General features: G+C 66.5%; 40 protein-coding genes (1 of these 40 only partly in view). 26 read left to right on the top strand and 14 right to left on the bottom strand.

Going from position 1 to position 55,279, the window contains the following annotated elements; all coding sequences use genetic code 11:
- The first annotated feature begins 135 nt into the window (after positions 1-135).
- From FYJ68_RS04585 to FYJ68_RS04560, 6 genes are all read left to right on the top strand, one after another.
- On the top strand, positions 136-1,029 hold the full coding sequence (locus tag FYJ68_RS04585; protein ID WP_154434391.1) for an IS110 family RNA-guided transposase: 894 nt from the start codon (positions 136-138) through the stop codon (positions 1,027-1,029).
- Between the two features lie 478 nt (positions 1,030-1,507).
- On the top strand, positions 1,508-3,346 hold the full coding sequence (locus tag FYJ68_RS04580) for an ABC transporter ATP-binding protein (RefSeq protein ID WP_154434389.1): 1,839 nt from the start codon (positions 1,508-1,510) through the stop codon (positions 3,344-3,346).
- Positions 3,327-5,069: an ABC transporter ATP-binding protein gene (locus tag FYJ68_RS04575; protein WP_195837716.1), complete on the top strand. Its 1,743-nt coding sequence runs from the start codon at positions 3,327-3,329 to the stop codon at positions 5,067-5,069. Before FYJ68_RS04580 ends, FYJ68_RS04575 begins: the two co-directional genes overlap by 20 nt.
- Positions 5,070-5,288: 219 nt before the next feature.
- Positions 5,289-5,846 carry a hypothetical protein gene (locus tag FYJ68_RS04570; RefSeq protein WP_154434385.1) on the top strand — a complete coding sequence of 186 codons (558 nt, stop codon included), beginning with the start codon at positions 5,289-5,291 and terminating at the stop codon, positions 5,844-5,846.
- 576 nt (positions 5,847-6,422) lie between these two features.
- Entirely contained in the window at positions 6,423-7,463 is a 1,041-nt protein-coding gene (locus FYJ68_RS04565; RefSeq protein ID WP_154434383.1) for a hypothetical protein, read from the top strand.
- A 507-nt stretch (positions 7,464-7,970) separates the two neighbouring features.
- Positions 7,971-8,492 carry a DUF1653 domain-containing protein gene (locus FYJ68_RS04560; RefSeq protein ID WP_229772000.1) on the top strand — a complete coding sequence of 174 codons (522 nt, stop codon included), beginning with the start codon at positions 7,971-7,973 and terminating at the stop codon, positions 8,490-8,492.
- A 192-nt stretch (positions 8,493-8,684) separates the two neighbouring features.
- Here the strand turns inward: FYJ68_RS04560 and FYJ68_RS09985 are convergent, their stop codons facing one another.
- A complete protein-coding gene (locus FYJ68_RS09985) occupies positions 8,685-9,578 on the bottom strand; it encodes a hypothetical protein (protein WP_195837715.1) in 894 nt (297 codons plus the stop codon).
- A gap of 454 nt (positions 9,579-10,032) precedes the next feature.
- Here FYJ68_RS09985 and FYJ68_RS04550 point away from each other — a divergent pair, with 454 nt between their 5' ends.
- The 5 genes from FYJ68_RS04550 (at position 10,033) to FYJ68_RS04530 (ending at position 17,930) form a co-directional block, all read left to right on the top strand.
- A complete protein-coding gene (locus FYJ68_RS04550) occupies positions 10,033-11,097 on the top strand; it encodes a class C sortase (protein WP_195837714.1) in 1,065 nt (354 codons plus the stop codon).
- A 163-nt stretch (positions 11,098-11,260) separates the two neighbouring features.
- A complete protein-coding gene (gene map, locus FYJ68_RS04545) occupies positions 11,261-12,145 on the top strand; it encodes a type I methionyl aminopeptidase (protein ID WP_154434379.1) in 885 nt (294 codons plus the stop codon).
- Positions 12,146-13,118: 973 nt separating this feature from the next.
- Positions 13,119-15,323 carry a DUF7604 domain-containing protein gene (locus tag FYJ68_RS04540; RefSeq protein WP_154434377.1) on the top strand — a complete coding sequence of 735 codons (2,205 nt, stop codon included), beginning with the start codon at positions 13,119-13,121 and terminating at the stop codon, positions 15,321-15,323.
- 99 nt (positions 15,324-15,422) lie between these two features.
- On the top strand, positions 15,423-16,769 hold the full coding sequence (locus FYJ68_RS04535; protein ID WP_154434375.1) for a SpaA isopeptide-forming pilin-related protein: 1,347 nt from the start codon (positions 15,423-15,425) through the stop codon (positions 16,767-16,769).
- A 93-nt stretch (positions 16,770-16,862) separates the two neighbouring features.
- Complete coding sequence (locus FYJ68_RS04530; protein ID WP_154434372.1) at positions 16,863-17,930, top strand: class C sortase; 1,068 nt, start codon at positions 16,863-16,865, stop codon at positions 17,928-17,930.
- A gap of 151 nt (positions 17,931-18,081) precedes the next feature.
- On the opposite strand, the gene FYJ68_RS04525 is transcribed toward FYJ68_RS04530, so the two are convergent.
- Positions 18,082-18,510, bottom strand: a complete 429-nt coding sequence (locus FYJ68_RS04525; protein ID WP_154434370.1) for an Hsp20/alpha crystallin family protein — start codon at positions 18,508-18,510, stop codon at positions 18,082-18,084.
- Between the two features lie 731 nt (positions 18,511-19,241).
- Between FYJ68_RS04525 and FYJ68_RS04520 the strand changes: the two genes are divergently transcribed.
- Together FYJ68_RS04520 and FYJ68_RS04515 are read left to right on the top strand one after the other, a co-directional pair.
- Positions 19,242-19,688: a MarR family winged helix-turn-helix transcriptional regulator gene (locus FYJ68_RS04520; protein WP_154434368.1), complete on the top strand. Its 447-nt coding sequence runs from the start codon at positions 19,242-19,244 to the stop codon at positions 19,686-19,688.
- Between the two features lie 107 nt (positions 19,689-19,795).
- Entirely contained in the window at positions 19,796-20,638 is an 843-nt protein-coding gene (locus FYJ68_RS04515; protein ID WP_154434366.1) for a DegV family protein, read from the top strand.
- A gap of 97 nt (positions 20,639-20,735) precedes the next feature.
- Here FYJ68_RS04515 and FYJ68_RS04510 read toward each other — a convergent pair whose 3' ends face one another.
- The 3 genes from FYJ68_RS04510 to FYJ68_RS04500 form a co-directional block, all read right to left on the bottom strand.
- Positions 20,736-22,511, bottom strand: coding sequence for an InlB B-repeat-containing protein (locus FYJ68_RS04510; RefSeq protein ID WP_154434364.1), 1,776 nt, complete (start codon positions 22,509-22,511; stop codon positions 20,736-20,738).
- A gap of 277 nt (positions 22,512-22,788) precedes the next feature.
- Entirely contained in the window at positions 22,789-23,028 is a 240-nt protein-coding gene (locus FYJ68_RS04505; protein ID WP_154434362.1) for a hypothetical protein, read from the bottom strand.
- Positions 23,029-23,161: 133 nt separating this feature from the next.
- The gene (locus tag FYJ68_RS04500; protein ID WP_154434359.1) at positions 23,162-24,397 is read right to left on the bottom strand and encodes a 6-phosphofructokinase; all 1,236 of its coding nucleotides are present in this window, start codon (positions 24,395-24,397) and stop codon (positions 23,162-23,164) included.
- Between the two features lie 244 nt (positions 24,398-24,641).
- On the opposite strand from FYJ68_RS04500, the gene FYJ68_RS04495 reads away from it, so the two are divergent.
- Positions 24,642-24,953: a hypothetical protein gene (locus FYJ68_RS04495; protein ID WP_154434357.1), complete on the top strand. Its 312-nt coding sequence runs from the start codon at positions 24,642-24,644 to the stop codon at positions 24,951-24,953.
- A 46-nt stretch (positions 24,954-24,999) separates the two neighbouring features.
- Here the strand turns inward: FYJ68_RS04495 and FYJ68_RS04490 are convergent, their stop codons facing one another.
- Entirely contained in the window at positions 25,000-25,785 is a 786-nt protein-coding gene (locus FYJ68_RS04490) for a YaaA family protein (protein WP_229771999.1), read from the bottom strand.
- Between the two features lie 737 nt (positions 25,786-26,522).
- Here FYJ68_RS04490 and FYJ68_RS04485 point away from each other — a divergent pair.
- On the top strand, positions 26,523-27,065 hold the full coding sequence (locus FYJ68_RS04485) for a flavodoxin family protein (RefSeq protein ID WP_154434355.1): 543 nt from the start codon (positions 26,523-26,525) through the stop codon (positions 27,063-27,065).
- Positions 27,066-27,233: 168 nt separating this feature from the next.
- Here FYJ68_RS04485 and FYJ68_RS04480 read toward each other — a convergent pair whose 3' ends face one another.
- Both FYJ68_RS04480 and FYJ68_RS04475 read right to left on the bottom strand, forming a co-directional pair.
- A complete protein-coding gene (locus FYJ68_RS04480) occupies positions 27,234-27,725 on the bottom strand; it encodes a hypothetical protein (RefSeq protein WP_154434353.1) in 492 nt (163 codons plus the stop codon).
- A gap of 27 nt (positions 27,726-27,752) precedes the next feature.
- The gene (locus tag FYJ68_RS04475; protein WP_154434351.1) at positions 27,753-28,208 is read right to left on the bottom strand and encodes a LytTR family DNA-binding domain-containing protein; all 456 of its coding nucleotides are present in this window, start codon (positions 28,206-28,208) and stop codon (positions 27,753-27,755) included.
- Positions 28,209-28,822: 614 nt separating this feature from the next.
- On the opposite strand from FYJ68_RS04475, the gene FYJ68_RS04470 reads away from it, so the two are divergent.
- The 8 genes from FYJ68_RS04470 to FYJ68_RS10355 all read left to right on the top strand — a co-directional run bounded on the left by FYJ68_RS04470 (position 28,823) and on the right by FYJ68_RS10355 (position 42,231).
- Positions 28,823-29,290 carry a GNAT family N-acetyltransferase gene (locus tag FYJ68_RS04470; RefSeq protein ID WP_154434349.1) on the top strand — a complete coding sequence of 156 codons (468 nt, stop codon included), beginning with the start codon at positions 28,823-28,825 and terminating at the stop codon, positions 29,288-29,290.
- 245 nt (positions 29,291-29,535) lie between these two features.
- Entirely contained in the window at positions 29,536-31,569 is a 2,034-nt protein-coding gene (locus FYJ68_RS04465; RefSeq protein ID WP_154434346.1) for a BMP family ABC transporter substrate-binding protein, read from the top strand.
- Positions 31,566-32,297 (top strand): metallophosphoesterase family protein, encoded by a 732-nt coding sequence (locus FYJ68_RS04460; RefSeq protein ID WP_154434344.1) that lies wholly within the window; start codon positions 31,566-31,568, stop codon positions 32,295-32,297. Before FYJ68_RS04465 ends, FYJ68_RS04460 begins: the two co-directional genes overlap by 4 nt.
- 288 nt (positions 32,298-32,585) lie before the next feature.
- Positions 32,586-35,243 carry a DUF7601 domain-containing protein gene (locus FYJ68_RS04455; protein WP_154434342.1) on the top strand — a complete coding sequence of 886 codons (2,658 nt, stop codon included), beginning with the start codon at positions 32,586-32,588 and terminating at the stop codon, positions 35,241-35,243.
- Positions 35,236-36,933 carry an isopeptide-forming domain-containing fimbrial protein gene (locus tag FYJ68_RS04450; protein WP_195837712.1) on the top strand — a complete coding sequence of 566 codons (1,698 nt, stop codon included), beginning with the start codon at positions 35,236-35,238 and terminating at the stop codon, positions 36,931-36,933. The genes FYJ68_RS04455 and FYJ68_RS04450 overlap by 8 nt, the downstream gene beginning before the upstream one ends.
- A 170-nt stretch (positions 36,934-37,103) precedes the next feature.
- Positions 37,104-38,792 (top strand): SpaA isopeptide-forming pilin-related protein, encoded by a 1,689-nt coding sequence (locus tag FYJ68_RS04445; protein ID WP_195837711.1) that lies wholly within the window; start codon positions 37,104-37,106, stop codon positions 38,790-38,792.
- 1,067 nt (positions 38,793-39,859) lie between these two features.
- The gene (locus tag FYJ68_RS04440; RefSeq protein WP_154434335.1) at positions 39,860-40,333 is read left to right on the top strand and encodes a helix-turn-helix domain-containing protein; all 474 of its coding nucleotides are present in this window, start codon (positions 39,860-39,862) and stop codon (positions 40,331-40,333) included.
- Positions 40,334-40,470: 137 nt separating this feature from the next.
- On the top strand, positions 40,471-42,231 hold the full coding sequence (locus FYJ68_RS10355; protein WP_154434333.1) for a protein kinase domain-containing protein: 1,761 nt from the start codon (positions 40,471-40,473) through the stop codon (positions 42,229-42,231).
- A 217-nt stretch (positions 42,232-42,448) separates the two neighbouring features.
- On the opposite strand, the gene FYJ68_RS04430 is transcribed toward FYJ68_RS10355, so the two are convergent.
- Positions 42,449-43,795, bottom strand: coding sequence for an SPFH domain-containing protein (locus tag FYJ68_RS04430; RefSeq protein ID WP_154434331.1), 1,347 nt, complete (start codon positions 43,793-43,795; stop codon positions 42,449-42,451).
- A gap of 15 nt (positions 43,796-43,810) precedes the next feature.
- Positions 43,811-44,398, bottom strand: coding sequence for a hypothetical protein (locus FYJ68_RS04425; protein ID WP_154434329.1), 588 nt, complete (start codon positions 44,396-44,398; stop codon positions 43,811-43,813).
- Between the two features lie 170 nt (positions 44,399-44,568).
- On the opposite strand from FYJ68_RS04425, the gene FYJ68_RS04420 reads away from it, so the two are divergent.
- Entirely contained in the window at positions 44,569-45,663 is a 1,095-nt protein-coding gene (locus tag FYJ68_RS04420; protein ID WP_154434327.1) for a DUF6591 domain-containing protein, read from the top strand.
- 1,008 nt (positions 45,664-46,671) lie between these two features.
- Positions 46,672-48,027 (top strand): leucine-rich repeat domain-containing protein, encoded by a 1,356-nt coding sequence (locus FYJ68_RS10535; protein WP_154434325.1) that lies wholly within the window; start codon positions 46,672-46,674, stop codon positions 48,025-48,027.
- Positions 48,028-48,387: 360 nt separating this feature from the next.
- On the opposite strand, the gene nox is transcribed toward FYJ68_RS10535, so the two are convergent.
- From nox to FYJ68_RS04395, 4 genes are all read right to left on the bottom strand, one after another.
- Entirely contained in the window at positions 48,388-49,740 is a 1,353-nt protein-coding gene (nox, locus tag FYJ68_RS04410; protein ID WP_154434323.1) for a H2O-forming NADH oxidase, read from the bottom strand.
- 209 nt (positions 49,741-49,949) lie between these two features.
- Positions 49,950-51,803 (bottom strand): ABC transporter ATP-binding protein, encoded by a 1,854-nt coding sequence (locus FYJ68_RS04405; protein ID WP_154434320.1) that lies wholly within the window; start codon positions 51,801-51,803, stop codon positions 49,950-49,952.
- Positions 51,790-53,532 (bottom strand): ABC transporter ATP-binding protein, encoded by a 1,743-nt coding sequence (locus tag FYJ68_RS04400; protein WP_154434318.1) that lies wholly within the window; start codon positions 53,530-53,532, stop codon positions 51,790-51,792. Before FYJ68_RS04400 ends, FYJ68_RS04405 begins: the two co-directional genes overlap by 14 nt.
- Positions 53,532-54,017 carry a MarR family winged helix-turn-helix transcriptional regulator gene (locus FYJ68_RS04395; protein ID WP_229771998.1) on the bottom strand — a complete coding sequence of 162 codons (486 nt, stop codon included), beginning with the start codon at positions 54,015-54,017 and terminating at the stop codon, positions 53,532-53,534. The genes FYJ68_RS04400 and FYJ68_RS04395 overlap by 1 nt, the downstream gene beginning before the upstream one ends.
- Before the next feature lie 759 nt (positions 54,018-54,776).
- Here FYJ68_RS04395 and hypB point away from each other — a divergent pair.
- On the top strand, positions 54,777-55,279 hold the 5' portion of the coding sequence (gene hypB, locus FYJ68_RS04390; RefSeq protein ID WP_154434316.1) for a hydrogenase nickel incorporation protein HypB. 169 nt of this gene lie beyond the right edge of the window; 503 of the gene's 672 nt are visible here — the first part of the coding sequence; it begins with the start codon at positions 54,777-54,779; the stop codon falls past the right edge of the window.

Here is a 55,279-nt window from a genome sequence, read left to right as displayed (position 1 = left end):
TCGTCGGTTCGGGGCTGAGCCTAGTTGGTGAAAGTGGTGAAACTACGCTGGTTTGGCTGGCGCATTCGCGCTGGTCGGATTGGGGCGCGTGTTGGTCAATCTGGTGAAACCTAAGCTAGCGCTATCAGCATCGCCGTGCACAACGCCTCGAAGCTCTTCCCCGGGGACGCCAAGACGGACGAGCGGGACGCCGAGGTGATCGCGAGGACCGCGCTCGGGATGCCCTCGTGCCTGAGGCCGGTCCCCGAGGAGGACGAGCTGGAGGGCGCCAGGAGGCTGGAGGCGCAGCGCGCCGACCTGCCCGAGGACCGGACGCACCAGGTGAACAGGCTCAGGGCCCTCATGCTCGAGTCATGCCCCGCCTTCGAGGCGGCGATGAGGCCCGAGGAGGCGTGGTGCCTCGCGGCGCTGGAGCGTCTCGGGGGGCCGTGGAACATCCGCGACGCCGGCAGGAGGCGCTACCGGGGCGCCGCGAAGGGGGCGCCCGCCGGACGGGCCGAAGCCCTGTGGGACTCCGTGGGCGGCTCCACCAGGCCGACCGAGGCGGTGGTCGTCCCCATCATCGCCAGGAGGATCCGGGAGGACACCGAGGAGGTCGAGCGGCTCGCCGGGCTCATAGGCGACGTGGTCCGGGGGGACGAGACCTACCGGTGCCTGCTCACCGTGCCCGGGGTGGGTCCCAGGACCGCGGCCCAGCTCGTGCTCGACGTCGCCATCGAGGACTTCGCCGACCACGACCACCTGGCGAGCTACTGCGGGCTCGCGCCCAGGAACCGGCAGTCGGGGACCTCGATAAGCTCCGTCGCCGCCACCCCGCAGGGCAACAGGCAGCTCAAGAACCTGCTGATATTCAGCTGCTCGTGCCTCTCGAGGTCGTCTGGCTACTTCCGCGACTGCTTCGACCGCTGCAGGGGCCGGGGGATGCCCTACAAGGCCGCGCTCAAGGCGGTGGCCAGGAAGAGGCTCAAGGTGATCTTCGCCGTCATGAGGGACAGGGTGCCATACGACCCGGGGCTCCTGCGGGCCTAGCCGACATGAGGAGGCGATCCGGCGCGAGCCCCGTGGGCCGGAGGCCGATGGCGGCAGGGCCTGTGGGCCGCTTCGGAAAGTTCCGGGCCGACGCCGAAGAGCGCTGTCGGCCGCTCAAACCCGACTTGACAAAACTATGGGAACACCCCCCGCCGGCGACGGGCCCCAGGACGCGGGCGCCATCCAGCGGTGGGAACCACGAGCGCGGCACCGGCTGGCGCGGTGCGAGAACGATCCGCCAGTCCCCGGCAAGCGCGCGGAGGAAGGTGCCGTGGTCGACGGGCGTCCCCACTGCCATCCCTCCGCGGCCCAGCGGTCGATCGTCTCGGTGTTCAAATCCTGATAGCGCCTCTCGGCCATGCCACTCACAACGCGTTCGCGTATTGGCTGGTAAAAGACTCGTTACCAACAACTTCTACCCAGGGACAATCGTGCCAACTCCACCATGCAAGCCCGTCTCTGTCCCCTGCTGACAGCAATGGTACGGAGGCGTATCATCCACCCCGTGGCATGCGTTGAGCGTGGGGGAGAGGAGCTCGCCACGGCAGAGTCCAAGCCAACCGCATCGGGTTCGAGCAAGGCCGCGCCCCGTCTCGCCCCCTTCGTCCGCCGCGAGTGGCGGACGCTCGTGGTGGTCTCCGTCACGGGAATCGCGTACAACGTGGGCATGGTCGCCGGCCCGTGGCTCGAGGGACTCCTGGCCCAGCGCCTTGCCGACATCCTCGCCGGCCACCTTGCGCCCCAGACGATGGCCCCGCTCGCCTGCTGCTATGTTGCCGCCATCGCGGGGGTGCAGCTGATGCGCTTCCTCAAGCGGCTTTACGTGCGCAAGTTCGCCAACAACGTCAACCGTCGCATGAAGCGCCGCCTTTACCAGAACCTGCTGGTCACCAGCGAGGAGGCGCTCGAGGAGGAGGGTGCCGGCAGCCTGATGACCAAGGCCCTCTCCGACGTGGACGACTGCGTGGAGGGCGTGCGCAAGTTCACGACCGAGATCTTTGACACTGGCGTCGTTATGGTCGCCTACCTGGTCACGATGCTCGCGTACGACTGGCGCCTGACGCTCCTGGCGCTGCTGTTCCCGCCCGTCTCGTACGTGCTCGCCTCCCGCATGCGCCGCCCGGTCACCCAAGCGACGGCGGCGGCGAAGGAGAGCGTCTCGGCGATGGCCTCGGAGGCGCTCGACCGCGTGGAGGGCGCGACCACCTACCGGGCCTTTGGCCTGGAGCGCGTGCGCGACGAGTCCTTTGAGCGCCGTTTGGCCGACTACGAGCGCAAGGAGACCCGCGCCAACGTGCTGTCAACGGCGCTCATGCCTATTTACCAGGCCATATCGCTCCTGGGAGCCGGCATCGTGATCGTGCTGGGCGCCCGCGACGTAATGGGCTCCGGCTGGGCGGCGTGGGACATCGCTGCGTTCACCACGTACTTCTCCGTGTTCGGCAGGCTTGCGGTGAAGTCGTCGCACGCCGGCAAGCTCTTTAACTCCGTGCAGCGCGCGCAGGTGTCGTGGGAGAGGATTCGCCCCTACATGGGTGAGGCGGCGACCCCCGACGGTGGACGTCCCGTCGCTCCTGGCGAGCTCCGCGCGACCGACCTGGGGTTCGCCTTCCCCGGGGAGGGACCGCTCCTCTCGCACGTCTCGCTCAGCGCGAGGCCGGGCCAGGTCATCGCCGTCACGGGCGAGGTCGCGAGTGGCAAGTCCACGCTCGGGCGGCTGCTCTGCGGCGAGCTTGCGGCGACCTCGGGTTCGGTCACCCTGGGCGGGCGAGAGGTGCGCGACCTCGTGCTCGCGCGCCGCCCCGTCGCGTGCCGGCTGGGCCATGACCCACAGCTCATCGACGCGACCGTGGCCGACAACGTCCTGCTGGGCGATGACGGTGACCCGCGCCCCGACCTTGAGGCCGCCTGCCTGCTCCGCGAGGTCGACGCCATGCCCGACGGCTGCGACACCCGCGTGGGCGAGGGCGGAGCTGCGCTCTCGGGTGGGCAGCGCGCGCGTCTGGCACTGGCGCGGACCTACCACTTTGCCCGCCCGCTCGTGGTGCTGGACGACCCCTTCGCCAGCGTGGACATGGCGACCGAGGCGCAGGCCGTGTGCAACCTCGCTGCCATCGCGCGCAGCCGCGGCATCGTCGTGGTGGTCATCTCCCACAGGCTGCTGCACTTTCCGCAGGCTGACGGCGTGCTGTGCCTGCACGACGGCACGGCGGACTTTGGCACGCACGACCGGCTGATGGCGGACTGCCCCGCCTATGCCAAACTGTACCGGATGCAGGCGAGGGGGGTGGACCTGGATGCGAGCGCACAGCGGTGACGCAACCCAGCCGCAAGCCACGCCGGCGGGGGAGAGGGGCGTCGCATCCCGTCCCGCGGGCAACCGCCAGGTCGCGGCGGTGTTCGCGGACGTGGCCCGCACCCATCCTGCGCTGACGGTGGCGCTCGTGGCGGCGGTCGTCGCGACCGTGGTGACGGCGCTTCTTCCTCCACTCGTCCTCGCGCAGGTGGTGGACGGGATCGCGGCACGCTCGCTCGACGCGCCGCGACTCGCCGCCACCTACCTCGCGCTTGTGGTGCTGCAGGGGCTGGCGGGTGCCGGGCAGGAGGCCGCGATTGCGGTGTTTGGCCAGAAGGTCACGCACGAGCTTCGCTCTCGGATGGCTGCCAAGCTGGACCGGCTGCCCGCGGGGTACTTCGTCCGCAACGCGGCGGGGGCCATCACCTCTCGCCTGGTCAACGACGTCGACGCCGTGGAGGCCCTGTTCGCCTCGGGTGTGGTGGGCATGGTCACCGACCTGTGCCAGGTGGTCGGCATCGTCGCCATCGTGATGTGGGAGAGCGTTGGCCTGGGGGCCATGCTGCTGGTGGCGCTCCCGCTCGTGTTCCTGTTCACGCGCCATGTGCAGCGCGCGACGCTGGACGCCCAGACCCAGAACCGCGTCGCCGTGGGCGAGGCAAACGAGCAGATCCCCGAGACGCTCCGCACCATCCGCACCATCCGCCAGCTGGGCCGCGAGGCGTTCATGGGACGGCGCTACGCCCGCGCGATCGACCGCGCGTTTCTGGCGCAGGAGCGCTCCAACTTCTACGACGCCGTCTACTCGCCCGTCGTGATCACCACCAGCTCGGTGGTCATCGGCGTGTCGCTGTCGCTTGCCGCGCAGGGCGGCCCCCTCGGCTCGCTGTTCGGCGTCACGGTTGGCGGGGCAGTGGCGGTCATCTCGTACGTTGAGAAGGTCTTCACTCCGCTCTCGGACATCGGCATGGAGATCCAGTCCATCCAGCAGGCCGCCGCCGGCGTGCGGCGCATCGGCGAGCTGCTGGGCGAGGCGGAGGAGAGGCCCGCGGTCACCGACGCCGTGGCCCCCTCCGACGGCAGCAGCGGCGACGTCGCCGCGAGTCTCTCCCACGTGACCTTTGGCTACGAGCCCAACTCCCCCGTGCTTCGTGACTTCAGCCTGCGGGTGGAGAGGGGCGAGCACGTTACGCTGGTGGGGCGTACTGGTGCGGGCAAGAGCACCGTGCTCCGCCTGCTGCTGGGGTTGTATCAGCCCGACTCCGGCGAGGTCATGGTCCTGGGCAGGCGCGCGGGGGCCATTTCGCCCGCGGAGCGTCGTCGCTGCTACGGCTACGTGGAGCAGGCGTTCCGCGCGGTGCCGGGGAGCGTGACGGACCAGGTCACGCTCGGCGATCCCTCCGTCACGGTCGACCAGGTCTCGCGCGCCCTGCAGACGGTGGGGTTGAGCGACGTGGTCGCCGGCCTCCCGCAGGGAGGGAACACGCTGCTTGCCGACGCCCGCCTCTCGCAGGGGCAGCTGCAGCTCCTCAACATCGCGCGGGCGATTGCCTGCGACCCCGGACTGCTGATCCTGGATGAGGTCACGGCTAACCTGGACTCCGCCACCGAGCGCCAGGTGATGGAGGCCCTCGCCGTCGCGGTGTGCGGGCGGACGGTCATCTCGGTGTCGCACCGGCTCTTCGAGCGGGAGGGCGGCCGCCTCGTCCGCGTGGGGGAGGACGACCCGGAGGCATCGGAGTAGGGGGCGGTCCGTGATGCTGGCCCCGTTGCCGTCCGACGGTGGAGGTCTCCTCACGGCGGTGGGCGCGTGACGATTCCCAGGCGTGGGGCTCGTCGCGCAGACGTCGCGGGCGTGTGACGTGACGTGGACCGCGAACTGCCGCACGGGCGTTTGCGGCGATGCTATCGTGGGCGGTGGCGGCGCTGCCATCGGCTGCCATCGCGCGATCGGAGGCTTTCCATGGATGCTTCTATCTCCCAGATGCGGCTGGGGCACTGGCTCCTCGCCGCGTGCTGCGCCCTGTACTTGGCGTGGTGGGTCATCTTCTTCTGGCCCAAGGTGAGCGGGGGCGAGGCCCAGGGCGCAATCAGGGGCGTCGGCGTCGCGGCGATCCTGGGGGCCGTGGTGTGCGGACTCCTTGGGGCGCTGCGCTCGTGCGGGGGTGCGTCCTCGCTGGCACGCGAGGCGATGATCCCGGCGTTCGTGGTGGGGTCCGTGGTGCTCTACCTCGTGATGCTCGCGGTCACCGTTGGCGCGTTTGGGAGGCAGCCCACAACGGAGCTGGTGCTGTTCGTTGCCTGGCTGGGGATGGAGCTGTTCTGCGCATACGCGCTGGCAGGGGCGGGCCGGCAGGGCGTCGCCGCGCTCGCACTGGTCCTGGCGCTGGTCGGGTTTGCGGTGAGCCTGGTCTGCTACGTGCTGTACTACCGGCTACCGCCGATGAGCTCGTTTATCGACGGGTGCCTTCCCCTCGCGCTCATCGGTGTCGTGAGCGTTGTCCTCGCCGTCGCAATGTAGGCGTGGGGCGGTGTACCTGCTGAGAAAACTCGAGTTGTGGCAATTACGGGCCCCTCATGCTTCGGATAGCGAGGCGTTTTCGGTCTCGAAGGGCTTCTGAGACCGTACCTGCTGAGAAAAATCGAGTTGTGGCAATCCCACGCCACGTTTTCGTCCCACTCACTGCCACAACTCAATATTCCTCAGCAGGAACGCCATCCGAAGCCTTCAAAGAACAACCATTGCCCGGTATCCTTTGGTGCCAAGCCGGCGCTGTCGATCGGCTCATTGCCGCAACTCGAGTTTTCTCAGCAGGTGTGAGGCTCCGCGCTACGGCCGGACTGCTTCCGACCCCAATCCCCCAGCACAAGGCCATCGTAGTTTGTTGAACTCGCGCCTCCTTGCGGGGGATGCCAGAGGCGCTTCTTGTTGCCATTGCCCGACTTCCCCTCAGCGCCTCTTGGCAAGCGCATGGGTCTCGGTTTCGACCGAAGCCAAATACGTGCCTGCAGCATCGTGCGACTCGTGCGCAAGCTAGCTGCGGGGTAAGTTTTCGTGACCCCTCCTAGGGCGAGGAACCTCCCGTACCATCTATTCATGGACATCCTCATCTCACATCTCACCGCTCTCAGTGCAATGCGCCGATGGGAGCTGCGTCGCGACTTCGACCCCCTCTGCCGAAGCTCCATGGAGGTACCAACCTCAATTCCATCCCCTTCCGAGGTAAGCCGAATCATCTCGGCCGTGCCCTTCCTCGAGGACCTTCCCCACCCCCTCCATGTCTGCGCCCAAGGTGTCCGGGCGAGGAGGGAGGACCTGACCTCCCACCGCGTGGCGGCCTCACTCCCATATGGGTCGGTGATTGGCTTGGGTCACGGCTTGCTCTGCGTTAGCCCCGAGCACCTCGTCGTCCAGGTTGCGAGGTATCTCACCGACCTCGAGCTCATGATGCTCCTCGCGGAGCTGATGGGGACTTACGCAATAGACCCAAGTGGTGGCCGTGGATTCTTCGCGAGAGATACGCCCATCGCTACGGCTGAATCGATTCGCGCTCATGTCGATGCGCTTGGAAGGTTTCCTGGAAAGGTCCGGGTTCGCCGACTCCTGGGCATGACTTGCATGAACGCTGCCTCCCCGCGAGAGGCGAAGCTCTATCTTAGAATCGCCCTCAAACCCAGCCTTGGCGGTTACCACCTTCCCGTCGCCGCAGTAAACCAACCGATTATGGTTCCACGCCTCGGCAAGCCCACGCACCGGGGCATCAGGAAGCCCGACCTCCTCCTGCTCCCTCTGGAGTCGCGCAAGCGGGGGCGCTTCCGTGGCGTGACGATTGAGTACGACGGGGAAGACCACTTCGATCGGGAACGACACACCGCAGACACCACCCGTCGGAGCGAACTCCAGGCGATCGGCTTCATCGAGTACGGGGTGAACCGAGACCAATACCGTGACCTCGCGTACATGGATGGACTGGACAGTTGCATCCGCCGTGACCTGGGAATGAGGACAAGCGGACTCACCATCGAGGAGCAGGGGCGCCGCCGACGGCTCAGAGAGCGCCTGTTTCGTGACCTAGAGCGTATTGACGGCGTTCACTGGAGCAGGGGCGACGAGATCGGTGGTCCGAGTCCCCATTGACTTATGGCAGGGCAAGACGGTGAGATGATTGCTGCGTAGCCATCCCCGTGCACCTGCTGAGGAATATCGAGTTGTGGCAATCCTCGCGCGGCTTCCCGTTGGGACGGTGGCGAAATTTTGACTGGAGGTGGCTTCAGAGGTCGCAACTGCTGAGAAAAACTGAGTTGTGGCAATCCGATGACATGTTTCCGCCTCCACCGTTGCCACAACTCGTAATTCCTCAGCAGGTATCGGACCCAAGCCGCCTACAGACCACTACGGCCCAAGGTTCCCCGACGCCAAGATCGTAGGGGCCGACGACAGATTGCCACAACTCGCAATTTCTTAGCAGTCTTGATTCGGGACCCCTCCAAATCCCCTTTGCACCGCTCCAAACACCGCTTCGCGCGTCACCAAACGGGTATCAGTTCCGCGCGGTCACGTTCCGCTGGATGGGAGGCCCCCGCCACGGGTAGTCATAAGGTACTGCCACACCTCCCATGTCAATTCCAACCGAAAGGAACCGGCATGTCCCACGGCAAGAAGCACGCGACCGGCACGGACGGCTCCAGCGTGGTCTGCCCCTGCAAGCATGTGACCGAGGCCGACGTCCAAGCCGCCGTCGCCTCCGGGGCAACGACCCTCAAGGATGTCCGCCGCATGACCGGTGCCACCTCCAAGTGCGGTCACTGCAAGTCGCAGGTCAAGGCATGCCTCAGACAGGCGCTTGCCGAGAGGGACGCAACGGCCGTCGCCCCATCCTCCTCCGCCGGCCTCGCGCCCGCCGCCGTCCCGGCCCCCACCCAGGAGCTGCGCATCCACGGCGTGTACCGTCACTTCAAGGGCGACTTCTACCTGGTGGAGGACGTCGCGCGCCACTCCGAGACGGGCGAGGAGTACGTGGTCTACCGCAAGCTCTACGGAGACGGGTCGCTCTGGGTTCGCCCCAAGGACATGTTCCTGTCCCCCGTCGACCGACAAAAGCATCCCGAGGCAACCCAGGAGTTCCGCTTTCAGCTGCAGGACATCCCCAGCATCGCGGGCCACTAGCAGCAAGCATTCGCGGTGCCGGTTTCCGCGTCCAGCCATTGAGCGGGGGAGAGGAGCGAGCCGTCGTCCTTGCGAGCGAGTTCGCCTGTCGCAACCGTCCTGGTGTCCCGTCCCACACAAGAAGAGGGGGTGACGGCGTCGCTGCCGTCACCCCCTCGCATGTCCCGTGTGTCGTTCTAGAGCGAATGGCCCCTAGCGCCTGTCGCCGTAGCTCCCGCGAGACCCGCGGTCGCCGCCGCGGTCGTCGCGCCCGCCGCGATACCCGCCGCGGTCGCCGTAGCTGCCACGGCCGCCGCGGTCGCCGTACCCGCCACGGGAGCCGCCACGGTCATCGCGCCCGCCGCGATACCCGCCGCGGTCGCCGCCAAACCCGCCGCGCGAGCCGCCACGATCGCCGTAGCCGCCACGCGACCCACGGTCGTCGCGACCATACCCGCCGCGCGAGCCGCCACGGTCACCGTACCCACCACGGGAGCCGCCACGGTCGTCGCGCCCGCCGCGATACCCGCCGCGGTCGCCACCGCGCCCGCCACGGTCGCCGTAGCCGCCGCGACCACCGCGGTCGCCGCCAAACCCGCCGCGCGAGCCGCCGTCGCGGTCAAAGGGCTTGCGGTCGTCGCGCTTCTTGGAGGCAGCCCTGCGCTCCTCCTCGCGCTCCTTCCAATCCGCGCCGATCTCGGCGGTGATGGCGGTGTCCATGCGGTTGAGGTACGACTCAAAGATCTCCAGCTCGTCGTCGGAGAAGCCCGCGAGGGCCATGTCCTCCAGCGGCTGGACCTTGGGCTGGTCCTCGGCGCCCTGCTCGGTGATGCTCACGGACTCGGCGGTGCCGTCCTCGCCCTCCACGAGCTGGACCAGGCCGTCGGCGGACATGGCGCCCAGCGTGGTCGCCAGCGCCTCGGAGTCAACGCCCAGGACCGTCTCCAGGTCCTTGAGCGCCACGTTGTCCTTCAGTCGGAGCATCGCCAGGACGCGGTCCACGTTGGCGTCGGCCTTTGCCGCCTGCTCCTTGCGGTTGTGACGGGCGATGTTGAGCATGTGCTGAACGACGCCGTACTTGTCGATGATCTCTGCCTTGCTGGCCATTGACTCTCCTGTCATTGGTTGACGTGCACGATAGGTGTGGATGGGCTTCTGTCCCTCTCGTTCTCGGGGAAGCGCTGAGTGATTGTCTCCGTTCGACCTTTGCAAGCTGCCGGCTGCCAAGGGGTAACACGCGCGGGTGACCGCGCCATCCCCGCAAGGTGGCAAACCCGTGCGACACGCCGCCAGTTGGAGCGGAGGCAAGTACTCAACACTGCCCCAGGCTTGGCGTTGCCGCCCATCCCAGACACCCCATTATGTCAGGCCCAAGGGGGCACTTCTCCCCTGCGTTGGCACGAATACGCAAATTGACCACGTGACGGGGGAGAGAAGCTGCAGCCATGGCCCCGGCTGGCTCCCGTTGGCTGTTGCGACGCCTTGAGGCGTGACCCGCCTGCCACATGCTAGAGTCTGCATGGACGCGGCCGCGCGGCGCCGCATGCGAGGGGGAGGGCTCTTGGCACGTCACAGCAAGAAGGTCGAAGGCGGCTCCGAGTCGCGGCATGGCGGCGAGCCCGAGCGCGGCGCCCTACCTGGGCGTGACGACGACAGGCACGTAATCCCGCCCGCCTCCGACGCCCAGCCTGCGCATGACGCCCAACCCGATGTCCAAACTAAAACCCAGCCCTCGCACGGCCGCAGGCTCCGCCGGGGCTCCAACGGCAGCAAGCCCCGCCGCCGCAGGCTCCCCCGCTGGGCGGACCGCCTGATCACCGCCCTGGTTATCCTGGTGGGCGTGGGCCTCATGGTCTGGCCCTGGGTGCTTGACCGGATCGAGGCGTCCGGCGTGTTCAACCAGATCTCGCAGGTCTCCCAGACCATCGACGCCCTGAGCCCCGAGGACAAGCAGCGCTACCTGCAGCAGGCGCAGGCATACAACGCCCAGCTCGCGGGCCAGACGCCGCAGATCGACCCCTCGCAGATCCTGCCCTACGACGAGCAGCTGACCTACGACCGCGACCCCATGATGAGCTGGGTCGAGATCCCCTCCATCAACGTGTCGATGCCCATCTACCATGGGACGAGCGACGCCGTCCTCATGGCGGGCGTGGGCCACCTTGAGGGCTCCAGCCTGCCCGTGGGCGGCTCGTCCACGCACTGCGTGCTCACGGCGCACTCCGGCATGCAGAACCTGCGCATGTTCGACGACATCCGCCAGCTCCAGCCCGGTGACATCGTGCTGCTCCACACCATGGGCGACACGCTGGCGTACGAGGTCCAGAGCTCCGAGGTCGTGTGGCCTAACGAGGTCTCGTCGCTTGCCATTGAGCCCGGCAAGGACTTGCTCACGCTCGTGACCTGCACCCCCTACGGCATCAACGACCACCGCCTGCTGGTCCACTGCGTGCGCACGACCTACGACCCCCAGCAGGCTGCCGACCAGGCCAGCGTTACCAGGCGGCATTGGGGCGCCCGGGAGTGGGCCGTCCTGGTGGTGGCGCTCGCGGCGGTGGGCCTGACCGCCGACGTCGTCGTCCACCGCGTGCGCCGTCGCAGGGGAGACAAGCCGCAGCCACGGTAGCGGCCTCATCCGCTGGCGCCCGGCCCCGTGGCCCCCGATGCCATGGCGAGACGGTGGCGTGCGCGTGGGCAACGCCCGTCTCGCCCAAGGAACGGCCGCCGTGGGGGTATCGTCTGGGTGGCTGAGACAACCAAGCTAGACAACCGACGTGTGAGGAGACCCCATGTTCGACGAGTTGCCCGTCCCCGGGCGCAACGATCCCTGCTGGTGCGGCAGCGGCAGGAAGTACAAGAAGTGCCACTATGCCTTTGACGAGCGCATGGAGGGCCTGTTCCTCTCGGGCGAGGAGGTGCTGCCCCGCTCGCTGCTCAAGATGCCGTCCGACATCGAGGGCATCAAGGCGTCCGCTGAGGTCAACATGGGCGTGCTCGACTACGTGGGCGAGCACATCTGCGCGGGGACCTCGACCATGGACATCAACCGCTGGGTCGAGGAGTACCTGGGCGCGCACGGCGCGGTGTCGGCCGACCTCAACTTCGAGGGCTACCCCTACAGCGTGTGCACGTCCATCAACGACGTGGTGTGCCACGGCTTCCCCGACGAGAGCGCGGTCCTTCGGGACGGCGACATCATCAACGTGGACATGTCCACGATCAAGGGAGGCTACTTCTCCGACTCGTCGCGCATGTACTGCATTGGCAACGTGAGCGACGAGAGGCGCCGCCTGGTCGAGGTGTGCCACGAGTCCGTGAAGGCGGGCCTGGCCGCGGTGCGCCCGTGGGGGCACCTGGGCGACGTGGGTGCCGCCGTGCACAAGGTCGCGGTCGACGCCGGCTACTCCGTGGTGGAGGAGTATGGCGGCCACGGCATCGGCAAGGAGTTCCACGAGGAGCCGTTCGTGAGCTTCGTCAGCGAGGAAGGAACCGGCCCCATCCTTGTCCCGGGCATGTGCTTCACCATCGAGCCCATGGTCAATGCGGGCGCGGCCGACATTACCACCGACAAGGACAACGGCTGGATCGTGCGCACCGCCGACGGCAGCGACTCCGCGCAGTGGGAGGTCCAGCTCGTGGTGACTGACGACGGCTACGAGCTGCTCTCCTGGTAGGCAGGCTCGCCGGCAGGGGAGAGGGACGCGGCCACCGTGCCCGGGCCCCTCTCCCCGGCAGCCGCCCGCTGGCCTGCCGCAGCCTTGTCTGGAAGCCGTGAACGAGCGCATCAGGAAGTGGCGTGACGGAAGCCTATCTTGGAGTGGGGCCAGGCGCACCAGGAGGACACCTTTGCCGGCGACGGCATGGATGCAGTTGGGGGAGAGAAGGGCGGGAACTCCTCTCTCAAGCTCGTCCCATAGGCCGTCGGGTCGTCGTTGCTTCCGCCCGTCCGGAAGCCTTTCTCCCGCCCACGTGGGCGTGTCCGCCCCCCCGCTTAGTCTCCCTAGCCCTCATGTTGATCTCGTAGCGTGATGGCTGGGGAAGGGTGCGATTGACGCCCATGTGGGCAGCGCATACGGCTGGGGTGACAGGGTCGGACCGTTCCTGTCCAGGGGCTTGCCATCAGGTCTTAGGCCATGGCATCGGATGGCCCAAATCCTCGTCCGCTCTGGCACTACGGCTCTCTTCTCCGAGTTCCTCTGAACGGCATGCTCGCAAATGGCTGCCGCCTTTACAGCATCGACAGCAGGTGCGTTCATCCTGCCCTTGCAGGCGGTTCCACGCAATGAGCGGGGAAGTGCATTCTCCATATGAGGAAGCGTTATTCATAATCAGAAAAGTGCATATCAGACCACATAATACTTTCGGTCATCCCTTCTTGACTTTGGGACCGCAAAGTGAATTGGACACGAATATTTGCTGTTAGAAAACAATATCAGGGGCGTCAAGTCACAAAAGCCTGTTTCTTACCTCAAAACATGAACGGATGTACAAAAAAGTGTTCATAAATTCCGCTCAGAGATAGCTTGATAGCAGTTAGCTGATAACCAGCTGCAGAAACCGGAGTACTCCGTTAGAATCGGCAGCAAGGAATAACCATGTGGGGGGTTATCCATTTCAGTCAGTCATAACCGAAGACGAGGGCCGCCTATGAGACCAGGACTCTCATCCGCAGCAGCCACCGCCAAGAGGCTTGCTGGAATCGCTGTCGCCATGGCCTCCGTCGCCATGCTCCCTATCCTTGCCGCGGCGCCTGTCTCAGCGCTTGCCGAGACCCCCACGCTCGGGGAGCCCGAGCACGAGAAGGCAGCCATTCTCAACGAGGACGGAACCGCCACCGTGACGCTGAGCGTCACGGGAGAGACCGCATCCAGCCAATCCAAGTCAAGCGCCAACGTGATCGTCGTGCTCGACACCTCCGGCTCCATGAACGACGTGGTCGCGAGGCGCAGGGTGACGGGGTGGGAGCAGGTAGGCCGGTGGGAGTGGGCCAGCGGAGCCACCTACGGCCTCGTCGATGGCGAGTACGTCCTTCTCACCAGGCACGTGCGGAACCTATGGAGCTACTACTACACCTACGACGCCCCCGATGGCTCGCAGGTCCAGTACACCGGCTCCTGGTACCAGCAGGTCACGCGGTACGAGGACGTGACCCGCCTCGACGTCGCGAAGGGCGCGCTCTCGAGCCTCGCGGACCAGCTGATTGGCGACGGCGCGAGCACCATCGGCCTCTCGCTCGAGACGTTCTCGGGCTATGGCGAGGGCACCGGCCCAAGCGCGTACTACCACGGGGGTCAGGCGGAGAGCTTCAAGACCCTGGTGAACGGCCTCGCCGCCGAGGGCGGCACCAACTGGACGGAGGCCCTGGACAGGGCGAAGCAGCTCGCGATCAGGGACACCACGACCCCCACCTACATCCTGTTCCTCTCGGATGGCGAGCCCACCTACGGGATGGTCAACGGGAGGCAAACGGGCAACGGCAAGGCAAGCCAGCCCCAGAGTGACCTCCAGGAATTCTTCGACCAGGCGGTCACCTCGGCGAGCACCCGCCCGAGCAACGTCGTGGGCCTGTACACCATCTACACGGGCGCGGATGCCGCGACCAGCATGCACGACTTCGCCAAGCAGACCAACTCCGCTCCCGACGGCACCGCCTTCGACGGTACCGACTCCGAGAAGCTCAACTCCGCCCTCGCCGACATCGCGCAGGTCATAGAGACGGGCGTGGCCTACCAGGACGTCACCATCACGGATACCCTGTCGCACAGCGTGAGCTACGTCCTGCCCGAGGGCGAGACAGCCCCGGAGTTCACCTACACCAGGAACGGCGAGCCCTGGGCTGACGCCCCCGCGGCCACCGTGGACGCGGACGGCAGGGTCAGCTGGAGCCTGGGCGACGGCAAGACGCTGGAGCACGGCGTGATCTATGCCATCAGCTTCAAGGTACACGTCATCCAGGAGGAGTTTGACAGGGCGGCGGAGACGGACGGTGCCTACGAGGTCGCGACCAACGAGAACGGCTCCGTCTCGTACAGGACGGTCACCAGCGTGACCGGCAGCGACCCGGTCGTCTCGGACGTCGAGTCCGCCTCGTTCGACGTCCCCACGATCACCGTCCCCACCTCCAAGATTACGGTGTCGAAGGCATGGGAGGGCAGCACGCACCTGCCCCAGAAGCTGACCGTGACCGTGAGGCGGGACGGCGAGGACTACAAGACCGTCGACCTTTCCGCCGAGAACAACTGGACCGCGGACGCCACCGTCTCCGCAGGTCCCACGGGGCACTCCTACACCGTGGTGGAGGAGACGCCCGACGGCTGGACCTCCAGCAATCCCGATGGCATCGAGGTCTCGCTCAAGGGTCTCACCGCGCAGTCGGAAACCGCGGCCTTCACCAACACGTACGTGCCGTTTGGCCTTCGCGTGTTCAAGTACACCGGCACGGGCGACAGCCAGAGGCCGCTCCAGGGCGCAACGTTCACGGTCGAGGGCAACGGCGCGACCTACACCCTCACCACGGGCGAGGACGGCTACGCCACCACCGGCGAGGGGCAGACCCTCTCGGATGGCACCTACACCATCACCGAGACCTCGGTCCCCGCGGGCTACGACAAGCTGCCCGGCTCCCTCACCCTCACGGTGGACGGCGAGACGGCAACGCTCTCCGACGGCACCCAGAGCGCGGAGGTCGGCAAATCTTCGCAAGGACGCTACTTCCAGATAGCCATCAGCAACACGTCGAGCGCCCCGCAGACGATTCCGCAGACGGGCGGCCTGGGCAGCGCGCCCCTGTACGCCCTGGGCATGGCGGCGGTCGCGGGAATCGTGGCGCTGACGGTACGTCACCACCAGTGACGGCATTCCCCGCCCGGGGACGTTGTGCCTGGGGCGGAGCAGATAGCACCAAGGGTAGGGGTCAACTGCTGCGCGAGCAGCGAAGGAAAGGAGAAGGACATGGTTCGTAAGCTCAGGAGCCTGGTGGCAGTGGCATTTTCGGCGCTGCTCGCGGCTGCGCTCCTCCCGAGCGCGGCACTCGCCCTAGACGCGAAGGGCGGGTCGCTCACCGTGAGCAACCTGAAGGAGGGGGACACGGTCAACCTCTACCAGGTCGCGAGCGTCACCGTTGAGGATGACAACACGCTCAACAAGGCGTGGGTCGTCACGCCCACAAGCGGGAAGACGGTCGACGACTACGAGAAGGCGGACGAGACCGGTCGCAAGTCGATCGCCAACGACCTCGCGTCCAAGGTCTTCTCCACCAGCGTCACTCCGGTCGCCACGCAGAAGGTTACCGGCACCACCTCGGCGACCTTCTCCGGCCTGGACGCGGGACTGTACTATGTGAGCGTCTCCAATGCCGACGACGTGTCGAGGGTCTACGAGAACACCCTCGTCCCGGTGAACCTCAAGGCCAATTCCGACGGCAGCTGGGGTTACGACGAGGCGCTGACCGTGCCGCTCAAGTCCTCCAACGTGAGCATCCTCAAGGGCGCCGCCACGCACGAGAACGGGGCCCACGAGACCCAGACGCAGACGGGCGTCTCGACCAACGGAATCGTCTTCTACAAGATCGACGTCGTTGTGCCCAACTACAACGGCGCGGCGGACCGCGACTTCCTGGTGAAGGACAAGCTCCCCGACGGCATCGAGTACATCCCCGGAACGATGAAGGTCAACGGGACGGCGAAGGACCCCGTGATCTCCACTGGCGGCAACATCAGCGTCGACCTGGCCTTGTACCTCGCGAGCTCCGCTGGCCAGACCGTGAGCATCACCTACCAAGCCAAGCTCACGGGCACCGCCCCCGTTGAGAACGGTCGCGCCAACACCGCGACGCTGCTCTTCTCGGCCAACAGCTACGACTCCACCCAGAAGACCGTGAGCGACAGCGTCGTCGTCGCCAATGCTGGCATCAAGATCCACAAGACCGCCGAGGACGGCAAGACCGCCCTTCAGGGCGCAGAGTTCCAGCTGCTCGACAAGGACGGCACGACTGTGCTCGACACCCAGACCACCGACGCAAACGGTGACCTGACCTTTGACTACGCCCTGGCATCCGGGACCTACACGATCAAGGAGACCAAGGCGCCTGCAGGCTACAGCCTCGTCGAGAACCAGTCCGTCTCCGTCGAGGCGAGGGACAACGCCTACAAGACCGTCGACATCATCGACCCCAAGGACCATGCCGCCGGCCTGCTGCCCACCACCGGTGGCGCCGGCACCATCGCGATCACCGTCCTGGGCGTTGCCGTGATCGCCGGCACCGCCGCCCTCATCGTGCGCGGCCGCAGGCAGGACTAGCGTACGCCCGTCTCGCGTAAGCCCCTCTGACGGGGCCAACGGGCGCGGTCGGCAGCCAGCCGGCCGCGCCCTTGCGCCTAGGAAGGCCACTCCGTGAACAAGAAGCTCAGGATCCTCCTCCAGGCGCTTGGGATGCTCGTGGGCATCGCGCTGATCGCCTATCCCTACGTGAGCGACTACCTGCAGAAGCAGTACCAGGAGGGGGTCATCGTCACGCAGGAGTCTGCGACCGATGGGTCCGACCCCAAGGTTGACCTGGACGCCGAGCGCAGGCGGGCGCTGGAGTACAACCAGCAGCTCGCGGACGGCAGGGTGGAGGTCACGGACCCCTTTGACCCCAACGCCTCGCGTCCCACCGACGAGGAGTACCTCTCCCTGATGGACGTTGCCGGGGACGGCGTGATGGGCACCCTGGTCATCCCCAAGGTCAGCCTGAAGATACCCGTCTACCACACCGTTGAGGATGACGTGCTGCAGAGGGGCGCTGGCCACATGCCCACGACCTCGCTGCCGTACGGCGGGCCGTCCTCGCACGCGGTGATCGCGGGGCACAACGGCCTGCCGTCGGTCAGGATCTTCGACGACCTGACCCAGCTGCAGGTGGGGGACTACTTTGTGCTGCAGGTGCTGGGCGAGGACCATGCGTACCGCGTGACCTCCCTCGAGACCGTGCTGCCCAACCAGACGGAGAGCCTGCGCATACGGGACGGTAAGGACCTGGTGACGCTGGTCACCTGCACGCCCTATGGCATCAACACGCATCGCCTGCTGGTCCATGCCGAGCGCTGCGAGCTGCCAAGGGGATGGACCGAGGGGACCGACAGTCACGTGAGCACCACGCCCCCGGTGCGTCGGACGTTGCTGCCCCTCACGCTGCTGGGACTGGCTATCGCGATGGGCGTGCTGCTGGGGCTTGCTATGCGGCACCACGAGCGCCGAAGGGGCGATGGGCGTGCGGGTGGCTCGGGCGACGGCGCACCCGGCGGGGGCGTACGCGCGGGGACGGGGTATTACACGCCCGGCAATCCGTACGCCCCAAAGGCGAGGGGGGCAGGCGAGAGGAGCGCCCGCAGCGAGGTTGGAAGCGGACCGGTAGGGGATGGCTCGCGACACGCTGCTGGAGGCCGCAAACACAGGCATCCCGGACGCCACCTTGGGTAGGTTGCGGGCGGATGGGTGGCACTTCTCGCCTGGCGCATGCCCTCGACGAAAAAAGGTGCCCCGTCGCACCTGCGCGACGGGGCACCGAATGGACCCAATTGGGCCGAAGCCTACGCTGTGGCTTCTTGGGCTGGCCTGAGCTCGACAACCGCTAGTCGATTGCGACCTTGGTGACGTTGCTCTTCTCCTCCTGCTTGGGGACGTTGACCGTGAGCACGCCGCCGTCCAGCTTGGCGGTTAGGCCGGCGGTAGCGGCATCCTTCAGGTACACGCCACGGCTTGCCTGCCACTCCGAGGTCTCCTTCTGCAGGTAGTTCTTGCCCTTCTCCTCGTCGGACTCCTTCTTGTCCACCGAGATCGAGAGGCGACCCTCGTTGAGCTCCACGTCGACCTCGTCCTTCTTGACGCCCGGGAGCTCCGCCGTGACCACGTACTTGTCGCCTGCGTCCTCGACGTTCATCTTGAACGCGTTGTCGGACCCGATTGCCGCGAGAGGCGCGAAGAAGTCGTCGAAAGCGCCGAACGGCCAAGTCCTGCGAAGTGCCTTCTCGTAGTCACTGTAAGGAACCATGCCTGCCATCGTTACCACTCCTTCTATGTGGTGGGAGCCCTTTCTTCTGGACCCCCTTGGGTTCACTCTCTTATGTTCCCGGCAGGGGTGGCTTTATACACGAGAAGGAAGAAATTCTAAGTCCATCAGACTTAGATGTTATGCGTTACGGACACTCATAAGGTGGCGCTCGCACCGTTCTCTTCATGCGCCCTTGTCCTTGGGACGGCAAGCTGCTGGGGAGGGCGGGATGGTGGCAGGCGGGGCGGGACCGGGCCGACGAGCCCTTGGAGAGCGCCCGAGCCAAGATAGCCGCTCAAAGAGGCCAGGCGAACCGCCGCCCCCGACCCAGCCGGTGGGGAGGCAGCTGAGAAAAGTCGACCTGTGGCAATGGGAGGGACCCTGGAGGTCGTCTGCCGCCGAGGAATGTCGAATAGTGGCCTACGGCGGCACCCTTTCGCTGCCACAGGTCGACTTTCCTCGGTAGAGACGGTGCCTGGATTGCCACAGGTCGACTTTTCTCAGCAGGCATCACCTCGCACGGGGCCAGACGCCGTTCCCGGCGGCTCCCCCATGTGTTGAGATGTTGACAACGCAACAACTTGTGCTTGCAAACAGACAAAGCGGACTTAAGATGTTGACGAATCAACAAGTGGAGGCTACCAACGGCTGGGTCGCGTGCCTGCACCTGGGTTGCGAAGGCCCACGACCAGCCGCCCCACGACGCGCGCCACAACCCCGCCACGACGGATGGGAGCACTATGAACGACCGATTCGAGAACTTCGTTGGCGTGGTCTACGCCCTCAACAAGGAGGTCCAGCGCATCAAGTCGGAGAAGATGGGGTCGCTTGGCCTGCGGGGGACCGACACCATGGTCCTGTACTACCTGGGACAGAGCGACGCCGGCTTCTCCGAGGCGGAGCTCGCGCGGCTGATTCACCAGGACCGCGCCGCTGTGACTCGTACCGTGGCGAAGCTGGAGCGCGAGGGCCTCGTGCATCGCGCGCCGGGTGGCGAGACGGGCGCCGGCCGCTATCGTGCGCCCGTTCGACTGACGGAGCTCGGCCAGGGGATCGCGCTGGAGATGGACCAGATCATCGACGACGTGGTCCGCCAGGCGAGCGCCGACCTCAGCCCCGACGAGCGCAGCCGGCTCTACGGATGGCTCGCCCAGATCCTCTCGCGTCTGGAGGAGATACGGGGCTAACGTCAGCCCGCCGGCGCCTGCACGGCGGCGGGAGGGGCGGCAACCACATTCACCAGGCAACTCTCATCTAACTACCGCCGGGCTTGCCCCGGGGGAGGGGGACACCCATGACCGTTCGCGTCATCACCGATTCCGCATCCGACATCACTGGCTTTGACCATGCGAGCCTCACGGTGCTGCCGCTGACCGTGGCGTTTGGCGACACCGTGTACCGTGACGGCGTTGACCTGTCGAGCGAGCGCTTCTTTGAGCTGCTGGTAGAGTCGGACGAGATACCCTCGACGGGGGCGGTCTCGCCCGGGGCATTTGCCGAGGCCTTTGACCGCGCGCACGAGGCGGGCGAGGACGTGGTGGCGGTGACGCTTTCGAGCAGGCTCTCGGGGACCTGGCAGAGCGCAATGGTCGCCGCAGAGGGTCGCCCGTGGGTGTACGTGGTCGACTCGCTCAACGTGTGCATTGGCGAGCAGGTCCTGGTGGAGTACGCGCTCATGCAGGTGGAGAGGGGCCTCTCCGCGGCTGAGGTGGCGCGACTGACGCAGGAGGCCCGCGACGACGTCCACGTGCTGGCGCTGCTCGATACGCTAGAGTACCTGCGGCGTGGCGGGCGCATTGGATCGGCAGCGGCCGGCATGGGCGCCCTGCTCGCCATCAAGCCGGTGGTGGCCGTGCATGACGGTCGCGTGGAGCTGGTGGGCAAGGCGCGTGGCTCCAAGAACGGCCGGAACCTGCTGGTGCAGCTGGTGCGGGAGCATCCTGTGGACTTCCACCGCCCGTTCGCGCTTGCCTGCAGCGAGGGAGGCGAGAGGACCCTGCGCAAGTACGTGGACGACTCCCACGAGCTGTGGGAGGGCATGGTCGAGGGGCTTCCCATCTGCTCGGTGGGGGCGACGATCGGCACGCACGTGGGGCCTGGGGCGATTGCGGTGGCGTTCTTCTCGCAGGGGGCGTAGACGAAGGGGGAGGCCCCGCGCGGTGCGGGACCTCCCCGGTGTGTCGCACGCCACTTGCGCGTGGCTGCGGGTCGCGCGTATGGTCGCTGGCTATCGCCTACCCGCGGCGGCGACGAAGCCCCAGCGCAGCGGCGAGGGACGCGAGCGCCGCCAGAACGAACGGGACGGGGCTGGTCGTGGCATCGGACGTCTGGGGGAGTCGCTCCCCGGTCTGCTTCGCGGCGGCCTTCGTCTGCGTGCGGGTGACGCGCGTGGTGGTCACGGTCGTCGTGGCGGCGGGCTGCGGCGTCGGGGCGGGCGTGGGCGTCGGCTCTGGCGTGGGCTCCGGCGTCGGCTCGGGCTCTGGGCCAGGTGTCGGCGTGGGGACGACCTCGTGCGACCTCAGCGTCAGCTGGATCGCCTTCGCGTCGTTTGCACCCAGGGTGCTGTCGGAGCCGTTGGCATCGCTGGCACCGCTCCCTGCCTCGGGGAAGTCGCCCTGCTCGTCCGTCCACTGGAACGTGAACGGGATGGCGTACTTGTACGTGTAGTAGCTGCCGTCCTTCGATTGGCCGCGCGAGAACACGGCCGTTGCGCTCATGGTTCCGCCGACGGCTCCCTTGATCACGTGATCGCCGTCCTGGTTGGCGACGGTTGCGTCCATGTCGAGCACCAGGTTCTTGCCCACGCCGTTGATGGCCGCGCGAAGCTCGTCGAAGCTTGCGTAGCTGCCCGTGAGCGTGATGGGCACGGTGATCGTGGCGATGCCCGTGCTGGGATCGGTCGAGGTGGTGATGCCCGCCTGGTCGATGGCGTAGACGGACGAGCCCGCAAGCGTCCCGCCAGTGAGCTCGCGCAGCGTGTAGCCGGTGGGGTTCGTGAGGCCGTCGAGCGTGTACGAGACGGTGAACCTGCTGGTGACCTGGCGCAGCGTGACCGCTGTGGGGTTGGGGAACTCCGCGACTGCGCCCGTGATGAACGAGAGCGAGGACCCCGCGCTGGCGAGCTGGTCCTTCACGAGTGCGGTGTCGAGGTACGAGCGCAGGGTCACGGTCGTGTTGCCGTTGGCGTCGATCACCGCGCCGTGCTGCGTGTCAAACGAGGCGGAGTCGGACGTCTTCGCGGCTATGTCGCCAGGGAGCGTGCCAGTCTGCGGCTTGTTGAGCGAGATGAAGCCGTAGACGGTCGCCACCGCGTCGGTCTTGGCCCACAGCGCGTGGAGCGTCCCGGTGCTGGCCCTGCCGTAGTTGATCGACTGCGGGTGCTCGCCGTTCGCCGGCGCGGCGTCGCCCTCCCACCAGTCGACGGTGAACTTCTCCTTTGCGTTGGACCCCTCGACGTCGGCCCTCTGGTCGAGGGTCCATCCCAGGAAGACGTAGCCATCGCGGGTTGCCGCAGGCAGGGGAGAACCAGCCGCAACCGTTGCCGCGGAGGTCCCGCCGTTGGCATCCAGCGTCACCGCGCCTGTGGCAGCGGGCGCCTCCGCCGGAGCGGGGGAGGCGGAGCGGGCCGCCGTGGCAGTCGGCTGGGAGGTTGTCGTGGGCTGGGAGGTGGCTGCCTTCTGCGACGTGGCCGTGGGCTGTGCGTCGGACGCTGCGGCGCTGGCCGAGGGCGACGCGTTCGCATCCGCTGGGGTCGTGGCGGCGGGCTGCGATGCCGCTGAGTCGGCGTCTGCCGCGGAGCCAGCGGTGGTGGCTGCGGGCCCGGTGGCCTCGCTCGTCTCGCCTGCGTCTGCCAGCTGCTGCTCGGGTGCGGACTGTGCCTGGTCGGCTGCCGCTGGTTGGGTGGCTGCGTCGACGGCCTCGGCAAGCGCCGGGGCGGGCACGAGCGCCGCGGTGAGGGCAAGCGTTGTCGCGGCGGCGGTCGCCCCCGTGATGATTCGCCTCTTCTGCATGGTTGTCTCCGGTCTGTGGGAGTCGATTGAATACTTAATGGAAGCTTATCGACTCGCAGACGGGAACAATGGCTGCCTAATGCCACAAAATGGCAGGTAAAGTTAGCTGTTGGAATGCAATGGGGTTGTGTGCCAAGATGCGGCAACGATGAATACTATGAGAGGTGCCTCGGACGGTGGGAGGCGGGTCTCCACGTAATGGCTTGTCGGAAATCGGACTTGGTGACGGGGGACGGGGTCACTGGCGGCAACCGTTGCTGGAAACTGCCGCGAACGATCACATGGCACAGGAGCCGACATGGCCGCGACCGCCGTCGCCCTGCTCGTAGGCGCGCGAGGCCCGGGCCATGTTGAGCTCGGACAGCTCCATCTGGCCCTCGATGTACGGGAGGTAGTACTTGTCGATGCCGCAGGCGTCGAGCGAGCAGTCGCCGCAGTCGTCACCCCAGCTCAGGGCCTCGGCAACGATGCGGATCCTCTCCTCGCGCGTGGTGTCGCTGATGCGGATGCTTCCCATGGTGTTCCCCTCCCGATGGCGGGCTCCGTGCCCGTGGCGTTGGCTCGGGCTCCATCGTAGGCGAACGGCATGAAGATGGCGGCGAGGCAGACCGTTGGGAAGTCTCGCCGCCATGCTTGCCCTGTCTTGGCACCTACCCCCGCAGCGGGGCGATGAACTGCGGGACGCCGTCCACCATCGCCGGGCGGTCCTCGCCACGGACCAGCGGGCGTGCGTACAGCTCGAAGTCACGCGTGAGCCCCATCCCGTCGGGGGTGATCCAGTGGCGCGGCACGCGGCGCACCTTGTCGGCGACCTTGGTGACGTCCACGCTCACCAGGCGGGTCTGGTAGGGGGTCGTGGACGTGCGCTCGAGCGCAACCATCACGCCGGACTGGCTGTCGGTCGCGGCAAGCACGCCGGCGGCACCCAGCGAGCGGGACTCCGACAGGTCGACCGCGCTCGCCGTGGTCGAGGCGCAGCGCTGCAGGGTCGAGAGCTCCACACAGCGCGTCTTGCAGCCGATGCGCTCGCGGGTGAGCGCGGCCAGGTACCTGCCGGTTCCCGAGAGCTGCGCAAGGTGGCCAAACTCGTCGGTCCCCACCCCGGAGGAGGCGCGCTCGCACAGCAGCTTGCCGTCTGGGGCGCGAAGCCCCTCGCTCACGGCGACGATCACGGTGTTCTGGCGTTCCAGCAGGTTGGAGATGCGATCGAGCAACTTTCTCTCGTCAAAGCTGACCTCCGGGAGGAGGACGACGTCGGGAGAGGGGCCACCGGCTGACCCTGCAAGGGTGGAGGCGGCGGCAAGCCAACCGGCATCGCGGCCCATGATCTCGACGAACGTGACGCTGCTGAGGTCGTACACGTCGGAGTCGCGCTGGATCTCGGCGGTCGCTGTCGCCACGAACTTGGCGGCGCTGCCGTAGCCGGGCGTGTGGTCGCAGCCCAGGAGGTCGTTGTCTATCGTCTTGGGGACGCCCACAAAGCGGACGTCGCTGCCCTGCGACTCGCCGTAGGACGAGAGGCGCGCGATGGTGTCCATGGAGTCGTTTCCGCCGATGTAAAGCACGTAGCCAACGCCCAGGCGGTTGAACTCGTCGAACAGCTGGCGGTACGGGCGGTCGTCCTTCTCCGGGTCGGGCAGCTTGTAGCGGCAGGATCCTAGGTAGCTGGCGGGGGTGTGGCGCAGCAGCTCAAGCTCGAGCTTGCCGGGGAGGTTGGACGAGAGGTCCACGGTGCGGCCGTCCAGCAGCCCCTTGATGCCGTAGCGCATGCCTATGGGGCGAAGTCCTAGCTCGCGCGAGGCGTCCATGACTCCCGCGAGACTCGCGTTGATCGCGGCGGTCGGGCCGCCGGACTGTCCCACCAGAATGTTCCTGACCCTTGCCATTGCGGCCGCTCCTCTCGCCTCGCTGTTTCGCCGGGACGTTCCGCGCGCTCCCATAGGAGGGGTCGCGCCATGCTTTCAGGGTACTCGTGTTTTTGCCAAGATGCGCCCATGGCTTGCCGCCTGGGGCTGGCAGCGGGGGTTGTCCCCTGCGGGTCACGAGTGCCCACTCACCTAATGGGTATTGGATAACAAGGGCAATTTATCTAGCATTCCTGTACACGGCGAGCCATGTCTAGGAGAAGCGATGCGCATTCTGTACTACACCGAGGTCAGGGGAGAGAAGAGTGGCCCCACCAAGGAGGCCAACCTCGTAGAACGAGACGGGGAGTTCCAGATGATCGGCGTCCACAAGACGGTGCCGCTGGGGCGCGTCTCGTCGGTGGAGCTGATGAAGTCCGAGGCAGAGAACCCCGTGGTGCGCGTTGTGACGGAGCAGGGCATTTATTGCATGAGCGTCCCCTGGGTCATCCCCGGGGCGGAGGGCGTGTCGTTGCGCAACAAGGAGGCGACAATCCGCCTGGCCCGCACGCTGCGGGAGAAGGCGCGCTTGGGGTAGGGGCATGGGCAGGGGAGAGGTGCCTCCCCGCGTGTCCTCGAACCCGCTAGGGCTCGTCGCGGACGAACGTGAGCGTCCCCTCGTTCGAGCGCGAGCGATCCAGCCGGTAGCCACGCTCACTGAAGTCGGCGAGTTCGCCCGTCTCCTCCACCCCCTGCTCGGCGCACCAGCGCACGAAGGTGCCGCGCGCCGCCTTTGCCTCGGTCGCAGCTTGCACCAGCCTTCCGTCCGACTTGCGCAGGCTCAGGAACTCGCAGGTGAGGATGGGCGTTTTCGCCGCACGCGCGAACGGAGTGACCGCCTTGGCGTACTCGTGCGACGCGACGTTCACGATGGACATGCCGGCGGCGTCCCGTGCGAGCGCGTCGTGGATCCTCTCGCCCCAGAACCCGTAGAGGTCGTGGCTACGGCCCATGGGGAGGCGGGCCTGCATCTCGAGCCGGTAGGGGACTACGCCGTCGAGCGGGCGGAGCACGCCGTACATTCCGGAGAGGATTCGCAGGTGGGTGCGCAGCCAGTCGATTTGTGGCTCGCTCATGACCTGCGGGGCGAGGTGCTGGTACTGGATGCCCACGTAGGAGGTGACGGCGGGGGAGAGGAGCGCCGGGTCGGCGAGCATGCCGTCGGGCATCGTCTGGAGCTGGGCCCAGCTTCGGTGCGCGATCGCCTCGCTGCAGCGCCAGATCTGGCGGGCGCCATCGTAGCCGAGCGCGAGCAGGCCGTGCGCCAGCTGCGTTGCGGATTCCAGGAACTCCGGCCGCGAGCACGCCGAGGGAGGCCCCTCGACCACGTCCATCCGCTTTGCCGGCGAGATGATGAACAGCAGCGGCATGCCTTTTTGTCTCCCTTCCACGGTCGGGACCTCGCCCCCACGGCACCATGGTAGGTGAGGGAGGGCGAGGCGGCGGTGGCGGAGCGGGGAATCGGAGGTGACGGTCGCCCCAGATGGCACGGGGGCCGGGAGGCTGCTGAGGAAAACGGAGCTGTGGCAATCGGAGATGTGCTTTGGGAGCCGCCGCGGGCGATCCCGGCGACCATCTGCTCAGGAAAGTCGAGTATTGGCAATCCCGGGCCCCATTTCTGCTGAGGAAAGCCGAGTATTCGCAACGGATGGGCCGTTCGGTGCCGCCTCGCCTGCCACAGCTCGCGATTCCTCAGCACCCAACGCCCCCCCAAATTGCCAATACTCGACTTTTCTCAGCAACCTCGGGGCGCAAGGCCTCCGGGACCTGTCGTAACGCACGATTTCCTGATGCCTCCGCTCTCCGGATTCACCCCCGGTTGCCCTGAACGGGGTGTCTGAGCGCTCTCGGGATCTCGGGCCCCTATCCCCGCGACCCAACTTATGCACGGCAACGCCTGCGTGATCGGCGCGTCTGCACCTCGGTCGATGGCTCGGCGCGCGAATGCCCATCCGCGCAAGAGGTCGCGCCAGAGGTGACCTTGACCTGGCTTGTCGATTGCCTTACGTCCTCCTCCACGCTCCCCGAAAGGTCTCGCGTCCACCCTTGCGAGGTTGATACCATTCCCGCAGCGATGCCTCCGGGGGGAGGCAGATGGGAGGGGATTATGGCCAAGAGGGTCCTGGTGGTGGAGACGAGCCCCCGCGTGAGGGGAAACTCCAACCGCATGGCAGAGGAGTTCGCCCGCGGTGCCCGCGAGGCGGGCAACGACGTCGATGTCATCTCACTGGCGGGGAGGAAGGTTTCGTTCTGCACGGGCTGCTGGGGTTGCAAGGACTCCCACCGCTGCGTGATTCACGATGACGCGGACGAAATCGTTCAGCGCATACGTCATTCGGACGTCGTCGCGTTTGCCACGCCCATCTACTACTACGAGATGTGCGGCCAGATGAAGGTCCTCCTCGACAGGGCGAACGCGCTCTACTTCGCGCCAGACAACCGCTTTCGCGACGTGTACCTGCTCACCACGGCGGAGTCGGAGAAGCCCGATGCGGCGGACAATGCCATCAACGTCTTGCGCGGGTGGATATCGTGCTTTGAGCAGGCGAGACTCGCTGGTTCGCTCCTCATCGGCGGGACCACCACGGACGGGAGCATAGAGGGACGTCCCGAGCTCGAGGAATGCGCGAAGCTCGGAAGGGCTGTGTAGCGGCAGCGCGAGGAATGAACCCGACAGAACTGTCCCCATGGCAGAACCGCCCCTCCCACGACCTGGCGGGAGGGGCGGTTCCTTAGATTCGGCCGAACGAGGAAACACTGCAGGTTAGGGGCTCTCTGACTCTCTGACCACACGTGCACCTCGCCCCACCCGGCCGCGCTACCCGCGGTCGCGGTGAAAGCGGTCGAGCACGTCCTGGTACTCCGCGCGCCTCCTGCGAAACGCCATCGTAAACGCCAGCGTGAGAACCGCGAGGATCACGAGGTAGAGGCCCGCGAACCCCGCCCAGGCAAGCAGCTTTCCCGCCGGCAGCCACTGCCCCAGCACCGCGCATCCCGCCAGTGCGACGAAGTACGTGATGCCAAACCCGGCGACGCGCCCCCCGTATCCCAGGCGTGACGTGAGCCTGAAGTTGAACCAGAGCTGCTGCAGCACGCCCCCCGCCAGGCAGGCGAGGACCCAGCTGGACGCGCCGCGAGTTGACTCGTCCAGCCCGCCGGACGCGACCGCCTCCGACACGACCCACGCGAGAATCGCCACCACCGCCCAGGAGCTCCCCACGAACAAGCCCATGGTCACCGCGCGCCCCGCGCTCTCGTGCTCGTCCCCGTCAAAGACACCGTACGCAAGGTCCCTTTTCAGGCTGTCCATCGTGTCTCCCCTCGTCCGCCTGCTTCCCTACCCAACGATCCCGATCCTCGACTTCACCTGCGGCGCGTAACTGCGCGAGACGACCGCCTCGCCCCCGCCCCTAAGCCCAAGCACCAGCCTGCTGCCAAACTCCGGCCTGATGGTCTGGACGTTGTCCAGGTTCACGACCTCCTGCCGCGAGGTGCGCACGAACTCAGTCTGCTGCAGCGCCGCCTCGAGCTCGAACAGCCTCGATGGGCTGTGCAGGGTCTCCCCGTCGACCAGACGGACGAGCGCATGGTCGCCGTCGGACCGTATGCTCGCGACGCTGGCGAGAGGGACCACGCGTCGCTCGGTGCCCGTCTGACTGGTGTACGCGGTGATCTTGCCGCTGGCGGTCCTCAACCTGTCGGCGAGGCGCTCCGCCCGCTGGTCGCCGGGGGCGCTCAGCACCGTCACCTCGATGCCGCGCTGACCTTCGCGCTGAATGAGCCTCACCATCATCTGGAGCTCCCTCCCTTTGCTGGTTCGAAGGTACACGAGGCACGGGCGGGGGAGACCGGCAACCCACCGAGTTGCGAAAGGTCAGGCCCGAGTTGCATGTGGCACTGGGCCGCCTCCGGGGCCGCTGCCGCGGCAACCTGCTGAGGAAGCGCGACTCGTGGCAGTCCGATGGGGGCACGGGAGCGGTGAGCGCCAGTCACCTGCTGAGGAATATCGAGTATTGGCAATCGGGGGCGGATTTCTGCTGAGGAAAGTCGACCTCTGGCAATGGAAGGGCACTCACGGCTGCCAATACTCGACATTGCCCAGCGGTAAGGACTCGCGGATTGCCACAACTCAACTTTCTTCAGCACCCTCGGGGTCCCCGCGCCACTTGGCCCGCCCGACAGCAAGCCGCCCGCCCGGCGTCCTCGCGCCACGCTCCGACGGTTGACCCCCATCGGTGTCGCTGCTACGGTAGTCCTGCCCTGGCAAAGCACTTGCCGAGCACCAACAGCATAGGTTCCACGTTCATCGGAGGCCGCCGGCCGTAGCCGGCAATGGCCGGATAAGATGTCGAGTGCGCTCGGTGTCCCCTCGGGGTGCCGGGCGCCTTTTTCATGAGAGGAGACGCCATGCAGATCCGCCGCGCCCAGAGGGGTGACATCCCCGGGATCGACAAGCTGCTCACCGAGGTCAACAAAATCCACCACGACGGCCGCCCCGACCTGTTTGACCTGGGTCGCAAGTACACGGACGACCAGCTTGCCGCGATGGTGGGCGACGACTCGCGCCCCATCTTCGTCGCCACGGGCGACGCGGGAGAGGTCCTGGGCTACGCCTTCTGCGCGCACCAGCAGATTGTGGGCGACCCCATCCGCACCGACGTCAAGACGCTCTACATCGACGACCTCTGCGTGGACGAGTCCACCCGCGGCATGGGCATCGGTCGCGCGCTGTTTGACCACGTCGTCGCCTACGCCCGCCAGAGCGGCTGCCACGACGTCACGCTCAACGTGTGGGAGCTCAACCCCGGCGCCCGTGCGTTCTACGAGCGCATGGGCATGCATCCCCTCAAGACCTGCATGGAGACCGTGCTCTAGCCCGTCTCCGCACCTTGGGTCGGTCGTTTGCCGCCCGCGCCTTCGCCCGCATGCTGTAGCTTCGCCGGTAGGGGAGAGGGGACGGACCCCGGGCACGGAAGCCGTCACGTACGGGCCGTGTGGCCGTCTCCGCCCCGAACGTCGGCACGCCCCAACCCCACGCCCCGCGCGTTTCTCCCCCATGCCCGCAGGTCGTTTGCCGTATCCTATAGTTGTCTGAACAAGACGACGGGAGGCGGGCAGCCATGAGCGAAGCCTATCGCAGGGCCCATCGGTTGGGCGAGAGGGACCGTCACGAGGCGGTGGCGGCAAGCCACTCGCCGTACCTGCACGCGCTGGACGAGATGATCTCGGCCTCCGACGTCTCGGGGCGAGAGGCCCTGGGCATCATGGAGGTCCCTCTCGACCTGGTGGTCGGCACCAAGACAAACGCCCGCCGCAACGCCTTCTCGCGCAACTTCATGCCGCTCCTGGACGACAACACCGAGTTCGCCTCCAAGTGGTCGCGGCTGTACTCCATCCAGGTGAGCGAGGGCTTTCGCGACCCGGTCAAGGTCTTTGAGTTCATGCACCGCTTCTACGTGCAGGAGGGGAACAAGCGCGTCTCGGTGCTCAAGTACGTGGACTCGCCCACGATCCAGGCCGACGTGATCCGCCTGCTCCCCAGCCACTGGGACGGCAGCGAGTCGCGCCTGTACGGCGAGTTCCTGGAGTTCTGGCGCGCCGTTCCCGTCTACGACGTGGACTTCACGCGCGAGGGCTCGTACCGCCGGCTCGCCGCCTACTACGGCCGCGACCTCTCGCAGCCCTGGGACGAGGCCGCCGTCGACCGCCTGCGCGCCGACTGCCAGTACTTCACCACCGTGTACCGGCAGCAGGGCGGCAGCCACCTGGACATAACGCCCGCCGACGCGCTGCTGGTGTATCTTTCCATCTACGGAGAGGAGCCGCTCATCAGCACGCCGGCCCAGCTGCTGTCGCAGCGCATCGGCAAGATCTGGTCCGAGCTGGTGCTGTCCACAGAGGACGACAAGGTCGCCGTGGTCGACGAGCCCACGCCCGCCGACGCCAGGGCGGCAGGTACCGCGGAGGAGAGGGCAGAGGCCACGCCGCCCGCGGCCCGTCCCTCCGGCGGCGGGGGCGCCCCCGACCCACAGGCCCAGGACCAGGCCCCGCGGGTGACCATTGGGCCGCTCGCACTGTTCCCGCGCCGCCCGCGCGCGGGCGAGGGGCCGCTCAGGGTCGCCTTTCTCTATCGCGGTACCCTGGCGTCGTCCAGATGGGCCGTGGCGCACGAGGTTGGCCGCCAGGAGCTGCAGCGCGACTACGCCCCCTACGTCGCCACCAGCAAGTACGAGGGCTGCGACACGGACGAGAGGGTCCTCTCCGCCATCGCCGACGCCGTCTCCGCCGGCGCCAGGGTCGTCTTCACCACGTCGCCCACGCAGATGGACGCGACCCTGAAGGCATCGCTCGAGCACCCGGAGGTGTGCTTTCTCAACTGCTCGCTCAACCTGCCGCACCAGAGCGTGCGCTCGTACCGCGCCCGCACGTACGAGGCAAAATTCCTGCTCGGCGCACTTGCCGCCTCTGTTGCGGACAACCACAAGGTGGGCTACCGCGCCGCCTACCCCATCTATGGCTCCATCGCAGACATCAATGCCTTCGCCATCGGCGTCGCGCTGGTGGACCCCAAGGCTGAGGTGCACCTTAAGTGGGCCACGCGGGAGGGGAGCGACTGGCGGCGCGAGCTGGCGGACGAGGGCGTGACCGTGCTCTCGGGGGCCGACTACGCCCGGCCGCTCTCGGACGACAACAAGTACGGCCTGTACCGCATGTGCGACGGCGTTGCGCAGAACCTGGCGCTGCCCATCATGAACTGGGGGCGCTACTACGAGCTAATCGTGCAGAGCCTGCTCCAGGGCACCTGGGAGGACGTCCCCAAGACGAGCGAGGTCCAGGCGGTCAGTTACTGGTACGGAATGTCCGCCGGGGTCATCGACGTTGCGATCTCCCCCGATATGCCGTACTACTCGCGTAAGATGGTCGAGGTCCTGAGGAACGGCATCGTCACCGGGACCAGCGGACCGTTCTACGGCGAGATGCGCCGCCAGGGGGGCGAGGTCATCAAGGGACCCGGCAGCCCCTGCCTGTCGAGCGAGGAGATCGTGCAGATGGATTGGCTCAACGACAATGTCGTGGGCTCGCTGCCCCGGGCGGACGAGCTCACCCCCTCCGCGCGCGAGGCCGTGCGGGTGAGCGGGGTCATCGGCCAATGAGGGCGCTTGTCGTCTCGGACGTGGAGGACAAGGCCCTGTGGGACTACTACACCCCGGGGCGCGTGAAGGACGTTGACCTGATCCTCTCGGCGGGGGACCTGGACGCGGACTACCTGGAGTTCCTCGTCACCATGACCAACAAGCCGCTGTTCTACGTGCATGGCAACCATGACACCGCGTATCGGCAGAGCCCGCCCGGGGGCTGCATCGACGTGGACGGCGGCCTGTACGTGTACCGCGGCCTGCGAATTCTGGGGCTGGGCGGCTCCATGCGCTACAAGGACGCGCCCTTTGAGTACACCGAGCGAGAGATGCGTCGGCGCATCCGGCGCCTGACGCCCAGGATCCGGCGGGCGGGAGGGTTCGACGTGCTTCTGACCCACAGCCCGGCAGCGGGCGTGGGAGACCTGCCCGACCACGTGCACCGAGGCTTCGAGTGCCTGGGCGAGCTGGTCGAGCGCTGGAAGCCAGCCCTCATGGTGTACGGGCACGTTCACCTCTCGTACGGGGCCGGCATGGAGCGCGAGCACGAGTTTGGCTGCGGCACCCGCGCGGTGAACGCGTTTGGCAAGCACTACCTGGACGTGGAGCCGGTGGGCACGCTGCCGCACCCGTGGATGGAGCCCATGATCAACGCGCGCTGCCTGCGAGACGGGGAGAAGTCCGCGGACCACGGGTTCTTGCCCGGGACCTCGGGCACGGCGTTTGGCTCGTACCGCCAATGGTAGCCTGGGGGCGATTGCACGGCTTGGCCGCGTGTGCAGCTTGGCCGAGGACGAAGGGTGCGCACTGGTCTCCCTGGGGCAAGACCACTCATGCAGCATTCAGGACATTGCAGAAAAAGTTGGGTTTAAAAGGTCACTTGGGACCGTTTTTGTGGCTCGATGCATCCTCCTGCATGCTATCTTGAATGAGGGTGCAGGCATCTCATATTGCTCCACTCGGAGGGGATGGGGTGTCTCGCTGCGCGACTTGTGGGAAGCCGCGCCATGAGCAAGAAGGACACGCCTATGCCTATGAGATCTTCCAAGGGGAACCAGTCGCACCCCCGTGGCGGCATCCTGCGGATCGTCGTAACCCTCGCGATCGCGGTCGTGGTGACCGTCCTCGCCTTCGCTCCCCGTGGCGCCCTTGCCGCTGCCGAGCAGTCAGGCGAGACGGGCGACTCCGCCGTCGCGGCAGCCTCCCCCGATGGCGCCGACTCGTCCGCTGCCGCAGGCGCGACGGCGCCCTCCGCGACCGATGCGGCTGGAACGTCCGCGACCTCCGCGCCGTCCGCCGATGCCACGGACTCGTCGGCGTCCCTCGCGACCGTGCTTGCTGCCAGATCGGGGACCAGCACCGTGCAGATCCAGTACGACGAGGACACCGACATCCACTATGTGCTCGACCCCGAAAGCGCCAGCGGCCGCATCATCCTCTACTGCATGAACAACCAGTCGCACTGGCCGCATACCACGCCGAGCATCTCCAACGTGCCTTCCTACATCGAAGGCTATCTGACGCCGGAAAAGTTCAAGTCCCAGGACGACTACGATGCCTGCATGAACAAGCTCCTCGCCATCCTCTACGCGGGCTACTCCTACAACGGCATGAACATGTACACCGTCGTCGACTCGACGCAGGGCATCTCCGCGGATGCCTTCAACGCCCTGCTCAACCCGCCAAGCTGGATCAGGTCAGACTTCCCCGACTCCATCGGCGACACGGTGTTCTCCTACAGCGATTATCCGGATAACACTGCCAACCTCGCCAAGCTCAACCAGTTCGTGATGGATGAGCTCACCAAGTACTATTTCACCGGTGCCACGACGCCCTCCGGCCACACGTCGGCCGATATTCGCGCCACGCCATTCTACCAGGCGGCAACCGCCATGGCCTATGCCACCAACAACGAAACGCCGCTCAAGGTGTGGGACCTGAACCACTCCGGCGCCGATACGGTGACCGAGTCCGAGGCCTACAACGCTACCCAGTACGCTATCTGGGCAGTGCTCGGCGACTACGGCATCGAGAACAACACGCTCAACTCGAAGAGCGGCGAGGTCACGCAGAAGGCGCTCGCCGTCAAGCTGCTCAACTATGCGACCGCCGACAAGGTCCTGCGCGCCGAACCCGATGCGGGCAACGTGAAGATCACCGGCGGCAGCCAGTTCGCCTACGACCCCGAGTACGGGGTGTGGAAGACGGGCATGCTCTCGGTGACCGAAGGCAAGAACTACCATGGCACGTACACGCTCACGCTCCCCTCGGGCGTGTCGGCCCACAAGCTCGACGGCACCCCGGTCTCGAAGGTGTCCGCCGGCACGAGCTTCTACCTCGTCTCGACGACGAAGCCGACGGCGACCGATATGGAGATCAAGGTGAGTGACACGCTCACCTGGCTGCAGGAGTACCGCCAGTACTCGCCCAGCCCCGAGGGCGTTACCGCCTCCGACGGCAAGAACTTCCAGCACATGATCGGTGCAGTCATCAAGCAGAAGACGGTGGAGGCCACGCTCCCCCTGTCTCCCGCCAAGGACGGCAACCTCACGGTCTCCAAGACGGTGACGGGCGAGGACCCCTCCTCCACGAGCTTCAAGTTCACGGTGACGCTGGGAGACACGAGCATAAACGGCACCTACGGCGGCATGACCTTCACCAGCGGCGTGGCGACCGTCTCGCTGAAGTCGGGGGAGAGCGCGACCGCCGAGCACCTGCCCGCGGGGACGACCTACACCGTGGTCGAGACCAAGAACGACGACTACGCGTCGACCTCCCAAGGCGCCGGGGGCGAGATTGCGGACGAGACGACCTCCACTGCCGCCTTCACCAACGAGCGCCTGTACAAGCTCACCGTGAGCAAGCAAGTCTCGGGTAGCGCCGCGAGCAAGACGCAGTCGTTCCCGATCACCATCACGCTCTCCAACTCCGACGGCAGTCCCATCTCCGGCGAGTTCAGCTACACCGGGGGTACTGTGAGCGGCGTCGATGGGGTCACCGCCCCCGCAAACGGTTCGCTCACGTTCACGAAGAACGGCACGGCGACGGTCAGCCTGTCCCACGGCCAGCAGATTACGATCCAGGGCATTCCCTCCGGCACCACCTATACGGTGACCGAGGCGGACGGCAAGCACGACCACTACGACGTGACCTACGCCGCCAATGGTGCCGCCTCGCAGGACTCGGCTCCCACGGGAACCCTCTCGGACGACGCGACCGTGGACGTCACCAACACCATCCGCACCGGCAGCCTTGAGGTTTCCAAGCACGTGGAGGGCGAGTCCGGCTCCAAGACGCAGTTCGAGTTCACGGTGACGCTCGACGGGACCGGCAAGGGACTCACCGGAACCTATGGCGACATGGAGTTCAAGGACGGCACGGCAACCTTCGAGCTGGGGGACGGCGACTCGAAGACCGCGACCAACCTGCCCGAGGGAGCCACCTACACCGTCGAGGAGGGGACAAACATCAACTACTCATCCTCCTCCGAGGGTGCGACCGGCGAGATCAAGAAGGGCGAGACCTCCAAGGCCGCGTTCACCAACACCCGGCATGGCCTGACGCTCCCGCTCTCTGGCAGCACGGGCATCGGTGCCACCTACGTCGCGGGCATCGCCGTCCTCGCGCTCGCGGCACTCTGGATGCACGCACGCCGCACTGCCGCCGGGAAGGGAGGCGATGGTCGTGACTAAGCGCCTCTCCTCTCGCCTGGGGCGTCGCCCCTCCCTGCTCGCGACGCTGGTCGTGGCGCTCCTCGCCCTGGTCCTCGTGCCCTCCGCCTCGTGGGCACGGGCAAAGACCGGCTCCCTCACGGTCAACGTGGCCGAGGGCAGCGGGTCGTCCTCCCAGCTCAAGGCCTACCAGCTGTTCTCGGCTGACGTCGCCGACGACGACGGAACCAACAAGGTCGTGTCAAACATCACCTGGGCGAGCAGTTCCGCCCAGGCGGTCGTGACGGCGCAGATCAAGGCCAGCGACCCCACGTTCACCGGTACCACCGCGCAGGAGTGCGCCGAGTGGCTGGACAAGAACGTGCCGAGCGACTCTTCGTCCGCCTCGTCCAGCCCGGTGGTCCTGGCCATCGCGAAGGCGATGATGACCTCTAGGGTCACCCCCACGAGCGTGACTGCGGGGGACAGGACCGAGCTTGCCGAGGGCTACTGGCTCCTGGTGAGCGACGACACGGCCGTGGGCACCGGCCAGTCGGGCACCTCGCCCATCCTCGTGGTGGTGGGCGGCCTGCCCGTGACCGCGAGCACCAAGTCGTCCGTCCCCACCGTGGAGAAGACCGTGCTTGAGGACTCCACCGACGCCTGGCAGAAGCAGGCTGATGCCACCGTGGGAGATAGTCTGTACTGGAAGCTCCAGGCGACTATCCCCGCCGGGATCAAGGGATACACCACCTACGGGATCACGTTCCACGACACGCTGACTGCGCGCCTCTCCGCCCCCTCTGACGTCCGCGTGTACGTGGCTGCGGGGACCGCGGGTGACGAGTGGGAGAAGGCCGCCTCGGCACCCGACGGCTGGACCGAGCTGGACCCCTCCGAGTACACCGTGAGCAGCGAGGCGCAGTCCTCGGGGTCCACCCTCGACGTGACGGTGACCGACCTCGTCAAGAGTGCCGCCACCCATGGCATGGAATTCTCGTCCGGTCTCCGCGTGGTGGTCATCTACGACGCGCCGCTCTCGTCGGAGGCGGGCCACGGCTTCGACGCACCCAACGTCAACACCGTGACGCTGCGCTACCCGCGCTCGCCGTACTCTGACACGTATTCCGAGACCGAGGAGAGCACGGCCGTCGCGTACACCTGGGACCTGTCGCTCACCAAGCGCGACTCGTCCAGTGACGCCAAGCTGGCAGGGGCGGTGCTGCGCATCACGGACGACCGTGGGCGCCACCTGACGCAGAGCGCCAGCTGGACCACCGAGGACGCCACCGTCACCACCGATGCCAACGGGCTGGTCACCGTAAGCGGCGTGGACTCCGGCACCTTTGACGTGGAGGAGGTCTCTGCGCCCCAGGGCTACGACGCCTTTGCCGGGTCCAGGCGGATCACGCTGTCCGTCACGCTCGACCCCGACCAGATCGTGAGCGGCAAGGACAAGGCGGCGAACAAGGCGGGCCTCGAGGCGGTGTCGCCGCTGCGCGTTGACTCCTTCGACGCGTACGCCGGCACTGCACAGGTATCCGCCCTCGACGACACCACGCCCAAGACACCGGCGGGGAAGGCCGCGAAGGGGATTGCCAAGGCCGTCTCGTCGATGCTCCCCAAGACGGGGGACCCCACGTCGTTCATTCCCGTGGCGATCCTCGTGGTCGCAGGCGTTGCCACGATTCTCGCGTCTCGCAGGCTCAGGGGGAGGGGTGACGGCAGGTGAGAGGAACGTACCCCCTTGGTCCGCCCGGTGCACCCTCGGGGCCTGCGTGCGGCGACTCGTGGTCGCCGGGACCAGAGCCCTAGCTCGGACGAGATGGGAACCAGCGGCCGATGGGCCGATCAGCACTGACGCAATCAGAGATGCCAAGCACAGGAGAAGGGACAGAGCACATGAAGAAGGGGAAGAACCTGGCAAGGATCGCCGTCACGGCGGGGCTTACGATGGCGATGACACTGGGGGGCGTGGCGCTTCCGGCAACGGCTGCGTTCGCGGCGACCACCGGCAACGTGACCATCCAGAAGAATGCCAACAACAACGCGGACGAAACCACCACGCTGGGCTACCAGATCTTCACGGGTGACGTGGTGGACAGCGGGACGTCCAAGACCGTCTCAAACATCAAGTGGGCGAGCGACGAGGTCGAGAGCGTGGTCGTCACCCAGATCACGGCGCTTGACGGCTCGTATAAAGGCACTTCGGCGCAGGATGCGGCTGATTACCTGAGCACGCACCTGCCGGCAGAGGGCAGCTCCGGCACCAGCACGATCATCGAGAGCAACAAGCTCTACTCCAACATCGCCAACGCGCTGCGTGCCGACACGAAACTTACTCCGACCAAGCTGGCCGCCGGGACGGCAAGCAGCCTCTCCGCCGGCTACTGGCTCTTCCTGACCGACGCGACGTCGACCGCCAACACGGATTCGGAGTCCAAGGTGGACCAGGTGGGCTCCGCTCCCATCTACGCCGTGGTTGGCGACGGAGACCTGACGGTCTCGCCCAAGTCCACCCTTCCCACGGTCAACAAGGAGGTGAAGAACGACGCCGTCGGCTCCGATTGGGGCAAGGTAGCCGACTCCCAGGTGGGCCAGGACCTGCAGTACCGTCTGACCGGCACCGTGGCCGATGCCATCCCCAGCTACGACACCTACTACTACAAGTTCACCGATACCCTCTCTGCCGGCCTCACCGCCGACAAGTCGAGCGTCGCCGTGACGGTCGTGACGAACGGCACCACCTACACGGTCGCATCGGATTCGTATTCCACCACGCTTGTGACCAACTCCGACAATACGAGCACGCTCGGGGTGGAGTTCAACGACCTTAAGACCATCAAGGATTCCAAGGATCCCACGGCCACGATTCCGGTCAACGGATCTTCGAAGGTGTATGTGACCTATAACGCAAAGCTCGACACAAGCAAGGCGTACAAGGTCGCGAGCGAGCGTAACGACAACTCCGTCAAGCTCACCTACTCCAACAACCCGGGCACTGACAGCAAGGGCGACTCCACGCCCTCGACCGTGGGCGACTACACCTTCAAGCTCAAGATGGACAAGGTCGACAGCTCCGATGGGTCGAAGACCCTCAAGGGAGCCAAGTTCACCATCCAGGCAACGGGTGCCGATGAGGTTGCCGATGAGGGTGCCGGCACGCAGTACGTCCAGAAGGACGGTACGCTGGGCTCGGATCCCTATGAGTTCACGACGACGACCGATGCCAATGGGTACGCCTCCATCTACGTGTCTGGCCTTGACGTGGGCAAGTACACGGTGGTCGAGACCCAGGCGCCGAGTGGCTACAACACGGTGGCGAAGTTCGACTTCGAGATCAGGGCCACGTACGACAACACTGGCACGATCACCAAGGTTGAGGCGAGCTCCAGCAACGGCAATGCCGCTGATGCGTCGACCGATAAAACCGGGTTGGTTACCGTCACGGTGAAGGACAAGGCGGGCATGGGCCTGCCCCTCACCGGCCAGGCGGGCGTGACCGCCACCTGGATTGCTGGCGGCATCGTCCTCGCCATCGGCGTGACCCACCTCGTCCGTTCCCGCAGGGAGGGCGGCTCCGAGGAGTAGGCGATTGCTCCTCTCGCCCAGCTGGCGCGAGCGGATGACACGAGGAGGGGGTTCCGGGGTTCCCGGGATCCCCTCCTTTTGCGTGGGCCAGTGACATCTCCGGGGTGGGGCCGCTGAGGAATTGCGACCTGTGGCAACCCGAAGGCGGTTTGGCTGGTGAAAGTCGGGCTTTGGCCGTGGATGCGACCCCGAATCGCTGCCACAACTCCGTTTTTCTCAGCGGAAATGGCGGGAATCCTGACGATGATTGCCACAACTCGAGATTCCGCAGCAGCCATTGCCCTCCGGGGTCCCGTTCGAGGTTGTCGCTGCCTGTAATGCCTCAGCGGGACTCCGGCTGGGCGACCGCCGCCAGCCGAGGTCAAAGAAGAGGCGGGCTGGTAGGGACACATGCCCGGGCGATCCCGTGCCGCGTTCGGTGGTTGTCGCGTTCGTCCTCCGGCCCAGCCCGGCGGCGATGGTCGTCGTCCGCAGCTGGCCATGGCAGCGAACTCCTGATGTGAGCGGCCTGCGTTCACGGACCCTGGCCGGCTGCCTGGAGTTTTCCCAGTTGTTCGGCTGTCAAGGCGGTGATTCTGGCAGCAAGCTCCCGAAGTGAGTGCTCATATCGGGAACCCCTTGCCATTTGGGCTAGAGATGGGGTTGGGATGGCAGCAAACTCCCGACATGAGTGCTCATATCAGGCTCCCGTTGCCACCGGAGGGGTCAGCCGTGGACGGGCGACTGACCTATCAGGGCAAACGTTCGGATACCCTGGAAGCACGCCGGCTGCCGGCCACTCGAGACCGCTCACATCGGGAGTTCGCCGCCATCCCGGGAGGGTTCGAAGGGTCGCGAGAGGGGGGCTTGCCACCGAGGGCGCCCCCGTTCTCCTTCCCTGACTTTGGAGCGCCTGCTCCATGTCGGCGATTGCGTCCCGGGGACTGTCGCTGTCACCTCTCTATGAGCCCATCTCCCGAATGGCTTTGGGCAAGTCTCCCGTCCGTCTTGCCCGGCCGGCCTCGCAAACGGTGCCACGCCTATACTTAGTGACGCCCAACGTGACCGGCGAAGTGAGGGGGAGGGCCATGCCGAAGGAGAACGCCACGACGGAGCTGGAACCCGAGCGCCTGACCGAGGAGCTGCTCGAGAGGCTGCTCTCCAGCACGAGCATCGAGTCGTACCTGGATGGGCCCGGCGTCGTGGACCGCACCCTCGTGTCGTACCTCTCGCAGCTGCTGGCGAGCCACGGGCTCACGCGCGCGCAGGTCGCCCGCGCCTCGGGCATCAATGCCACGGTGGTGTACGACGTGTTCTCCGGCAAGAGCCGGCCCGGCCGCGACCATGCCATCATGCTTGCGCTCGGCCTGGGCTGCGACCTGCGCGAGACCCAGCGTCTGCTGCGCCTTGCCGGCGTTTCGGAGCTGTGGTGCAAGGTCCGCAGGGACGCGATTCTCATCTGGTGCGTGGAGCACGGCCTTTCGCGCGTGCAGGCAGACGACGAGCTGTGGCGCTTCGGCGAGCGGACCCTGCTGGGCACGGGACCGCTCCGCGCCCGATAGCGCCGCCGACTCAGCCGCCAACTGAGGAACGGGGACCCGCTGCTAGTATCATCTGGCACTGGGCGCGCGTCCCCGGCGGGACCGTGGCCCCTTCTTAACCCCCGCGCAGGCGGAACTCTTGGACCCGAGGACAGGCGTTGGACGACGAGCAGGTGCTTCATGCAATGGGCTTGGACGACAGCTATCGCGTGGAGCGCGTGCTTGCCGACCACCCCTCGGGCGTCACGGAGCTTGTGACCCTGGACGGCGCCGGCCCGTTCGTGCGCCGCCGCATCCCGCTCAAGATCGCACGTCGCGACGTGTGGGCGCGCCTGGGCAGCTGTGACAGCCCCCGGCTCCCGCGCGTGCAGGCGACCTACGAGCTGCCCGACACCTTCGTGGTGGTGTGCGACTACGTTCCCGGCCCCACTCTGGAGCAGCTGGTGGGCTCGTCTGGCCCACTCGGCCCGCACCGCGCGTGCGAGGTCGCGCTCGACGTGTGCGAGGCCGCCGGAGAGCTGCACGCCCACGGCATCGTCCACCGTGACATCTCGCCGGGCAACGTGATCGTGGCGGCCGACGGGGCGCACCTCATCGACCTGGGCATCGCCCGCCTTGTGGTGGAGGGCGCCAGCCACGACACGACTGCCCTGGGGACCTGGGGGTTCGCCTCTCCCGAGCAGTACGGCTTTGCGCAGACGGACGCCCGATCCGACGTGTACTCCATCGGACGGCTCCTGGGCTACATGGTCACGGGTCTCACGCCGGGGTCGGACGACTACGAGGCGGCGCTTGCCGACGGGGAGAGGATCCCGGCCAACGTGCGCGCGGCCGTCTCGCATGCCTGTGCGTTCGAGCCGAGCGCGCGCTACCAGACGGCGGGCGAGCTCTCGGGGGCGTTGCGGGCACTCCTGCGCGGGGAGGACGTGGCCCAGGCTGCCGGCGGGGAGCGCCCGGGGCGGGTGGACGCGAGCCTCTCGCCCGAGGCTGAGGTGGCGGAATCCGACGCGGCGTCAGGTGCCCCCGTGCCGCCTGGTGCAGGGGAGAGGGACGGAGGCTCCGTTGCCCCGAGCCCCCACCGCCGGCGCATCGTGGTGGTCGTGGCCGCGGTCGTGGTGGCGGCTGCCGCAGTGACGGCGTACGCGGTCCTCTCGCCCCGGACGTCAGGTGGCGGCGCCTCGGGGTCTGCGTCGTCCGTCTCCTCGTCCGGCACGTCCGCGTCGGGGTCTGATGCCTCCGCCTCGCCCTCCGCAGGCGGGGCCGACTCGGCGTCCGGGACGGCGACGAGTGCTGGCTCGTCCTCCACGAGGCCGACGACGGGCAAGAGCATCCTCAAGTCTGACGGCGACGTCCAGGTGACCGAGGCCGGCTGGTACCTGGCGGACGGCAACGTGGTCAACGTGGCCTATGGGGTCCACAACGCGGGGTCCAAGACCATCCTGTACCCCTCGGTCAGCGTCACCTGCCTGGATGCGGATGGCAAGGCGATCGCGACGACGCAGACGGCGCTCATGGCCGTGGCACCGGGCCAGACGCTGTACTTCGCGACCTTCGTGGACGGCACGGACGAGGCGGGGAGCATCGCCTCGGTGGAGTTTGCGGCCGACGCCCAGGGCATGGGTGCCAGCGTCTCCAGCCTCGTCCCGTCGCGGTACGCCACCGCGGACGTGCGCGAGCGCTCGGACTCCTCGGGTGCCACCATCGTGACCGGCACGGTGACCCTGGACAGCCAGGGGACGGACGAGGCGGCCCAGGGCTCGGCGGTGTGCGCGGTCTATCGTGCCGCGGACGGCTCAATCGTGGGCGGCGACGTGGTCTTCGTGGACATGCCCACGGCATCCGACCCCGCGCGCTTCCAGATCGAGGACTACGGGGTGCCCGCGCACGCATCGGTGGACGTGCAGGCGTACCCCTGGTAGGAGTGCAGGGCTTGAGCCGGGGCGTCCCCGGTGGGCGCGGGCTGTTCGCTTGGGGTGAGAGTTCGCGCGTAGCCAACAGCCGCGTGGCGTCGCGCGTGGGCGGCGCGAGAGCCATGGTTGGTTGGCGCGGCCCGCTCGGGGAGCGTTCGGCTCAGCTTGCTCCTATGGGGAGACACGTGGGTACGGGCGTCGCGCGCGGGGGAGACGTGCCACGGCCCTACAGGCCCAGGACGTCTCGCTTCTTGGCGTCGAACTCGTCCTGCGTCAGGATCCCGGCGTCCAGCAGCTCCTTGAGCTTCTTGACCATCTCCACGCGCTGGTCGAAGGAGGGCCCGTCCGCGGCCGAGGGTGAGGCGGCCGACTCCGACGCCGGTGCCGGGTCCGCTGCCCGCTGGTCGCCCGCCGTCGGTGCCACGTCCGCTGCCCGCTGGTCGCCCGCTGCCGGCCCTCCGCCTGCGCCCTGAACGTTGCCCGCTGCCGGCACGCTGCCCACGGGCGTCTCGCCTGCCGCCTGCGCGCTGCCTGCAGACGGAACCGGTGCCGCCTGGCCGCCCGTCGGGACCCCTGCCGTGCGCGGGTCAAGCCCCGACGCCAGGTTCATGCCAAACAGCATGCCGCCCGCGTCTCCCAGGCCGTTCTCGCGCACGCCCTCGGCGATGAGCTGCTGGGCGGAGATGTCGGCCGCCTGCCGCGACACGCCCTCGTAGGCGCGGACGCCCATCTTGCGCTCGGAGAAGCCGCGCACCAGCTCGCGCGACTCGTCGGTGAACTCCACGTCCTCGATGCCCACCGACACCAGCCTGAGGCCAAAGCGCCCCTCCCAGGTGCCCGCGTTCCTGTCGTCCGCCACCACCTGGTCCGCTATGCGCGTGGACTCGCCCGGCAGCTGCGAGATGCGCACGGACGCCGAGAGCCTGTTGATCGCGGCGAGAAACGACTGCAGGAACTCGCTGGTCAGCTGCCCGCGGGCCTTGGGGTTGTCCAGGCTATACGACGTGGCGTTGGCGGGCACGAACGACCGCACGAGCCGCTCGGGGTCCACCACCTGCACGCTGAACGTGCCGTAGGCGTAGACCTCCAGGTCGCAGCCGTAGAAGGCGTCGTTGTAGGCCAGGGGCCCGTGGGTCCCGAACTTGATGCCGCGAATCTCGCGAAGGTTGACGAAGGCGACGCGCTTGCTCTGGGGCGACATGCCCGAGAAGCCCACGCGCTCGGCGGCCTGGTCCAGGATGATCTTGCCCAGGCCCCTCTCCGCGCGGTCCTTGGCGTCGAAGACGGTCGCCTCGCCGTCGCGGTACTCGTAGCCGCCCGGCTGGGAGATGACCCGCTCGATGCCCGACTGGCTGAACACGAACGCCGCCGTGCCCTCGGGCACGTAGATCACGGAGCCGTTGGTGAGAATGTCCTCGGCCCCCCGGTTTGCGCCCCTGCCGTTCTGGGAGGCGCGCCTCACGGCTGGGGCGACCACCGTGTGCTCGTCGAAGTGGCCGGCGGTGATGACGTCCTTCCACTGGTCGGACAGCACGCCGCCCAGCGAGTCAAACGCGGCATCGATGATTCCCATGGCAGTTCCTCTCGCCTAGAGCGTCTGTTTGGTGTCGCAGTACGGGCACGTGACCACCTGGCCCGCGCGGCCCGTGAGTGGGGCGTGGCAGCCCCTGCAGCGGGTCGTGACCATCTGCGGGCGCGTTGGCTCCGCCTTCGCCCTGTCGCGCTTGGGGCGGATGCCCAGCGCCTCTCTCGCCTGGTCGATCATGCCGACGGCTGACTCCCGGCCCACCGCGTTGGTGTCGATGCCCGCGAGGTCGCCCGTCGCCGCCATGGAGATGGCGTCCGCCCAGCGCTGGGCCTTCACGCGGGGGACGCCGCGCATGACCAGGCGGACCGGCTCGCTGCCGAACATCGCGTTGAGGAGGAAGTCGCTTCCCGACTTGGATACGATCACCTGCGGCACTCCGTTATCGTCCGGCAGCTGGTCGAGGGGGCAGCGCTTGACCATCCGGCGCTTGCCGTGGAACAGGCCCTGGTCCACCTCGGCCACCAGGATCAGGTTCTTGTTGGTGAGGACGACCTCGCGCAGGTCGTCCGTTCCGCTGCCGCTCAGCAGGCTCGCGCGGTTGGTCCCCATGATCACGAACTCGTCCGGCGTCAGGTTGTATGCGTCCACTGGCGTGCCTCCCATGCTTGGTCCAAGGGCCATGCTAGCTGGGACGACGGCGATTTCCTCAGTTGCCAGCTGAGACGCCCGCCGAATTCAGTTGCCAGCTGAGGAATCGGCTTCACCCCCTTTTCAGAATGTGTCTCGTCAACAGGCATAAGCTGCGGAAAGGAGCCCACATGGACTGGGAGGTAGCTGGAAGGCCGGGGGAGCAGGGGACTTCCGACGGCGGGGTGCCCAAGCCCCACAAGGGTGGGAAGGGCAGGGTCGTGCTCATCGTGGTAGTGGCGCTGGTGGCGGTGTTCGCCGTCATGAGGTGCACCCGGCCGTCCAACGACGCGTCGTCCAAGAGCCTGGACTGGCCGACCTCTGGGCTCGCCACCCGGCTGCCCGGTCCCGACACCAACAAGGGCGAGGTCACCACGGACGATGACAAGACGCTCGATGCGACGCTCGCGGGGTACGACGATGGCAAGTACGACAGCTACGTCAAGGCGTGCCAGGACAAGGGCTTCACGGTCGACGAGAAGAAGGACAGCACGTCGTTCGAGGCGTATGACGGCGACGGGTACCACCTGCGGCTCTCGCACTTCTCTAGCAAGGAGGAGCTGTCGCTGACCCTCGAGGCGCCCGAGGAGCTTGGGACGCTGACCTGGCCCAAGTCGGGAGCGGGCTCGCAGGTGCCGGCGCCCAAGTCCACCAAGGGGAAGATCCAGAACGACTCGTCCACGTACTTCACGGCGACGGTGGGCGACACCTCAAAGGACGACTACGCGGCGTACGTGGAGTCGCTCGTCTCCGCCGGGTTCACCGTGGACTACTCCAAGTCCGACGCGGTGTTTACGGGGAAGAACTCTTCTGGAGTGAAGGTCAGGGCCGAGTACGCGGGCAACGAGCTCATGAACGTGACGGCATCGATGCCGGATGACGCCGCTGCCACCGACAGCTCGGCGGGTGGCTCCTCGAACGCCTCGACCACGTCGAGCGCGGACTCCTCCGCCGTGACCGCCAGCTTCAAGGAGACGATGGACGCCTACGAGGCGTTCATGAACGAGTACATCGACTTCGTCGCGAAGTACAACTCCGCCAGCGCCGCCGACCAGGCGTCGATGGCCGCCGACTATACCAGCCTGCTGGCCAAGGAGGCGGACTGGGTGACGAAGGTGTCCAACCTGGACGACGGATCCCTCTCCGCGGCCGATGCGGCCTACTACGCGGAGGTCACGGCGCGCGTGTCCAAGAAGGCCGCCGAGGCGAGCGTGTCGGTGCAGTAGCGAGGTTGCCAAGCTCGCACGAGCCGCCCGTCCGCGTCCCCGGGGTCGTGGATGGGCGGCTTTTCGGATGGTTCGGTCACAAAACCGCACTCCCCGCGGGACCTTTCCTGCCGGTCGAGGTCAAAGAGGGGGATGGGTCGGCGGGGGAGCGCACGCGCGAGTGCTCACGCGTGGTGCCTGCTGCCACGGCCTGGGGAGGGAGCTGTCCACCATCCCCTTCGCTTACGCAAACTCAGCAACGCTCTTGATTGGCTCGTGTGGCTGGCTCCCAAAATCACTCCCGTGAGGCCCCTCTGCCAGCCGAGGTCAAAGAAGGAGGGTGGGCTGGTAGGGGGACAGACGCTCGGGAGATCCCGTGCCGCGTACGACGTCCGTCACGCTCGTCCGCCAGCCCACCCCAGCAGCGATGATGCATCAGCAATCGAACCATGGCAGCGAATTCCCGAAGTGTGTACTCCCAAGCCCCTAATCCCGCCGATGACCTGGCATTTCACCGGCTGCTTGACTGAAACGGCCCCAGCGATGGCAGCAAACTCCCGACGTGAGTACTCATATCGGGATTCTCCTGCCATTTGGGCCAGAGAAGAGGTCGGGATGGCAAAGAACTCCTGAAGTGAGCGCTCACATCAGGAGTTTGCTGCCACTGGAGGGGACATCCTCGGTCGGACGATTATCCTACCTGGGCAAACGTGCGGGCATCCCGGGGCCCACCGGCATCTGCCTTCCCAGACCGCTCACATCGGGACTTTGCCGCCAGGGGCGGATTGTCCCGAAGGACTCGGGGAGGGGAGGGCGTGGTCGTTGAGGGCGTCCCTCCCTTGCCCATCGATGGTCTTCGCCCCGCGTTGGTGGAGGAATGCCAGGCTGCCTGTCGGGTGAAGTCTGAATTCGAGGCCTCGCCCCTTCCCCTTCGAGCAATCTTCAATTCCATATCAGGTGCCGAAAAATGGCCTAAAATGTCCGAAAGGTTGAAAGCAGTGGCAAGTGGATTAAGGAGATGTCACAGACATGAAAGCAAGAAAGGCGTTTGCTCTCTCTCTCGCACTGCTCATTTCTCTGCTGATGTTGCCATGCATAGTGCCGACGACTGCCTTGGCCGAGAGTGAGGGTGCGCGGTCATCGAACACGACGGTAGAGCAAGATGGACTCGTATATTCCATCTACGGAGATCATGCAGAGGTAGTTGGAGAATATGAGCCACGTGACACGTATGCAATCTCCAGTTATGTGTCGGGAAAGCCCGTCACGGTAATTAAAAAGATCAACGATTGGGGCTATGCAAAGCAAGCGAGCACTGTCACAATCCCAAATACCGTGAAAAAAATAGGTGATTATGCGTTTTCTGGAATGCAGATCACGACCATCAACATCCCTAGCTCGGTGACGTCTATTGGGAACGATGCATTCCAGGAATCTCGGCTTACGAGCATCACGATTCCAAGCAGTGTTGTGAGCGTGGGTGGTGCAGCGTTCTGGAACTGCACCTCTTTGAGGACGGTTTCCTTCCAAGGCTCAGATACGTCACTGGGGAATGCGGAATTTTCAGGCTGCAGTGCTCTGACAACCGTCACATTGCCCAGCAGCGCGTCGGTCATTCCCAGAGACACCTTTAAAAATTGCACCGCGCTCTCAAGCATCACAATCCCCAGCAGGGTGACGACGATTGGGTGGGAAGCCTTTGCAAATTGCTCGAACCTCAGGTCAATCACCCTTCCGTCGGCGACCTCTCATTTTGATGGATATGCGTTTTCAGGCTGCACGAGCCTCAAGACCGTCGAGATGCTTGCGTCGAACTTCGTGGCTTATGACAACTTCGTTTTCAACCCCATCGCGAGCGGCAGCACCATCTATGTGCAGAACGATACTGTCAAGAACGCCATTGACAAAGAGCTGGATGGCTACATCTATGATCCCAATGCCACCCGGATTGTGGTGCGTCATCCGGGAAGCTCGTTCGTGACGATGTACCGCCTGTACAACCCCAACTCCGGCGAGCACTTCTACACCGGCAGCGCGGCTGAGAGGGACCACCTGGTGAGCGTGGGCTGGAGGTACGAGGGTACCGGCTGGACCGCCCCCAAGACGTCCAAGACCCCGGTCTACCGCCTGTACAACCCCAACGCGGGCGACCACCACTACACCACCAGCGCGGCCGAGAGGGACATGCTGAGGAGGGCCGGCTGGAACTACGAGGGCATCGGCTGGTACTCGGATGACGCCAAGACCGTGCCCGTTTACCGCGAGTACAACCCCAACGCCAAGGCGGGTGCCCACAACTTCACGACGAGCAAGGCTGAGGATCAGATGCTCGCCAACTCCGGCTGGAGGCAGGAGGGCATCGCCTGGTACGGCGTGAAGCAGTAGCGAGGATCGCTGAGCAGACAACGAACCCAATCGAGGGGGAGCCCCGCAGGCCAGACGGCCGGCGGGGCTCCTTCTTTGTGGGGTTTGGGATTCTTCTCAATTGATGTAACGCCCGTTTTGATATCACCTTTGATGTCTTTTGACCCAGCACCTTTTGGATTGATCGCCCTCACGTCGCGTGCGTCCTCGGGAAAGTAGCCGCCCGAGCCGACGAGCTCTGTAGCCTCGCCCATCAGGGCAGATACCTTGCCGGGTCTCGATAGGCGGCGTCGGCTCGGACGTCGTGATGGACGCCGCAGACGTGGTGCCGGTGGACGACGCGGCGGGCGAGCTCCCGGGCGCGTAGGGGCGTGGAGGGCGCTACTTTCCCAGGACGGCGTTGTAGGCGGCCATGGTGTAGTAGTTGTACGGCTGGTTGAAATGGGGGAGGAAGAACACGTCGAGCAGCGCAAGCCGGTCGATGGTGATTCCCTCCTGTATCGCCAGCGAGAACATGTGGATCCCGGCGCTCATGTCGTAGGTCGAAGCCATCTGGGCGCCCAGCACCACGCGGGAATGGGCGTCGTAGACGACGCGAATCTTGACCTCGGGGTTGGGCTCCTCGATGAAGGTGGCCTTCTGCACCTGCTTGAAGTCGCTCACCCTGACCTCGTGGCCGGCAGCCTCCGCCTTCACGCGGGTGAGGCCCGTCTGAACCATCTTGAGGTCGAAGATGCATATGCCCGAGGACCCCTGCACGCCGATGCTCTCCAGGGGCGTTCCGGCGGCGTTATGCCCGGCGACGATACCGGAGCGTACGGCGTTGGTGGCAAGCGCGATGTAGGCGGGGTTCCCGCCCAGCGCGTTGTTGAAGGTGTTGGAGCAGTCCCCTGCGGCGTACACGCCCTTCTTGGACGTCTCCTGGTGGTGGTCCACGAGCAGGGCGCCGTTGGGCAGCATGTCAAAGCCCACATGGCGGAACATCTGCGTGTTGGGCCTGAAGCCAACGCACACGCAGACCATGTCGGCCTCATGGGAGCCCCTGTCGGTGACCACGCTCGCCACCTTGCCGCCCTCTCCCTCAAGGCGCAGGACCCTCTCGCCAAAGGCAAGGGTGATGCCGTGGTCTGCCAGGTTCCTCTCCATGAGGGCACAGAACTCGGGGTCGAAGTTGCCCGCGAGGCAGGTGGGTGCCATGTCCACCAGCGTGACCTCTCGGCCGTTGCGCTTGAAGGCCTCCGCCAGCTCGACGCCGATGTAGCCCGCGCCCATCACCACCACGCGCCTGATCGAGGGGTCGTGAAGCTTGTCCACTACCGCCCGAGCGTCCTGGTACAGCTTGACGTGCTGGACGTTCTGCAGGTCCATGCCCGGAACGGGTGGGATGATGGGCTCGGAGCCCGTGGCGAGGATCAGCTTGTCGTAGGGCTGGTCGATGCGCGTTCCGCCGTCAGAGACGGCGTGGACCATGTGCTTGGGATAGTCGATGGACTCCACGGTGGTCTGCATGTGTACCGTGGCTCCCTTTGCCTCGAACTGCTCCTTGGTTTGGTAGAAGAGCCCGTCGGGCTTGGAGATCTGGCCACCGATCCACAGTGCCATTCCGCAGCCCAGGAAGCTGATGTTGCTGTTCTGGTCGAAGATGGTGACCTGGTGCTGGGGGTAGTTGTCCAGAATTGCGTTTGCGGCGGCGGTGCCCGCATGGTTTGCCCCGACGATGACGATCCTGCTCATGGTACTCCCCTCATGGCACGCCGACCGTGCGACGTGGTGCGACCTAATATGACACTAAATGAATAACATTAAAGGGGAGGAAACGCCAGGGGATTCTGGTGGATGGGTGGCAGAGTCGGTGGGGGGGCCACAACCCGGGGGACCGGCAGGGGCGGTGAGGCCCGGGGCCGCCCTCACCTCGCTGACTGCAACCGACCCTGCACCGCGCCCTAGTCCAGTTCCCGCTTGCCCGTGTACAGCTGCCAGTACTCCCCGTGCTGGGCGAGGAGCTCCTCGTGCGTGCCACGCTCGACGATGCGCCCGTGCTCCAGCACCATGATGGCGTTGGCGTTGCGCACGGTCGAGAGCCGGTGTGCGATCACGAACACCGTCCGCCCGCGCATGAGCGCGTCCATCCCGCGCTCGATGAGCGCCTCGGTGCGCGTGTCGATGGACGACGTCGCCTCGTCCAGGATGAGGACGGGCGGGTCCGACACCGCGGCACGTGCGATCGCGATGAGCTGGCGCTGCCCCTGCGAGAGGTTGGCCCCATCCGACGTGATCTGCGTGTCGTAGCCGTGCGGGAGCCTCTGGATGAACGAGTCGGCATTGGCGATGCGGGCGGCGTGCCGCACCTCCTCGTCCGTGGCGTCCAGCTTGCCAAAGCGGATGTTGTCCGCCACGGTGCCGCTGAACAGGTGCGTGTCCTGCAGCACGATTCCCAGCGTGGAGCGCAGGTCGGCCTTGCGGATGTCGCGCACGTCGATTCCGTCGTAGGTGATGGACCCCGACCGCACGTCGTAGAAGCGGTTGATGAGGTTGGTTATGGTGGTCTTGCCTGCGCCCGTGGAGCCCACGAAGGCAATCTTCTGCCCCGGCTTCGCGTAGAGCGAGAGGTTTGCGAGCACCGTCTGCCCCTCCTCGTAGCCAAAGGTCACGTCGTTCAGGCGCACGTCTCCGGCGAGAGGGACGGTGCCCCCTCCGGGCAGGAGCCACCGCCAGCCGGCGGCACCGGCCGCCATGCGCCGTGCCCCGTCCCTCTCGTCCGCCTCGTCCATGCGCTGCACGATGGCCTTGCCCTGGTCCACCTCGGGTGGCAGCTCCATCATGCGGAACACGCGCTCTGCCCCGGCAAGCGCCGTGAGCACGAAGTTGCCCAGCTGCGTGAGTTGGTTGATGGGCATGGCCGCCTGTCGCACAAAGACCAGGTATGAGGCAAGGCTCCCCACGTCGGTCTGCCCATTGATCGCCATGACCGCCCCCAGCACGGCAACCGCCGCGTAGTTGACGTAGCCGATCACGACGGTGCTGGGGACCATGGTGAGCGCGTAGGCCTGGGCGCTCGTCCCCGTGCGGCGGAGGTCCTCGTTGAGGCGGCGGAAGCCCGCGAGGTTCTGCCCCTCGTGGTTGAAGACCTTCACGACCTTTTGGCCCGAGATCATCTCCTCCACGTAGCCGTCCAACGCGCCCAGGGTTGTCTGCTGCGCGGCGAAGTAGCGCTTGGAGCGCGTGCCCGAGAAGCGCGTGTACAGCACGACGATGGCGTCGCAGGCCAGCGTCACCAGGGTCAGGCGCCAGTTGAGCACCAGCAGCAGCGCGAGCGTCCCCACGGTCTGGATCGCCGCCTGCATCATGTTGGCAAAGCTGTTGTTGAGCGCCTCGCTTATGGTGTCGACGTCGTTGGTGAAGTAGCTCATGACGTCGCCGTTGCGCGTGCGGTCAAAGTACGAGAGCGGCAGCCGCATGATGTGGCCAAACAGGTCGCGGCGGATGTCGAATACTATGTGCTGCGCGGCGTGCACCATCACCTGCGTGTACGCGAGAGCGGAGAGGACCGCGACCCCGTAGATCGCGGCGGTGATCGCCACGTCGGCGGAGAAGCCCGCCATGTCCCCCGCGGCGATGCGGTTGACCACCGGCTTGATCATGTACGTGCCGGCCAGGTTGCCCACGCCCGCAAGCGTCACCAACACGGCGACTGCGAGCATGTGGAACTTGGCATGACCCATGTAGGAGACGAACCTCCTCAGGGTGTGGCGCATGTTCTGCGGGCGCGCCCCGCCCGATGCCTTACTCTGCGCCATGGGTGTCCTCCTGGGTTGCGGTCTGGGAGTAGTAGAGCTCCTGGTAGATGGGGTCGCTGGCGAGAAGCTCCTCGTGCGTGCCCGTGGCGTGCACGTGCCCGTCGTCCAGGATCACGATCTGGTCGCTGTCGCGCACCGAGCTCACGCGCTGCGCGATGATCACCTTGGTCATGTCGCGCACCTGCGCCAGCCCGGCGCGGATGCGGGCGTCGGTGGCGGTGTCGACGGCGCTCGTGGAGTCGTCGAACACCATGACCTTGGGGTGCGAGAGGAGCGTGCGCGCGATGCACAGGCGCTGCTTCTGCCCGCCCGAGACGTTGCCGCCTCCGTGGCCCAGGTCCGCGTCGAGCCCGCCGATGCGGTCGAGGAACTCGTCCACGCACGCCAGCCGGCAGGCGCGCAGGATCTCTTCGTCCGTGGCGTCCGGGTTGCCCCAGCGCAGGTTGTCGCGCACGGTGCCGGAGAACAGCACGTTCTTCTGGAGCACCATGCCCACGCCGGCGCGCAGGGCGTGGACGTCGTAGTCGCGCACGTCTCGCCCGCCCACCATTACGGTGCCCTCGGTGGCGTCGTACAGGCGCGGAACCAGCTGCACGAGCGACGACTTGCCCGAGCCCGTACCGCCCAGGATGCCCACGGTGGAGCCGGGGGCAAAGCGAAGAGTCACGTGCTCCAGGACGTTCCTCTCCGCCGCGGGGTTGTACTTGAACGAGACGTCGCGAAACTCCACGGAGCCGTCCGCCAGCTCCTTGGCGCCCGACGGGTTGGGGTCCATGCCAGGCTCCTCGCACAGCACCTCGCACACGCGCCCGACGCTTGTGATGGCGCGCGCGAGCAGCAGGAACACGCTCGAGATCATGTTGAGCGAGTTCATGATAAGCAGCACGTAGCTCATGAAGCCGGTCAGCGTGCCCACGCCTATCTCGCCTGATGCAACCATCTGGCCGCCAAACCAGAGGAGGCCGACGTTGGCAATGGCCATGGCGGTCTGGAACACGGGCATGTTGAGGACGGCCCCGCCAAAGGTGTGGGTCGCCGTGTCCGCCAGCGCCGCGTTGACCTGCTCGAAGCGATCGGCCACGTGGCCCTCGCGCACGTACGCCTTGATGGCGCGGATTGCCACGAGGTCCTCCTGGAGGGTCTCGTTAAGGCGGTCCATCACGCCCTGCAGCACCGCGTAGAGCGGCGCCACGTGGCGCACGATCAGGGCCAGCGCCACCGCCAGGAACGGTAGGACCGCGAAGAACACCAGGGCCAGCCTGGCGCTCATGGTGCAGGCCAGGACCAGGCCCGCCACCAGCATGACCGGGCTGCGCAGGAGCGGTCGGATGCCCATAACGAAGGCGTTCTGGATCACCGTGATGTCGGTGGTGAGGCGCGTGACCAGAGAGGACGAGTCAAACTCGTCCAGGTTGGAGAACGAGTAGTCCTGCAGGTGGGCGTACTCGGCCTCGCGCAGGTTGGCGCCAAAGCCCATGGCGGCGGCGGCCGAGAAGCGCGAGTAGGCAAAGCCGCAGACGCCCGCAAGCACGGCGACCGCCACCATCTGGCGGCCCGTCGCGAGCACCAGCGAGAGGTCTCCCGAGGTGATGCCCACGTCCACGATGCGTGCCATGAGGAAGGGGATCACCAGCTCGGCGATGGTCTCCACGAAGATGAGAAGCGCCGCCACCAGCAGGTGCAGGCGGTATCCGCGCAGGTAGCGCGACACGTAGCGAAGGTCGTCCATCACAGCGCCTCCCTGTCGGGCGCGGTGCCGGTGTTGGCGCGTCGCAGGTTTGCGTGGATGCGGGTGAGGTAGTCCTGCAGGCGGGCGACCTCGTCGGGGGAGAAGCCCGCAAGCATGATGGCGCTCTCCTCGTCGCAGCAGCGGTCCCAGGCGGCGAGGGCCTCCCTGCCGGCGGGTGTGAGCTCCGCGAGCCTGGTGCGACGGTCCTCTCCCCGCGCCATGCGCACGAAGCCGCTGGAGCTGAGCGATGCCAGCATGCGGCTGACGGCGGCGGGGTCGAGCTCGAAGTACTCGGCCAGCGTGCGCTGGCTGCAGGGGCCGTTGACCCAGAGGTAGCCCAGGATCTTGGGCTGGCCTGGCCCCAGGCCGATCTTGGCCATGCGCGGCCGGAGGTAGTTGGTCTGCGCGTGGAGCGCACGGTAGAGCATCATGTGCGTGTCGCTGAGGGAGCGTCCCTCCGCTGGCGCGCTGTCCGGGTTTTGCATAGCTCATCTCCTTGATATGTCAACCGTTTGTCGGTGGCTAGACTACGCCAATCGGTTGACGTGTCAAGGTTGATATGTCAATGAAATTTGGGACGCACACGTGGGGCGTCGGCGGGGGAGTGCCGCGACGGGGTGCTGAGGAAAAGCGAGTTGTGGCAGCGCGGGTGCCGTCTGGACGCCGTCCCGGGCGGATGGGCGCCGAGGAAGGTGGGGTGCTGGCAATCGGAGGGCGGTTTCCACCGAGGAATGTCGGGTGTTGGCGGGCGGAGGCCCCCCTCCCATTGCCACAGGGCGCATTTCCTCAGCAGCCGGCGGGCTACGATTGCCACAGGTCGCATTTCCTCAGCAGCACCGCGCGCCGACGAAGCGCCCTCCCTCCCGGCGGCAGGTCGCACGCCGGCAACGCCCGTCCTCCGTCGCGGCTGCAGGTGGTTCCCCGCGTCTCCGCCCCAGGTCGCTCGGCCCTTCGCCCGCTGTCGCCTCCTCCCCATGCAACGAATGCTGCCGTAGTTCTCGTGTGCTTCCAAATGTGGCAAAATCGTGTAGGGGAATTTTGAACGTTTAGAGCGACGTGCGAACGTCTTCAAGCACGAAGAGGGGCTGCGTGGAGAGGGCCGCGCATCTGCATCGTGGGAGGTGCACCAGCACGGAACGTACTACGCAGGAGAGGTCATGTCGTTTGGCGACATGGAGGAGACCGTGGAGTACAGCAAGGACCTCGTGCGGCGATTCTTCCAGGACTAGGTGGGTGAGACGGGCATGGACCAGGTAAGGGTGATCGAGCTCAAGGAGAGCGTCTTCGCCGACAACGACGCAGAGGCGGACAGGGTCAGGGCAGAGATGCGCGCCCGCGGACAGTTCCTCCTCAACGTGATGAGCTCGCCCGGGTCGGGCAAGACTACGACCCTGACCGGGCTGATCAACGCGCTTAAGGGAGAGTACCGGATCGGCGTGATGGAGGCCGACATCGATGGCGCCGTGGACACCGACGAGATAATCCGCTCCACGGGGGCTCGGGCCATTCAGCTGCACACGGGAGGCATGTGCCACCTGGACGCGGGGATGACGAGGACGGGGCTGGAGTCGCTCGAGACCCAGGGCCTCGACCTGCTGTTCTTGGAGAACGTGGGCAACCTGGTGTGCCCGGCGGAGTTTGACACCGGCGCCAGCGCAAATGCGGTGATCCTCTCGGTCCCCGAGGGCGACGACAAGCCGCTGAAGTATCCGCTCATGTTTGAGAAGGCGGACGTGGTGATCCTCAA

Source organism: Olsenella porci (genome assembly GCF_009695875.1).
Taxonomy (GTDB): Bacteria; Actinomycetota; Coriobacteriia; order Coriobacteriales; family Atopobiaceae; genus Olsenella_H; species Olsenella_H porci.
This window is presented reverse-complemented; position numbering and strand designations above follow the sequence as displayed.

What these genes read in the sequence shown, in the direction of transcription:
- nox (WP_154434323.1), bottom strand. Translation starts at nt 49,740, where the DNA reads ATGAGCAGGATCGTCATCGTCGGGGCAAACCATGCGGGCACCGCCGCC.
- FYJ68_RS04490 (WP_229771999.1), bottom strand. Translation starts at nt 25,785, where the DNA reads ATGCCGCTGCTGTTCATCATCTCGCCGGCAAAGCGGATGGACGTGGTC.
- FYJ68_RS04405 (WP_154434320.1), bottom strand. Translation starts at nt 51,803, where the DNA reads ATGGCGCAGAGTAAGGCATCGGGCGGGGCGCGCCCGCAGAACATGCGC.
- FYJ68_RS04560 (WP_229772000.1), top strand. Translation starts at nt 7,971, where the DNA reads ATGTCCCACGGCAAGAAGCACGCGACCGGCACGGACGGCTCCAGCGTG.
- FYJ68_RS04580 (WP_154434389.1), top strand. Translation starts at nt 1,508, where the DNA reads ATGGTACGGAGGCGTATCATCCACCCCGTGGCATGCGTTGAGCGTGGG.
- FYJ68_RS04525 (WP_154434370.1), bottom strand. Translation starts at nt 18,510, where the DNA reads ATGGCAGGCATGGTTCCTTACAGTGACTACGAGAAGGCACTTCGCAGG.
- FYJ68_RS10535 (WP_154434325.1), top strand. Translation starts at nt 46,672, where the DNA reads ATGAAAGCAAGAAAGGCGTTTGCTCTCTCTCTCGCACTGCTCATTTCT.
- FYJ68_RS04495 (WP_154434357.1), top strand. Translation starts at nt 24,642, where the DNA reads ATGCGCATTCTGTACTACACCGAGGTCAGGGGAGAGAAGAGTGGCCCC.
- FYJ68_RS04565 (WP_154434383.1), top strand. Translation starts at nt 6,423, where the DNA reads ATGGACATCCTCATCTCACATCTCACCGCTCTCAGTGCAATGCGCCGA.
- FYJ68_RS04510 (WP_154434364.1), bottom strand. Translation starts at nt 22,511, where the DNA reads ATGCAGAAGAGGCGAATCATCACGGGGGCGACCGCCGCCGCGACAACG.
- FYJ68_RS04540 (WP_154434377.1), top strand. Translation starts at nt 13,119, where the DNA reads ATGAGACCAGGACTCTCATCCGCAGCAGCCACCGCCAAGAGGCTTGCT.
- FYJ68_RS04475 (WP_154434351.1), bottom strand. Translation starts at nt 28,208, where the DNA reads ATGATGGTGAGGCTCATTCAGCGCGAAGGTCAGCGCGGCATCGAGGTG.
- FYJ68_RS04535 (WP_154434375.1), top strand. Translation starts at nt 15,423, where the DNA reads ATGGTTCGTAAGCTCAGGAGCCTGGTGGCAGTGGCATTTTCGGCGCTG.
- FYJ68_RS04575 (WP_195837716.1), top strand. Translation starts at nt 3,327, where the DNA reads ATGCGAGCGCACAGCGGTGACGCAACCCAGCCGCAAGCCACGCCGGCG.
- FYJ68_RS04400 (WP_154434318.1), bottom strand. Translation starts at nt 53,532, where the DNA reads ATGGACGACCTTCGCTACGTGTCGCGCTACCTGCGCGGATACCGCCTG.
- FYJ68_RS04480 (WP_154434353.1), bottom strand. Translation starts at nt 27,725, where the DNA reads ATGGACAGCCTGAAAAGGGACCTTGCGTACGGTGTCTTTGACGGGGAC.
- FYJ68_RS04460 (WP_154434344.1), top strand. Translation starts at nt 31,566, where the DNA reads ATGAGGGCGCTTGTCGTCTCGGACGTGGAGGACAAGGCCCTGTGGGAC.
- FYJ68_RS04505 (WP_154434362.1), bottom strand. Translation starts at nt 23,028, where the DNA reads ATGGGAAGCATCCGCATCAGCGACACCACGCGCGAGGAGAGGATCCGC.
- FYJ68_RS09985 (WP_195837715.1), bottom strand. Translation starts at nt 9,578, where the DNA reads ATGGCCAGCAAGGCAGAGATCATCGACAAGTACGGCGTCGTTCAGCAC.
- FYJ68_RS04485 (WP_154434355.1), top strand. Translation starts at nt 26,523, where the DNA reads ATGGCCAAGAGGGTCCTGGTGGTGGAGACGAGCCCCCGCGTGAGGGGA.
- FYJ68_RS04430 (WP_154434331.1), bottom strand. Translation starts at nt 43,795, where the DNA reads ATGGGAATCATCGATGCCGCGTTTGACTCGCTGGGCGGCGTGCTGTCC.
- FYJ68_RS04455 (WP_154434342.1), top strand. Translation starts at nt 32,586, where the DNA reads ATGAGATCTTCCAAGGGGAACCAGTCGCACCCCCGTGGCGGCATCCTG.
- map (WP_154434379.1), top strand. Translation starts at nt 11,261, where the DNA reads ATGTTCGACGAGTTGCCCGTCCCCGGGCGCAACGATCCCTGCTGGTGC.
- FYJ68_RS04515 (WP_154434366.1), top strand. Translation starts at nt 19,796, where the DNA reads ATGACCGTTCGCGTCATCACCGATTCCGCATCCGACATCACTGGCTTT.
- FYJ68_RS04440 (WP_154434335.1), top strand. Translation starts at nt 39,860, where the DNA reads ATGCCGAAGGAGAACGCCACGACGGAGCTGGAACCCGAGCGCCTGACC.
- FYJ68_RS04420 (WP_154434327.1), top strand. Translation starts at nt 44,569, where the DNA reads ATGGACTGGGAGGTAGCTGGAAGGCCGGGGGAGCAGGGGACTTCCGAC.
- FYJ68_RS04395 (WP_229771998.1), bottom strand. Translation starts at nt 54,017, where the DNA reads ATGCAAAACCCGGACAGCGCGCCAGCGGAGGGACGCTCCCTCAGCGAC.
- FYJ68_RS04570 (WP_154434385.1), top strand. Translation starts at nt 5,289, where the DNA reads ATGGATGCTTCTATCTCCCAGATGCGGCTGGGGCACTGGCTCCTCGCC.
- FYJ68_RS04520 (WP_154434368.1), top strand. Translation starts at nt 19,242, where the DNA reads ATGAACGACCGATTCGAGAACTTCGTTGGCGTGGTCTACGCCCTCAAC.
- FYJ68_RS04445 (WP_195837711.1), top strand. Translation starts at nt 37,104, where the DNA reads ATGAAGAAGGGGAAGAACCTGGCAAGGATCGCCGTCACGGCGGGGCTT.
- FYJ68_RS04500 (WP_154434359.1), bottom strand. Translation starts at nt 24,397, where the DNA reads ATGGCAAGGGTCAGGAACATTCTGGTGGGACAGTCCGGCGGCCCGACC.
- FYJ68_RS04465 (WP_154434346.1), top strand. Translation starts at nt 29,536, where the DNA reads ATGAGCGAAGCCTATCGCAGGGCCCATCGGTTGGGCGAGAGGGACCGT.
- FYJ68_RS04470 (WP_154434349.1), top strand. Translation starts at nt 28,823, where the DNA reads ATGCAGATCCGCCGCGCCCAGAGGGGTGACATCCCCGGGATCGACAAG.